Origin of the sequence: Corynebacterium sp. HMSC059E07 (assembly GCF_001814395.1) — a bacterium.
GTDB lineage: Bacteria > Actinomycetota > Actinomycetes > Mycobacteriales > Mycobacteriaceae > Corynebacterium > Corynebacterium hesseae.
Map to the genome: position 1 here is coordinate 153,179 of NZ_KV816329.1, position 55,421 is coordinate 208,599.

At 60.2% G+C, this 55,421-nt stretch carries 56 protein-coding genes and 7 tRNA genes (2 of these 63 running past the window's edge); 43 read left to right on the forward strand and 20 right to left on the reverse strand.

Translation table 11 applies throughout. The features are described 5' to 3' along the window. From HMPREF2967_RS09670 to HMPREF2967_RS09685, 4 genes are all read right to left on the reverse strand, one after another. Positions 1-761, reverse strand: the 5' portion of a protein-coding gene (locus tag HMPREF2967_RS09670) for a sigma-70 family RNA polymerase sigma factor (protein WP_010190233.1). The gene continues 235 nt to the left of window position 1, outside the view; the window shows 761 of its 996 coding nt (coding positions 1-761); it begins with the start codon at positions 759-761; its stop codon lies beyond the left edge, outside the window. Between the two features lie 138 nt (positions 762-899). Next, positions 900-1,376 carry a D-aminoacyl-tRNA deacylase gene (dtd, locus tag HMPREF2967_RS09675; protein WP_070686221.1) on the reverse strand — a complete coding sequence of 159 codons (477 nt, stop codon included), beginning with the start codon at positions 1,374-1,376 and terminating at the stop codon, positions 900-902. A gap of 80 nt (positions 1,377-1,456) precedes the next feature. Further along, positions 1,457-2,998, reverse strand: coding sequence for a DUF7782 domain-containing protein (locus HMPREF2967_RS09680; protein WP_198531045.1), 1,542 nt, complete (start codon positions 2,996-2,998; stop codon positions 1,457-1,459). Between the two features lie 77 nt (positions 2,999-3,075). Continuing rightward, positions 3,076-3,558, reverse strand: coding sequence for a DUF3099 domain-containing protein (locus HMPREF2967_RS09685; RefSeq protein ID WP_070563171.1), 483 nt, complete (start codon positions 3,556-3,558; stop codon positions 3,076-3,078). A 48-nt stretch (positions 3,559-3,606) separates the two neighbouring features. On the opposite strand from HMPREF2967_RS09685, the gene HMPREF2967_RS09690 reads away from it, so the two are divergent. The 6 genes from HMPREF2967_RS09690 to HMPREF2967_RS09715 all read left to right on the forward strand — a co-directional run bounded on the left by HMPREF2967_RS09690 (position 3,607) and on the right by HMPREF2967_RS09715 (position 8,776). Then, positions 3,607-3,858, forward strand: a complete 252-nt coding sequence (locus HMPREF2967_RS09690; RefSeq protein WP_012715089.1) for a DUF3039 domain-containing protein — start codon at positions 3,607-3,609, stop codon at positions 3,856-3,858. Positions 3,859-3,952: 94 nt separating this feature from the next. Then, complete coding sequence (locus HMPREF2967_RS09695; protein WP_070522009.1) at positions 3,953-5,743, forward strand: DEAD/DEAH box helicase; 1,791 nt, start codon at positions 3,953-3,955, stop codon at positions 5,741-5,743. 107 nt (positions 5,744-5,850) lie between these two features. Beyond that, positions 5,851-6,852: a dihydroxyacetone kinase subunit DhaK gene (gene dhaK, locus HMPREF2967_RS09700; protein ID WP_070596691.1), complete on the forward strand. Its 1,002-nt coding sequence runs from the start codon at positions 5,851-5,853 to the stop codon at positions 6,850-6,852. A 2-nt stretch (positions 6,853-6,854) separates the two neighbouring features. After that, entirely contained in the window at positions 6,855-7,520 is a 666-nt protein-coding gene (dhaL, locus tag HMPREF2967_RS09705) for a dihydroxyacetone kinase subunit DhaL (RefSeq protein WP_070686225.1), read from the forward strand. Positions 7,521-7,523: 3 nt separating this feature from the next. Next, entirely contained in the window at positions 7,524-8,234 is a 711-nt protein-coding gene (dhaM, locus tag HMPREF2967_RS09710; protein WP_070686227.1) for a dihydroxyacetone kinase phosphoryl donor subunit DhaM, read from the forward strand. Positions 8,235-8,353: 119 nt separating this feature from the next. Then, positions 8,354-8,776 carry a hypothetical protein gene (locus HMPREF2967_RS09715; RefSeq protein ID WP_070522021.1) on the forward strand — a complete coding sequence of 141 codons (423 nt, stop codon included), beginning with the start codon at positions 8,354-8,356 and terminating at the stop codon, positions 8,774-8,776. Positions 8,777-8,863: 87 nt separating this feature from the next. On the opposite strand, the gene HMPREF2967_RS09720 is transcribed toward HMPREF2967_RS09715, so the two are convergent. Together HMPREF2967_RS09720 and ppgK are read right to left on the reverse strand one after the other, a co-directional pair. Then, entirely contained in the window at positions 8,864-10,336 is a 1,473-nt protein-coding gene (locus tag HMPREF2967_RS09720) for an RNA polymerase sigma factor (protein ID WP_070686229.1), read from the reverse strand. 201 nt (positions 10,337-10,537) lie between these two features. After that, positions 10,538-11,335 carry a polyphosphate--glucose phosphotransferase gene (ppgK, locus tag HMPREF2967_RS09725; RefSeq protein WP_070686231.1) on the reverse strand — a complete coding sequence of 266 codons (798 nt, stop codon included), beginning with the start codon at positions 11,333-11,335 and terminating at the stop codon, positions 10,538-10,540. A 319-nt stretch (positions 11,336-11,654) separates the two neighbouring features. Here ppgK and HMPREF2967_RS09730 point away from each other — a divergent pair, with 319 nt between their 5' ends. Further along, positions 11,655-11,945 carry a DUF4193 domain-containing protein gene (locus tag HMPREF2967_RS09730; RefSeq protein ID WP_070531301.1) on the forward strand — a complete coding sequence of 97 codons (291 nt, stop codon included), beginning with the start codon at positions 11,655-11,657 and terminating at the stop codon, positions 11,943-11,945. A 27-nt stretch (positions 11,946-11,972) separates the two neighbouring features. On the opposite strand, the gene HMPREF2967_RS09735 is transcribed toward HMPREF2967_RS09730, so the two are convergent. After that, entirely contained in the window at positions 11,973-12,500 is a 528-nt protein-coding gene (locus tag HMPREF2967_RS09735) for a DUF3093 domain-containing protein (protein WP_070686233.1), read from the reverse strand. 132 nt (positions 12,501-12,632) lie between these two features. Between HMPREF2967_RS09735 and dut the strand changes: the two genes are divergently transcribed. The 5 genes from dut to dxs all read left to right on the forward strand — a co-directional run bounded on the left by dut (position 12,633) and on the right by dxs (position 18,310). Then, the gene (gene dut / locus HMPREF2967_RS09740) at positions 12,633-13,109 is read left to right on the forward strand and encodes a dUTP diphosphatase (protein WP_070623916.1); all 477 of its coding nucleotides are present in this window, start codon (positions 12,633-12,635) and stop codon (positions 13,107-13,109) included. 111 nt (positions 13,110-13,220) lie between these two features. Beyond that, positions 13,221-14,177: a DUF3710 domain-containing protein gene (locus HMPREF2967_RS09745; protein WP_070686235.1), complete on the forward strand. Its 957-nt coding sequence runs from the start codon at positions 13,221-13,223 to the stop codon at positions 14,175-14,177. 130 nt (positions 14,178-14,307) lie between these two features. Continuing rightward, entirely contained in the window at positions 14,308-15,018 is a 711-nt protein-coding gene (locus tag HMPREF2967_RS09750) for a DUF3159 domain-containing protein (protein ID WP_369816037.1), read from the forward strand. After that, entirely contained in the window at positions 15,011-16,306 is a 1,296-nt protein-coding gene (locus HMPREF2967_RS09755) for a class I SAM-dependent RNA methyltransferase (protein WP_070686239.1), read from the forward strand. Before HMPREF2967_RS09750 ends, HMPREF2967_RS09755 begins: the two co-directional genes overlap by 8 nt. 105 nt (positions 16,307-16,411) lie before the next feature. Beyond that, positions 16,412-18,310: a 1-deoxy-D-xylulose-5-phosphate synthase gene (gene dxs / locus HMPREF2967_RS09760; protein WP_070522048.1), complete on the forward strand. Its 1,899-nt coding sequence runs from the start codon at positions 16,412-16,414 to the stop codon at positions 18,308-18,310. A gap of 20 nt (positions 18,311-18,330) precedes the next feature. Here the strand turns inward: dxs and HMPREF2967_RS09765 are convergent, their stop codons facing one another. Together HMPREF2967_RS09765 and HMPREF2967_RS09770 are read right to left on the reverse strand one after the other, a co-directional pair. Next, on the reverse strand, positions 18,331-19,554 hold the full coding sequence (locus tag HMPREF2967_RS09765) for an HRDC domain-containing protein (protein WP_070686241.1): 1,224 nt from the start codon (positions 19,552-19,554) through the stop codon (positions 18,331-18,333). A gap of 1 nt (position 19,555) precedes the next feature. After that, a complete protein-coding gene (locus HMPREF2967_RS09770) occupies positions 19,556-20,221 on the reverse strand; it encodes a DUF3000 domain-containing protein (protein ID WP_070686243.1) in 666 nt (221 codons plus the stop codon). Between the two features lie 125 nt (positions 20,222-20,346). Between HMPREF2967_RS09770 and hemQ the strand changes: the two genes are divergently transcribed. Continuing rightward, positions 20,347-21,048 (forward strand): hydrogen peroxide-dependent heme synthase, encoded by a 702-nt coding sequence (gene hemQ, locus HMPREF2967_RS09775; RefSeq protein WP_070562953.1) that lies wholly within the window; start codon positions 20,347-20,349, stop codon positions 21,046-21,048. A 56-nt stretch (positions 21,049-21,104) separates the two neighbouring features. Here the strand turns inward: hemQ and msrB are convergent, their stop codons facing one another. The 5 genes from msrB to HMPREF2967_RS09800 all read right to left on the reverse strand — a co-directional run bounded on the left by msrB (position 21,105) and on the right by HMPREF2967_RS09800 (position 24,671). Beyond that, a complete protein-coding gene (gene msrB, locus HMPREF2967_RS09780) occupies positions 21,105-21,518 on the reverse strand; it encodes a peptide-methionine (R)-S-oxide reductase MsrB (RefSeq protein ID WP_070522057.1) in 414 nt (137 codons plus the stop codon). Then, entirely contained in the window at positions 21,515-22,711 is a 1,197-nt protein-coding gene (locus tag HMPREF2967_RS09785) for a glycosyltransferase family 87 protein (RefSeq protein WP_070686245.1), read from the reverse strand. Before HMPREF2967_RS09785 ends, msrB begins: the two co-directional genes overlap by 4 nt. Before the next feature lie 11 nt (positions 22,712-22,722). Further along, the gene (locus HMPREF2967_RS09790; RefSeq protein ID WP_070623926.1) at positions 22,723-23,373 is read right to left on the reverse strand and encodes a dihydrofolate reductase family protein; all 651 of its coding nucleotides are present in this window, start codon (positions 23,371-23,373) and stop codon (positions 22,723-22,725) included. Between the two features lie 66 nt (positions 23,374-23,439). Beyond that, positions 23,440-24,327 (reverse strand): TDT family transporter, encoded by an 888-nt coding sequence (locus tag HMPREF2967_RS09795; protein ID WP_083306386.1) that lies wholly within the window; start codon positions 24,325-24,327, stop codon positions 23,440-23,442. A 269-nt stretch (positions 24,328-24,596) separates the two neighbouring features. Then, positions 24,597-24,671: transfer RNA gene (locus tag HMPREF2967_RS09800), tRNA-Val, on the reverse strand. Between the two features lie 356 nt (positions 24,672-25,027). On the opposite strand from HMPREF2967_RS09800, the gene HMPREF2967_RS09805 reads away from it, so the two are divergent. The 15 genes from HMPREF2967_RS09805 to HMPREF2967_RS09875 all read left to right on the forward strand — a co-directional run bounded on the left by HMPREF2967_RS09805 (position 25,028) and on the right by HMPREF2967_RS09875 (position 34,544). Further along, a tRNA-Gly gene (locus HMPREF2967_RS09805) sits at positions 25,028-25,103 on the forward strand. Between the two features lie 31 nt (positions 25,104-25,134). After that, positions 25,135-25,205 (forward strand) — tRNA-Cys (locus HMPREF2967_RS09810). Positions 25,206-25,237: 32 nt separating this feature from the next. Next, positions 25,238-25,309, forward strand: a tRNA-Val gene (locus HMPREF2967_RS09815). A 38-nt stretch (positions 25,310-25,347) separates the two neighbouring features. Then, positions 25,348-25,423: transfer RNA gene (locus HMPREF2967_RS09820), tRNA-Gly, on the forward strand. A 59-nt stretch (positions 25,424-25,482) separates the two neighbouring features. Beyond that, a tRNA-Val gene (locus tag HMPREF2967_RS09825) sits at positions 25,483-25,554 on the forward strand. Between the two features lie 44 nt (positions 25,555-25,598). After that, a tRNA-Gly gene (locus HMPREF2967_RS09830) sits at positions 25,599-25,674 on the forward strand. A 224-nt stretch (positions 25,675-25,898) separates the two neighbouring features. After that, the gene (locus HMPREF2967_RS09835; RefSeq protein WP_070562965.1) at positions 25,899-26,486 is read left to right on the forward strand and encodes a copper resistance CopC family protein; all 588 of its coding nucleotides are present in this window, start codon (positions 25,899-25,901) and stop codon (positions 26,484-26,486) included. A 76-nt stretch (positions 26,487-26,562) separates the two neighbouring features. Continuing rightward, a complete protein-coding gene (locus HMPREF2967_RS09840; protein WP_070562967.1) occupies positions 26,563-27,246 on the forward strand; it encodes a copper chaperone PCu(A)C in 684 nt (227 codons plus the stop codon). Positions 27,247-27,310: 64 nt separating this feature from the next. After that, complete coding sequence (locus HMPREF2967_RS09845; protein ID WP_070686247.1) at positions 27,311-28,591, forward strand: Dyp-type peroxidase; 1,281 nt, start codon at positions 27,311-27,313, stop codon at positions 28,589-28,591. A gap of 93 nt (positions 28,592-28,684) precedes the next feature. Next, a complete protein-coding gene (gene thrS / locus HMPREF2967_RS09850) occupies positions 28,685-30,748 on the forward strand; it encodes a threonine--tRNA ligase (RefSeq protein ID WP_070562970.1) in 2,064 nt (687 codons plus the stop codon). 6 nt (positions 30,749-30,754) lie between these two features. After that, positions 30,755-31,372 (forward strand): ATP adenylyltransferase, encoded by a 618-nt coding sequence (locus HMPREF2967_RS09855; protein ID WP_070686321.1) that lies wholly within the window; start codon positions 30,755-30,757, stop codon positions 31,370-31,372. Beyond that, complete coding sequence (gene pgsA / locus HMPREF2967_RS09860) at positions 31,365-32,000, forward strand: phosphatidylinositol phosphate synthase (protein ID WP_070529965.1); 636 nt, start codon at positions 31,365-31,367, stop codon at positions 31,998-32,000. The genes HMPREF2967_RS09855 and pgsA overlap by 8 nt, the downstream gene beginning before the upstream one ends. 63 nt (positions 32,001-32,063) lie before the next feature. Beyond that, positions 32,064-32,966 (forward strand): phosphatidylinositol mannoside acyltransferase, encoded by a 903-nt coding sequence (locus HMPREF2967_RS09865; RefSeq protein ID WP_070686249.1) that lies wholly within the window; start codon positions 32,064-32,066, stop codon positions 32,964-32,966. An 18-nt stretch (positions 32,967-32,984) separates the two neighbouring features. After that, on the forward strand, positions 32,985-34,085 hold the full coding sequence (locus HMPREF2967_RS09870) for a glycosyltransferase family 4 protein (RefSeq protein WP_070686251.1): 1,101 nt from the start codon (positions 32,985-32,987) through the stop codon (positions 34,083-34,085). Next, positions 34,086-34,544, forward strand: a complete 459-nt coding sequence (locus HMPREF2967_RS09875; protein ID WP_070686253.1) for a LemA family protein — start codon at positions 34,086-34,088, stop codon at positions 34,542-34,544. On the opposite strand, the gene HMPREF2967_RS09880 is transcribed toward HMPREF2967_RS09875, so the two are convergent. Beyond that, a complete protein-coding gene (locus HMPREF2967_RS09880; RefSeq protein ID WP_232770806.1) occupies positions 34,529-35,731 on the reverse strand; it encodes a DUF2029 domain-containing protein in 1,203 nt (400 codons plus the stop codon). The genes HMPREF2967_RS09875 and HMPREF2967_RS09880 overlap by 16 nt on opposite strands. 52 nt (positions 35,732-35,783) lie before the next feature. Continuing rightward, a complete protein-coding gene (locus HMPREF2967_RS09885) occupies positions 35,784-36,266 on the reverse strand; it encodes a DUF3817 domain-containing protein (RefSeq protein WP_070686323.1) in 483 nt (160 codons plus the stop codon). A 101-nt stretch (positions 36,267-36,367) separates the two neighbouring features. Here HMPREF2967_RS09885 and HMPREF2967_RS09890 point away from each other — a divergent pair, with 101 nt between their 5' ends. Both HMPREF2967_RS09890 and HMPREF2967_RS09895 read left to right on the forward strand, forming a co-directional pair. Further along, on the forward strand, positions 36,368-37,234 hold the full coding sequence (locus HMPREF2967_RS09890) for an acyl-CoA thioesterase (protein ID WP_070529976.1): 867 nt from the start codon (positions 36,368-36,370) through the stop codon (positions 37,232-37,234). 129 nt (positions 37,235-37,363) lie between these two features. Further along, the gene (locus tag HMPREF2967_RS09895) at positions 37,364-38,119 is read left to right on the forward strand and encodes a YebC/PmpR family DNA-binding transcriptional regulator (protein WP_070529978.1); all 756 of its coding nucleotides are present in this window, start codon (positions 37,364-37,366) and stop codon (positions 38,117-38,119) included. Between the two features lie 6 nt (positions 38,120-38,125). Here HMPREF2967_RS09895 and HMPREF2967_RS09900 read toward each other — a convergent pair whose 3' ends face one another. Further along, positions 38,126-38,821: a nitroreductase gene (locus HMPREF2967_RS09900; protein ID WP_083312611.1), complete on the reverse strand. Its 696-nt coding sequence runs from the start codon at positions 38,819-38,821 to the stop codon at positions 38,126-38,128. Positions 38,822-38,977: 156 nt separating this feature from the next. On the opposite strand from HMPREF2967_RS09900, the gene ruvC reads away from it, so the two are divergent. From ruvC to HMPREF2967_RS09955, 11 genes are all read left to right on the forward strand, one after another. Next, on the forward strand, positions 38,978-39,589 hold the full coding sequence (ruvC, locus tag HMPREF2967_RS09905; protein WP_070686255.1) for a crossover junction endodeoxyribonuclease RuvC: 612 nt from the start codon (positions 38,978-38,980) through the stop codon (positions 39,587-39,589). Between the two features lie 41 nt (positions 39,590-39,630). Continuing rightward, positions 39,631-40,239, forward strand: a complete 609-nt coding sequence (ruvA, locus tag HMPREF2967_RS09910) for a Holliday junction branch migration protein RuvA (RefSeq protein WP_070686257.1) — start codon at positions 39,631-39,633, stop codon at positions 40,237-40,239. Between the two features lie 15 nt (positions 40,240-40,254). Beyond that, complete coding sequence (gene ruvB, locus HMPREF2967_RS09915; RefSeq protein ID WP_070522109.1) at positions 40,255-41,340, forward strand: Holliday junction branch migration DNA helicase RuvB; 1,086 nt, start codon at positions 40,255-40,257, stop codon at positions 41,338-41,340. A 39-nt stretch (positions 41,341-41,379) separates the two neighbouring features. Next, the gene (yajC, locus tag HMPREF2967_RS09920; protein WP_070522112.1) at positions 41,380-41,712 is read left to right on the forward strand and encodes a preprotein translocase subunit YajC; all 333 of its coding nucleotides are present in this window, start codon (positions 41,380-41,382) and stop codon (positions 41,710-41,712) included. Positions 41,713-41,898: 186 nt separating this feature from the next. Further along, entirely contained in the window at positions 41,899-43,746 is a 1,848-nt protein-coding gene (gene secD, locus HMPREF2967_RS09925; RefSeq protein WP_070686259.1) for a protein translocase subunit SecD, read from the forward strand. 2 nt (positions 43,747-43,748) lie between these two features. Continuing rightward, a complete protein-coding gene (secF, locus tag HMPREF2967_RS09930; RefSeq protein ID WP_070686261.1) occupies positions 43,749-44,900 on the forward strand; it encodes a protein translocase subunit SecF in 1,152 nt (383 codons plus the stop codon). A gap of 3 nt (positions 44,901-44,903) precedes the next feature. After that, entirely contained in the window at positions 44,904-46,514 is a 1,611-nt protein-coding gene (locus tag HMPREF2967_RS09935; RefSeq protein ID WP_083312612.1) for an ABC transporter substrate-binding protein, read from the forward strand. Further along, the gene (locus HMPREF2967_RS09940) at positions 46,511-47,065 is read left to right on the forward strand and encodes an adenine phosphoribosyltransferase (RefSeq protein WP_070522126.1); all 555 of its coding nucleotides are present in this window, start codon (positions 46,511-46,513) and stop codon (positions 47,063-47,065) included. The genes HMPREF2967_RS09935 and HMPREF2967_RS09940 overlap by 4 nt, the downstream gene beginning before the upstream one ends. Positions 47,066-47,099: 34 nt before the next feature. After that, positions 47,100-49,397 (forward strand): RelA/SpoT family protein, encoded by a 2,298-nt coding sequence (locus HMPREF2967_RS09945; protein WP_070686265.1) that lies wholly within the window; start codon positions 47,100-47,102, stop codon positions 49,395-49,397. Positions 49,398-49,568: 171 nt separating this feature from the next. Next, positions 49,569-51,677, forward strand: coding sequence for a bifunctional metallophosphatase/5'-nucleotidase (locus HMPREF2967_RS09950; protein WP_070686267.1), 2,109 nt, complete (start codon positions 49,569-49,571; stop codon positions 51,675-51,677). A gap of 101 nt (positions 51,678-51,778) precedes the next feature. After that, a complete protein-coding gene (locus tag HMPREF2967_RS09955) occupies positions 51,779-52,321 on the forward strand; it encodes a DUF421 domain-containing protein (RefSeq protein WP_185963378.1) in 543 nt (180 codons plus the stop codon). A gap of 134 nt (positions 52,322-52,455) precedes the next feature. On the opposite strand, the gene HMPREF2967_RS09960 is transcribed toward HMPREF2967_RS09955, so the two are convergent. From HMPREF2967_RS09960 to HMPREF2967_RS09970, 3 genes are all read right to left on the reverse strand, one after another. Beyond that, positions 52,456-52,710, reverse strand: coding sequence for a hypothetical protein (locus HMPREF2967_RS09960; RefSeq protein ID WP_070522137.1), 255 nt, complete (start codon positions 52,708-52,710; stop codon positions 52,456-52,458). Positions 52,711-52,767: 57 nt separating this feature from the next. Then, a complete protein-coding gene (locus HMPREF2967_RS09965) occupies positions 52,768-53,118 on the reverse strand; it encodes a hypothetical protein (protein WP_070686269.1) in 351 nt (116 codons plus the stop codon). 288 nt (positions 53,119-53,406) lie between these two features. Continuing rightward, positions 53,407-54,267, reverse strand: coding sequence for a peptidylprolyl isomerase (locus tag HMPREF2967_RS09970; RefSeq protein ID WP_070686271.1), 861 nt, complete (start codon positions 54,265-54,267; stop codon positions 53,407-53,409). Between the two features lie 106 nt (positions 54,268-54,373). Between HMPREF2967_RS09970 and tpx the strand changes: the two genes are divergently transcribed. Both tpx and HMPREF2967_RS09980 read left to right on the forward strand, forming a co-directional pair. After that, the gene (tpx, locus tag HMPREF2967_RS09975) at positions 54,374-54,871 is read left to right on the forward strand and encodes a thiol peroxidase (RefSeq protein ID WP_070686273.1); all 498 of its coding nucleotides are present in this window, start codon (positions 54,374-54,376) and stop codon (positions 54,869-54,871) included. Beyond that, positions 54,871-55,421, forward strand: partial view of an MBL fold metallo-hydrolase gene (locus tag HMPREF2967_RS09980; protein ID WP_070686275.1) — the 5' portion only. Its footprint extends 94 nt past the window's final position; the window shows 551 of its 645 coding nt (coding positions 1-551); it begins with the start codon at positions 54,871-54,873; its stop codon lies beyond the right edge, outside the window. The genes tpx and HMPREF2967_RS09980 overlap by 1 nt, the downstream gene beginning before the upstream one ends.

The following is a 55,421-nucleotide window of genomic DNA, read 5'->3' on the forward strand; positions in this document are numbered from 1 at the left end:
ACGGCGGTTTCGGCGTCCGTTGCTTCGGCATCCTCAATGAAGTCTCCCAGTGGAGCCTCTTCATCGGTGCCCACCGGCATATCCAAGGAGACAGGATCGCGGGACTGACGCAGCAGCATTTCGATCTTGGACTCTTCGATTCCCGATTCCTCTGCGAGCTCCTCGTTCGTAGCCTCGCGGCCTAGAGATTGGTACATCTCGCGCTTGATACGCGAAAGCTTATTAACCTGCTCAACTAGGTGCACGGGGAGGCGAATCGTCCGGGATTGGTCCGCCATGCCGCGGGTAATGGCCTGGCGGATCCACCAGGTTGCGTATGTGGAGAACTTGAAGCCCTTGGCGTAGTCAAACTTCTCCATCGCGCGAATCAGACCCAAGTTGCCCTCCTGGATGAGATCCAGCAGCGGCATGCCGCGGCCGGTATAGCGCTTAGCCAGGGAGACCACGAGGCGCAAGTTTGCTTCCAAGAGGTGGGAGCGTGCCTTCTTACCTTCGCGGGCCAAAATCTTCAGGTCACGCTTCTCCGCGCGAGTCAGCTTCTCAGCATTGGCAAGCTTGTACTCGGCGTAGAGGCCAACCTCAATGGTCTGCGCCAATTCAACCTCGTCCTCGGCGCTCAGCAGCGCAGTCTTGCCGATTCCATTGAGGTAAACGCGGACCAAGTCCGCGGAGGGATTGTCATTGGTCTGGTTACGGCGTGAGCCGCGGTCAACTTCCTGTCCGTCCTCGTCCTGGACGCTAGCAGCGGATGATGTGGCCATCTCATGCCTCCTAAGTTGCGGCTTGGTTCATCCCCTACAACGGGCCTTCGCGTCAGATAGTTCCCACGGGCCCAAAAATGTTTAATCACCCGGGATGTGCGAGAGGTTTTAGGCCATTTTGGGGGAGGCGCGCCGAAGCTAGACCTCAACGAGCACGGTAAACGGTCCTTCATTGACGGAGGACACGCGCATCATCGCTCCAAAGCGGCCTTCCTCCACAGTGAGTCCGCGCTCGCGAAGGCGAGCGACAACTCCCTGGATAACCGGCTGCGCGGCTTCACCCGGTGCGGCATCTGACCACGATGGGCGCCTGCCTTTGGCCGTTCGCCCGTAGAGGGTGAACTGACTTACCACCAGAACAGGAGCACCGCTGTCGGCCACGCTGGTTTCACCTTCTAGAATACGCAGCTCAGCGATTTTGCGCGCCATCGTGTCCATCCGCTCTTCCAAGGTTGGTCCTTCGGCAGTGCCGGAATCAGAACCTGCCGCGACGTCCTCGCGAGAAACACCGACGAGCGCTAAGACGCCGCCGGTATCCGGGCAGGAAATAGAGCCGACAACGTCGTTGTCTACGGTGACGGTAGCTTCGGAAACGCGGGTTAAGACAGCACGCATGGGAGGGAGTACACGACCTTTCTGGGGAGGAGTTCTTTCTCAGATGACAAACGCGAGGGGCTTGAGGGAAAAGGAGGGGACTACTCAGTGTTGCTAAATGCCAACAATTCCGTAGGGATGAGAAGCCCATGGCGGATGAGATCCACAATGGCTGGAAGCGCGGCGCTAACCAACTCGGATTCCTCAAAGCCCTGCGCGGCGGCATAGAGCTCGATGGTCTCCCCAATACTCAGCCCGTGGGGATTGAGCCCGGCGACGATCGCCGCGAGGTGCTCGTCGACGTCATGCTGCCAGCGCGGACCGTCCGTGCGGCTGAGCCGTAATGCTGCGCGCTCAAAGCCCATGCCAAGCTCCGTGTCGGGCAGTGAAACGTCTTCGCGGGCGACGCCTGGGCGCAGCTGCACATGCTTTGTTTCCAGCTCACCCGGCACCAGGTTGCGTAGCCATTCAATGCGAGCGAAGTATTCCTCTACTTCGGGCCCGAGCGGATCGATGACCGGCTGTGCCATGGTCTCCGCCAAAATATCGGAGGGCTCGTCGTCTGCGATGCGCTGGATAGCCACGAAACCAAACCCGATGCCGGTGACATCATGATCGCGGAAATGCTCCAGCCAACGGCGTGAACGCTCCTGGCCTTCAGCACTGCGAACATCCACGGATTCATCGCTCAACCACGTGGAAACATAGAGCGCAGGGTCCGCCACATCGCGCTGAATGATCCACGCGGCCACGCCGGTATCCGGCAGCCATGAGGCAACCCGCTGCTGCCAAGACTTGTCGCCTTGGTGTACCCACGCAGCGAGAATGTGTGCGGTGCCCCCAGGATTGAGGTGCTCCACAGCTTGCGATATGACAAGCTCACTTGCTCCATCCAGATTGAGGCCGGAATCCCGGTACACGTGGCCCACCTCGGGCAAGCCCACCACGAACGGAGGGTTAGCAACGATTCGGTCGAAGCTCTCGTGCTGCACGGGCTCGAACCAAGAACCCTGGCGAAGCTCAACACGGTTTTCTGCGCCTGCAGCAGCGACGGTAGCGCGGGCAAGGTGGAGGGCTCGCTCGTGGACGTCTGTCGCAACAATTCTTTCAGCAGACTCCAGTTGCCCAAGGATTTGTACGCCAGAACCCGTGCCCAGGTCTAGTACTGAGGACACGGGTGTGGTCGGGGTCGAGTGCAAGAGGGAAAGACTGGCAGAGCCTACCCCCAACACGTGCTCGGGGCCGGGCACGTGATCCACTAGGGAGGCATCAACATCGGAAAACACGATGCGGTTCTTACCCACGATGACGTGTGGCCGAATGTCATAAGCCACGTAGGCGGTGCCGTGCTCGTCGGTAAGCACTGCGCCGCAGTCGAGCAGCCGGGTGGCTAGGCGTGCGCCGAGGACGTCGGAAAGCAGCGTGGCCGGTACGTGTTCGTGCAGCAGGAAGATCCGGATGAGGTGGTCCAGGCGGGAATCACCGTTGGCTCCCAGTGCCACGGCGGCTGGTTCGCCGCGATGTAGCGCTTCGGTGTACTCCGGCCCCAGGTGTCCCGCGATACCGTCCGCACTGAACCCTGCCTCAGTAAAGACGTGGGCTAGTTCTTCCGCAACGTCTGCGATGGGGTTGTCCGGGATCATCGCCGGGCCGAAAGGGGAGGGCTGTTGGGTGCTCACAAAAATATCCTTTGATAGTTGGGGAAGGAAACGGTGACTTCTTAATCTTCGTGCTCAATTGTGTTGGTCGTTGAACTCTCCGCGTTCGTGCCCGAGGGGGAATCCTCCGATGAGAGCGCGCCGGGAAGTTCGCCGTGAGCACCGCTGGTGATTTGTTCGCGCTGTGCCTGCGCCATCTGTCGGGCAAGGGCGGGCTTATACACAGCTTTGTCACGTTTGTCCTTCTTCTGCCCCCGCCCGTTGCCGATGACCACGGCTATCCAAGGAAGCGGGAAGGTGACGCCCACGACGAGGGCGGCGGCTATCCACCAATGCCAGGCATACACCATGACACCAGCTAGAAGCAGCGAAGGGATGCGCAGAAACTGCAAAATGGAGTAGATAACTTCGCGGCGATGCCGGTCCTGGCCGGGAGCGAGTTTGGCGGTTGTAATGAGATAAGCCTTGCGCCCGAATCGACGCCCACGCCGCCGCCCCGATCGTGGGGTATGGCGGACGTTATCGCGCGAGTTCGAAGGGGTCATGCTCACCAGCGTAGCGGTAGGACTCGCCAACTTCGATACCGATGCGGCATGATAGTGGGCGTGAGTACGACGACTAAGACTATTGAACGCCCTGATGTCCGCGAGGATACGTCGACCAACGACGACACCCCGAAGTTTTTCCACTATGTAAAGAAGAACCAGATCCTCGATTCCGCGGTCAACGGTAAATACGTCGTTGCCCTCTGTGGTGAGACCTTCCCCGTCACCAAGCAAGCCAAGCCTGGTTCGCCCGTGTGCCCGGACTGCGAGCGCGTATATAAGAGCCTGCGCCGCCGCTAAGCGTGCCGTCGACGCTTAGTATTGCGTCGACGTAAAACGAAGACTTTCACAAGAGCGGGATGTTGGGATAACTAGAGGGGGATAGTCGCTGACCGTGTCTACACAGACTCCAGCACAAAGATTTGCCAATAATGGTTCGCTGCGTGTGTGGCAACGCGCGGCCTTGGATAAGTTCCTGGCCACCAAGCCGAAGGATTTCATGGCGGTGGCAACGCCAGGCGCAGGTAAGACTACCTTCGCCCTGCGCGTGGCCACAGAGCTCATGGCGGACCGTACCGTAGAGCGTGTGATCGTGGTGGTGCCCACCGAGCACCTCAAAGTGCAGTGGTCTGAATCTGCCTCCCGCGTGGGGCTCGCGCTGGATCCGAAGTTCACGAACTCTTCTGGAGTCAACCCCGCCATGGATGGCGTGGTGGTGACTTACGCCCAGGTAGGCATGCACCCCTTTAAGCACCGCGCGGTGGCCTCAGCCCGGCGCACCTTGGTGATTCTCGATGAGATCCACCACGCCGGCGACGCCAAGAGCTGGGGAGACGGCGTGCGCGAGGCCTACGACGACGTGGAACACCGCCTCGCGCTGACCGGTACGCCCTTCCGCTCGGATGATTCCCAGATTCCTTTCGTGCGCTACGAGGAGGACGGAGAGGGGCACTTGGTCTCCCGCTCCGATCACACGTACGGCTATGGCGATGCGCTTGCCGACGGCGTCGTGCGCCCCGTGGTCTTCCTCAGCTACTCCGGCGAGTCACGCTGGCGCGATAGTGCCGGCGAGGAGCATGCGGCCCGCTTGGGCGATATCCTCAACCCCGAGCAGACCGCCCGCGCGTGGCGCACTGCTCTGGACCCGAAGGGCGAGTGGATCCCTACGGTCCTTCAAGCTGCCCACACGCGTCTGATGCAGATGCGCCGCAACATGCCGGATGCCGGCGGCCTCGTACTCGCTACCGATACGACGACGGCGCGCGCCTACGCGAAGATCCTCAAGCAGATTTCGAACACTCCGGTATCCGTCATCCTTTCCGATGACCCGGGTTCCTCCGCGCGTATCGCAGAGTTCTCCGAATCCACCGACGAGTGGATGGTGGCCGTACGCATGGTGTCTGAGGGCGTCGACGTTCCGCGCCTCGCAGTGGGTGTCTATGCCACGTCTGCCTCGACCCCGCTCTTTTTTGCTCAGGCCATCGGCCGCTTCGTGCGCTCCCGCATGCCGGGAGAGACCGCCTCGGTATTCCTGCCGTCTGTCCCGGTCCTGCTGGGGCTGGCGGAGAACATGGAGAAGCAGCGCGACCACGTCCTCGGAGGGGAGAAGAACCCCGACAAGGAGGGCTGGGATGATGAGCTGCTCGAGGACGCCAACAAGAAGAAGTCCGAACCGGACATGCTCGAACCTTCCTATGAGTCCCTCGGCGCGGAAGCAGAATTCTCCGGCCTGCTCTACAACGGCTCGCAGTTCACCACGGGCAATATCACCGACGAAGAAGAAGACTTCCTCGGAATTCCCGGGCTTCTCGACGCAGACCAGGTCAAGGACCTCCTTCGCAAGAAACAGTCCGATGAGATGGATCGCCGTGAGGCAGAGGAGAAGGCGCGCCGGGCTGCTGAGGCGGCGGAGGAACAACGTCGCAAGCTCTACGGCACCCCGCATGCGCCCAAGCGTGGGGCGGAGGCGTCGGCAAGCAGCACCGGATCCCAGTCAGGCGTGGTGGATGAGATTTCCGCGCTGCGCAAGGAGCTCAACACGGTGGTCTCCATCACCGCTCAGCGCACCGGCCGCCCGCACGGAGCCATTCACACTGAAGCGCGCAAGGCTTGCGGCGGACCTCCTACCGCGCTGTGTAACGCTGAGCAGTTGCAAGAGCGCATCGATTATTTGCGCAAGTGGTAGCTGCGCGGACGCAGTAGAATCCGGCACAGTATCCGGTGGCGAAGGGTAGGCTCGGCAGCATTGTGAGAAGAGTGCTCTAGGCCAAGGAAAACCTAAGGAGAAAGATGATGAAAAAGCTCATCAACTCGCCGGACAACGTAGTAGCCGAATCAGTAGAGGGCTTCGCGTTAGCCCACGGTGACATTGTCACTCGCAACACGAACCCGCTGTTTGTTTCCCGCAAACAGAAGAAAGAACACGGCAAGGTGGCTATTGTCTCCGGCGGTGGTTCTGGGCACGAGCCTTTGCATGCCGGTTTCGTTGGTCATGGAATGTTGGACGCGGCCGTGCCCGGCGCTATGTTCACCTCGCCGACTCCAGACGCCATCCAAGCAGCCACCGAGGCAGCTAATGCTGGGGCGGGAGTGCTCTACATCGTGAAGAACTACACCGGCGATGTCCTCAACTTCGATACTGCGGCAGAGCTGGCTGAATTCGATGATATTGAAGTTAGCCAGGTCATCGTCGACGACGATGTCGCGGTGGAGGATTCTACGTTTACCGCCGGTCGCCGCGGCGTCGCCGGAACCCTCTTGGTGGAGAAGCTAGCCGGTGCCGCGGCCGAGCGCGGCGATGACCTCGCTGCAGTGACCGCTGTGGCGAAAAAGGTGGTAGAAAACACCGCGACTATGGGCGCGGCGCTTTCCGCCTGCACCGTGCCCCATGTGGGCAAGCCTTCCTTTGACCTCGGGGAAGACGAGGTTGAGTTGGGCGTGGGCATCCACGGCGAGCCGGGCCGCAAGGAGATTCCGCTGGTTTCGGCCGACGACGTAACGGACCACTTGCTTGATCCCGTCCTGGCAGACCTTAAGCTGAGCGAAGGCGAGCGCACCATCGTCGTTGTCAACGGCATGGGAGCCACCCCGGCCTCTGAGCTGTACGTGGTTTACCGCCGGGTAGCTCAGCGCTTAAAGGAGGCGGGGGTGAGCATTGAACGCTCCCTTGTGGGCAACTTCGTTACGAGCCTGGATATGGCCGGGTGCTCCGTGAGCGTCATGCGCGCCGACGACGAAGACCTTGCGCTTTTCGACGCCCCCTGCCACACCGCCGCACTACGCCAAGGAGTGTAACTATGACAAATGATGTAACTCTTTCAACCGACTGGGCATTAGCGTGGATGAATAATTGTGCTGCAGCTGCGCATGAGCACCGCGAGGAGCTCATCGAGCTTGACCGCGCCATTGGAGACAGCGACCACGGTGAAAACGTCGATCGCGGCTTCCGCGCCGTCGTGGAGAAGATGGGCGCGGAAATCTCCCCAGAGGATTCTACCGTCGCTGATGTTCTGAAACTGACGGCAAAGACACTCATGTCCACCGTTGGCGGCGCCTCCGGGCCGTTGCTAGGGACCGCTTTCTTGCGTGCGTCTAAGGCTGCCGGTTCCGGGGCGATTGATGCGCCCACGGTGGCCGGTCTAATCGAGGCTGCGCTTGAGGGGATTACTGCGCGCGGCAAGGCCGCGGAAGGGGAGAAGACGATGGTCGACGCCTGGGCGCCGGCCGCACGAGCTGCCCGTGAAGCGGCGGATGCCGCGCTGAGTCCCGCTGAGGTTGTGCGCGCGGCTGCTGACGCCGCAGCAACCGGCGCGGAGGATACCATTCCGATGGTGGCAACGAAGGGCCGCGCTTCCTATCTTGGGGAGCGCTCTGCTGGGCACAAGGATCCGGGTGCTACGTCCTCGGCTCTTTTCCTGGCCGCGGCTGCCGACGCTGCCGAGACTTCAACGAAGGAGGCATAAAACATGACACAACCGCGCGTTGGCCTTGTCCTTGTATCGCACTCGGCCAAGCTCGCTGAAGGCCTAGCAGAGCTTGCCGGACAAATGGCCGCTGATGTGACCATCCTTCCCGCCGGCGGCTTGGAAGACGGCGGAATCGGAACTTCCTACGACTACATCGAAGGCGCCATCAGCCATGCCCTCGGCCAAGGTCTCGGTGTTGTCGTCCTCACGGACTTGGGCTCGGCCACGATGACCGTTGAGTCTGTTCTTGAGTTCCTTGATGAAGAACAAGTTCAGTTTGTGGATGCCCCACTAGTCGAGGCTGCCGTTGCCGCAGCCACCGCCGCCCAACAAGGCGATGACCTTGCGGCCGTCGTCAGAGCTGCGGAACGGGCCATCGAGGTCTTCGTGCCGAAGCAGTCTGCCGCCGCTGATCCAGTGGATAAAGAGGAGCCTGAAACTAACCCAGATAGGTACTCGCTGACAGTGACCGTGGCTGATGAGGCGGGACTTCACGCCCGTCCAGCCTCCAAGGTCGCGGAGATGGCCGCAGAGGCAGACGGTGTCATTGTCCTCTCCTTTGATGGCGAAGAGGTGGAAGCAGACTCTGCAATGATGCTGATGTCTCTTGGTGCTTGTCAGGGCGCTTCAGTCACTATCAGCGGTGACGCTGCTGATAAAGAGGTCATTGACCGGATTGCTACGGGCATTGAGCTGGGGCTCGACGGCTAAGGCGCCAAGGAAATCGATGAGCAGCGGGCAATGACCCCCGTACACGGGGACTGCGCCCGCTGTCTTCGCATAAGCTATCGGGCAGTGACCTAGCCGAGTCTTCGCGAAAGTGGGAAGTCATGACCCAGCCCGACTATGTGGAACCAAACTACTACGCAGCGGATCCGTACCAGGCTCCGTACCCGCAGGCTTATCCGAATTCCTATGCGGGTTCCTATGCGCCGGTGCCTTATGAAAGGCCATCCACTCCGAACCCGCTCGCCCCATGGGCACTGGGCTTGGCTATCGTTCCGCCACTTATCGACATCGCGCTGACACTCCTCATCAGCCCCGTTGGCTTCATGCTGTCGATGCTTACCATGATCACTGGGTGGTGTGCAGCAGGGCTTGGCGTTGCTGCGCTCATTCTCGGATCGGGGCGACGCCCTGAGCACAGGGGGACCGGCATGGCGGTGTGGGGAATGCTCATTGGCGTGGGCTGGAGCTACATTGCTCCTTTCGTTTCCATGGCACTGATTTTTGTCGTGGGGCCAAATTATTAGCCATCCAATGCGCATAGAGCGCGCAGAGCACAGAAGAAGCGGCGAGGAAGGTTAAACCTCCTCGCTGCTTAAATCTTTCTGCTCTCCCTAGTCTAGGTAGTCGCGCAACACCTGAGAGCGTGATGGGTGGCGCAGCTTGGACATCGTCTTGGACTCGATCTGGCGAATACGCTCGCGGGTAACGCCGTAGACTTGGCCGATTTCGTCTAAAGTGCGCGGCATGCCATCGGTCAGTCCGAAGCGCAGACGAACCACGCCGGCCTCTCGCTCGGAGAGGGTCGTGAGCACGTCCTGGAGCTGATCCTGCAGCAAGGTAAAGGACACAGCGTCGACAGCAATGACCGCTTCGGAATCCTCAATGAAGTCACCGAGCTGGGAGTCGCCCTCATCACCGATGGTCTGGTCCAGGGAAATGGGCTCACGAGCATACTGCTGGATCTCCAGCACCTTCTCTTCGGTGATATCCATTTCCTTCGCCAGCTCCAGCGGGGTGGGCTCGCGGCCCAAGTCCTGAAGCAGCTCGCGCTGAATGCGGCCCAACTTGTTGATGACTTCCACCATGTGCACCGGGATGCGGATGGTACGAGCCTGATCAGCCATGGCGCGAGTAATGGCCTGGCGGATCCACCAGGTGGCATAAGTGGAGAACTTATAGCCCTTGGTGTAGTCGAACTTCTCAACGGCGCGGATTAGACCCAGGTTGCCTTCTTGGATGAGATCCAGGAAGGCCATGCCGCGGCCCGTGTAGCGCTTAGCCAAGGACACCACGAGGCGCAGGTTTGCCTCGAGGAGGTGGTTCTTCGCCTTGCGGCCGTCACGAGCGATGGCGCGCATGTCGCGCTTCTCCATGGGGGAGAGCTTGGCGGCCTTGTCGCCTTCGGCGCGAGCCTTCTCCATCTCGTCCATACGGTACTGAGCGTAGAGGCCTGCCTCGATGCGCTTGGCCAGGGAGACCTCCTGCTCGGCGTTGAGCAGGGCGACTTTACCGATCTGCTTGAGGTAGGCGCGGACAGAGTCGGCCGAAGCAGTCAGCTCCGCGTCTTTACGGGCCTGACGCAGGGCAGCGGATTCATCCTCATCCCAGACGGAGGAGCCATCCTCCTCTTCGTCCTCGGAGTCCTCATTCTCCAAATCGTCATCATCGTCACCGAACTCGTCGTCCTCGTCCATCTCCGCGTTGTCCGGATCGAAGTCGATGTCGGCGTCATCGGACGTCTCGGCGTCCAACTCATCGGTCTGATCCTCTGCGAGGTCCTCCGAAGACTCGGCGCTTTCCGGCGAGGTTGCCTTCTTTGCCGCCGACTTGCGCACCGTCTTCTTGGCCGTCTTTTTCGCGGCCTTCTGGGCGGACTTGCGAGTAGTTTTCTTCGTTGCTTTCTTGGCCGTCTTCTTAGCCGTTTTCTTGGCGGTCTTCTTCGCAGTCTTTTTCGCGGTTTTCTTGGCCGTCTTCTTAGCGGTCTTTTTTGCCGTCTTCTTGGCGGTCTTCTGTGCAGGTGCAGATGTCTCGGAGGTGCTCTTGTCCTCGCCGAGTACCTGGTCTGAAGAATCAGTGGCTGCCACGTACGCCCTTTCGACTTGCTCTCTGAGTGGAAAATATGGGGACGCGCAAGTTTGTCGCGACTAGTCCCCGATGCTAGCCCGCCTCCGAGATGAGCGAGGGAGGCGCGCCGCTGGATATTCGATAATCGACAGCCCAGTATAGATCATTTTTGTCAACGGGCGGTGACTGGGGTCAACTAGGGAACGCTGGGACGATATAGATTAGGGGCGAATTCCTTCCTTCGCCGCCATTGCCGCGCCCACGATGCCCGCGCGATTGCGGAGCTGAGCAGCAACGACCGGTGTTTCAATTTTGAGGTGCTCGCCCCACTTGTCGAACTTGCGGGAGATTCCGCCACCGATCACAAAGGCTGAAGGGTTAAACAGCGCCTCATACTCGTGGAGTACGCGGTTGACGCGCTTTGCCCACTGCTTGGACTTGAGGCCTTCGCGTTCTTTGACTGCCGACGACGCCTGGTGCTCTGCTTCCTTCTCGCCAACGATAAGGTGGCCAATCTCCGTATTGGGGAAGAGCTGGCCGTCCAGAAGGAATGCGGAGCCGATGCCCGTGCCCAGGGTGAGGAAGATGACGGGGCCCGAACGTGCAATGTCATCACCGTAGGCCACTTCGGCGAGGCCGGCCGCGTCGGCGTCGTTAAGCACGGTGAAGGGCGCGTCGAGGTACTGGCTCAACAAATCCTGCGCATCCACGCCAATCCAAGACTTATCAATATTCGCCGCGCTGCGAATCACTTGGCCTTTCACCACAGCAGGCATCGTGATTCCGACGGGGCCGTCCCAGCCTTTTTTGGCGACGATTTGGACAATTACCTTTGCTACGGCTTCCGGCGTAGCGGGCTGGGGAGTAGCGATCTTCAGACGGTCACCGACGAACTCGCCTGTCGCGAGGTCTACCTCGGCGCCCTTGATGCCGGAGCCCCCAACATCAATGCCAAAGGAATGGCCCTGGTGCTCAAGGCTCAATGTCGTGTCCTGGTGCTGTGCTTCTTGCGCGGTCATACTGACAGTCTATGTTGAGCGCGGCGTTGATGTGGCAACAGTGTGAGTTTCGTATCGCTGGCGGAGTCGGCACTGTGCCGTTCCCGTATTAGTGACCGCATTGTGGGTGGGTGTGAGGAGTGATACTCAGAAAAATATCCAGCACTCCAAGAACGGTGAATGCCCAGCTCATCCTATTAAAACTCGCAGGGTAGGGGGTAGAGGGGTGGGGCGGTTGGTGCCCCCATCGCGGGGCGAGTGTGACACGGGGGCTTGCGTGGTTTACGATGCCGTCGATAAATAGACGTACCAATCAATCTGACTCACAGGGGCAAGCATTATGGCCACCGATTACGACGCACCGCGTCGCCGCGCAGAAGACGACCTCGAGACCGATTCCCTCGAGGGGCTGAAGGCGGCTGAAAACGACAACAACGGCATGGATGACGATGGTGAAATCGTCGAGGCTTTTGAGCCGCCGTCAGTGGACCTGACCGGTGAGGAGCTCAATGTCACCGTCGTGCCGCGTAAAGAAAACGAATTTACCTGTTCTGTGTGCTACCTGGTGCAGTCCAATAAGCGCCTCGACCACGAAGAGGATGGGCAGCCAGTCTGCATGGACTGCGCCTAGCGCAGCAGTTTATCCTGCGCGTGACTCTTAGCTTTGGGCGGCTGCCGCCTGTTCTGGAAGGAAGGCCGCGAGGAGCTTTTCGGGGTTGGTGGAGCCGATGAGCCAATAGGGGGTGGGATCCTCTGGGTCGTCGAGGACGAGCATGACGTGCTCAGGAACCCAGCCATGCGTGACAAGGAAGGCAGCCGGATCGAGCTGTGGTCCCAGCGCATTGCGCCGCGCGGTGGCCGGCACCGCGGTACTGCGGGAGACAACATCGCTAGGCAGCTGTGCGTCCTTCACGGTGAGCCACCGGGTGCCATCGGCATCCTGCTCCACTTGAACTACTGTGTTGGACCACGTCACTAGCACCCACACGGCGATGGCACTAAGCAGAATGGCGGGAATAATGACCCACATGATGCCGCGGTTGAGGCTGACCGTGGCCGTGGAAATCGCCACGACGAACGCAGCCATAAACCACCAGTACCACGGCACCCATTGGCGCTCGCGATAGAGGATGACGGGGGATTCAGCAGATGCTGTGGGGGAAACAGGCGATGAATTCGAAGTCATGGCCTCTGAGTCTAGTCGTCGGGGAAGGGCAGAACCCAACGCAACCAAAGGTGCCGGGTAACCGCGGTAGACGCGGCACAAAGCTCCATCCCTCGGGGGAGGGGATGGTGGGGACAAGGTAGGCTGGGCCGCGTGAATGAGCAACACCCCCTTGTAGATCCGGTAAGTCCATTCGGAGACATTCAGATCAAGCGCCTTGATAAGGAGCTTCCGCTGCCGCAGCGAGCCCATCGTGGCGATGCTGGCGCGGATCTCTACGCCGCGCATGACGCTACTCTGCGCCCCGGAGAGCGCGCGCTCGTCGGTACTGGCATTGCTCTTGCCTTGCCAATGGGCACGGTAGGTTTGGTCCACCCGCGTTCGGGCTTGGCGGCCAAGCACGGGATTTCCGTGGTCAACACGCCGGGCACCATCGATGCGGAGTATCGCGGTGAGATTAAGGTGTGCCTTATTAATCACGATCCCGATAAGACCTTTGAGGTCGAGCGTGGGATGCGAATTGCTCAGCTTGTTGTCCAACGAGTGGAGCTCGTGGGCTTCCGCGAAGTCGAGGAACTCGATGACACCGCTCGCGGCGATGGCGGGTACGGATCCACTGGCGTCAACTGAATCAGTTGCTCGTGGCAAAGCCTGCGCGTGAGCGGGCCATACCGAGCAACCCCACATCCGACAAACACAAGTTATCCGGCACAAGACACAGAATGAGGAAGGCGCAAAACCATGGCGATGTGGCCCTTTGGCAAAAAGAAGAAGGATGCTGGCAAGGACGAAAGCCAGGACAAGAACACCACCGTCCGCACTGATGCCGCGGACAAAGAAGTAAAAGAAGCAACGGCCGAACCAGCGTCGGCGGAGAGCTTGGTAACGGAGGCCGGAGAAAGTTCGACCGCTGAGGGCCCTGCACAAGCCAGTGCAGGGCTGGTCCGCGAGGATCAGGATGACGTCGAAGGTGTTGCCGGGGTAAAAGCCGTGGCGCACGACGCCATCAACGGTGAGATGGGCCCCTACGACGGCGACAACGTGGATATCGCCGAGTTCAACTTCGAGGACTTCTCCGTCGGCCTTTTGGACCTGGGCTCGATGCGCATCCCGCTGCCGAAGGGCTCGCAGGTGCAGGTAGAAATGGGCCCAGACGGCCCTCGTATGCTCCACATTCTTACGCCGCACGGACGCATGACGCCTGTGGCCTTTGCCGCGCCGCGCACGCCGGGGCAGTGGGCGGAATCTGCCAAGGACATCGTCAAGGGTTTGGAAGCAGATGGGTTTACAGCGCATCCGGAGGATGGTCCTTGGGGTTCTGAAATCGTCGGCACCAGTGATAAGGGCGGAATCCGAATCATTGGTGTGGAAGGGCCGCGGTGGATGTACCGTTTGACCTTGGCCGCTCCTGCGGGCAAGGAAGAGGAGCTAGCGCAGCTGGGACGCGAAGTCGTCGCGCGCACCTTTATCTATCGCGGCGAGCAGCCAATTCTTGCCGGAAGTTCACTTCCCGTGATGCTGCCGCAGCAGCTCGCTGAGCAAGTCCAGCAGGCGCTTCAGGAGCGCCAGCAACAGGCAGCGCAACCATCCAGCGCTCAAAACTCCGCGCCAGCGGATAATGCTGCGGGCGCCGAAAGCGGCGCGGAGGCCGAGGCTCGCGAACAATTGCGCAATCTCGACGACCACGAGAACAAGTAGCGCGCCCTAGGCCATTGGCCGTGACCCTCCCGGCTACTACCGAAAAGGATTGTTGAAACACGTGACCACCCCTATGCCCGAAGGGCGCGATACCACCGAACACGGCACTACGCCCGCCTCTGAGGCCTCCATGGACTCCACGAATACTGAGACACCACAACAGACTGCAGCAGCGACCCCAGCGCCTGAGGCAGAACCGTCGCTGCTCGAACAAATGGGAGGCCTGACCGGTCTGGTGTCTGCGACCCTGCCCGTGCTGGTGCTCATTCCGGTTAACAACATGTGGGGCCTAGGGCCTGCATTGGCCGCAGCGCTCGGTGTGGCGCTGGCTATCAGCCTGTGGCGTTTGGCGCGCAAAGAAACTTTGCAGCCAGCATTTTCCGGGTTGCTGGGTGTCGCCATCTGCGCCGGTATCGCGTGGTTTACAGGAGACGCCAAGGGCTACTTCCTTTATGGAATTTGGATGTCGCTCGTGCTGTTCATCGTGGCGGTTGTCTCCATCATCGTGCGCTGGCCGCTTGTCGGCGTGGTGTGGAAAGGCCTCAACGGCGATGGCATGGGGTGGCGAATCGTGCCGAAGGCACGGCGAGCCTATGCCTTGGCAACGGCGGGTTGGGCCGCGGTCTTCATTGCCCGTTTCGTGGTGCAGCGCGCGCTTTACGACGCCGATGCCACCACCACCCTCGGCATCGTTCGCATCCTCATGGGGTGGCCGCTAACCGGCATCGTCACCATCTTGACCGTCTGGATGGTTCGCCGTGCCAACGCCGCGGTGGAGGAATCACAGGGCGTAGAAGGAGCACACAGCTCCGAAGCCACCAAGGAGAGGATCCATGACTGAGAGTGCTCACAACGCTGCTGATTCAAGCGTTGTCAAAGGGGCGTCCTTCGACACCACCATCGAACGCATGGGGCACGGCGGTGTCGGAATCGGTCAGGCGCCCGACGGGCGCGTGTGTTTCGTCCCCAGTGCTTTCCCGGGCGACCAGGTGAGGGCGACAGTTACCAAGACGAAGAAGACCTTCGTGGAAGCGGAGATAATATCCGTCCTCCAGCCAGGTGAGTACCGCGTCGAGTCTTCGTGTCCCGCGGCACAGCGCGGTGCAGGTTGCTGCGATTTCGCCGAGCTAAATCCTGCGGCGGAACCAGGAATCAAGGCCGCCGTCTTGCGCGATCAACTACATAGGGTGGCCCGGCTTGAGGATGTGCCCGAGATTGAGGCTATCGATGTCGCACCGCAGCGCGGGTGGCGCACGAGGGTACGGCTGGGCGTCGACAAGCAAGGCCGTGCCGGTGTGCGCAAGCGCGGGTCCACCGAGCTGATTACAGACGTGGCGTGTAGCCAGCTCGTGCCGGGCCTCGTCGAGGGCCTCGTAGGGCCTGGTGCCCGGGCCTTTAGCCCTGGCGCGGAGGTTATTGCGGTCATGGACAGCGATGGCAACCGCCACGTCGTCGAGACGCGGAAAGCACCGCGCGGTCGGCGCATAGAGACTATCCGGGAAGTAATCGAGGCCCCGACCGAGGACGTCGTGCAGCGTGCCGACGGTCACGAGTTCCGTTTCCCGGCCACCGCTTTTTGGCAGGCGCACGTGGGCGCGCCCGACGTGTACACCAGTCTCGCCCGCGAGTGGCTTGCTGTGGAGGCGGGAGAAAGCAGTGCCGCAGATGAATCCGCGGTCGACGCAGTGGCTTGGGATCTCTATGGAGGGGTAGGGCTTTTCGTTCCTGCTCTGGCTGAGGTCACGGCGCCCCAGGGCGGGCACACCACCGTGTTTTCCGTCGATTACTCGCCGGCGGCTGCGGCGGCACAGCCGGGTCTTGCAGAGTATGACGTGCACTTTCGTACCAACAAGGTGGAGCAGGTAGCGAGCCAATTGTCAAAGCCTACGACGGTAGTTTTGGATCCGCCGCGCACCGGTGCTGGCCGGGATGTGGTGGCCGCAATTGCTGAGGCAGCGCCGCAACGCGTCCTGCACATCGGATGCGATCCCGCTACCTTTGCCCGCGATATCGCCGCGTGGTCTGAGAGCGGCTACCGCATACAGCGCTTAGCAATGGTGAATGCTTTTCCCGGAACGCACCACTTTGAAACCCTGGCGCTGTTGGTCCCCGCGGCACAGGTGGCATAGCTTTCGCTTCGGGTGGCGCCGGGGCAATGATTGACGTGTCACGTGTGTTAGCGGGTACGGTGGTAGAGAAGAAAACGATCGATGAAGGGGTTTAAGGCAAGCTCTATGGGCATTCTGGATTCCATTCAATCACCAGGCGATCTCAAAGCCCTGAGCAAGACGCAACTGGGTGAGCTCGCGGCGGAGATTCGCCAGCGCTTGATTGAGAAGGTGTCCGCTACCGGCGGTCACCTTGGCCCTAATTTGGGTGTTGTGGAGCTCACTGTGGCGATCCACCGCGTCTTCGATTCCCCGCGAGATCCCATCGTCTTTGACACCTCCCACCAGGCATATGTGCATAAGATGCTCACGGGCCGTGCCGATCAATTCGATACGCTGCGCCAGAAGGGCGGCTTGTCTGGCTACACGGACCGCGGGGAATCTGAGCACGACTGGACGGAATCCTCCCACGCCTCGGCGTCACTGTCCACGGTGGACGGCCTGTCCAAGGCCTTCAAGATTCGCGGTGAATCGCACCGCAATGCCGTGGCGGTTGTCGGTGACGGCGCCCTGACGGGTGGCATGTGTTGGGAAGCGCTCAACAACATTTCTGCGGATAAAGACCGCAACGTTGTCATCATCGTGAATGACAATGGCCGCTCCTATTCACCGACCATCGGCGGACTCTCAGAAAACCTTGGGCGCATCCGCGCGCAGCATGGCTATGACGAGTTCATGGCGCTGGGTAAGAAGCGCCTGAAGTCCATGGGCTGGGTAGGTGAGCGCACCTTTGACGCTTTGCATGCGGTCAAGGAAGGAGTGAAGTCCACCGTCCTGCCCACCGAGATGTTCCCAGAACTGGGCATCAAATACATTGGTCCGATTAACGGACACGATATCGACGCCGTGGTCCGGGCACTGAGCTACGCCCGCGACTATGACGGCCCCATCATCGTGCATACGGTCACGGAGAAGGGCCACGGCTTCGCCCCAGCGGTCAATGAGCCGAAGGACCAGATGCACTCCACGGGGGCTATCGACCCAGTCACCGGTGTGTCCAAAGGACAGAAGCAACCGGGATGGACTGCGGCCTTCTCCGAGGAACTCATCAAGGCCGGTCATGCCCGCGAGGATATTGTGGCGATAACCGCCGCTATGGCAGGCCCAACGGGATTAGCTCCATTCCAGGAGGAATTCCCAGAGCGCTTCTTCGATGTCGGAATTGCAGAACAACATGCAATGGCCTCTGCGTCCGGCCTGGCGCTGGCAGGTATGCACCCGGTGGTGGCGGTATATTCAACCTTCCTCAACCGCGCAGTGGACCAAGTGGTCATGGACATCGCGTTGCTGAAGCTGCCCGTCACCATCGTTCTCGATCGCGCCGGTGTCACAGGATCTGATGGTCCCTCGCACAATGGTGTCTGGGACATGGCGCTGATGAGCATCGTCCCGGGTATGCGCATCGCCGCACCGCGCGATGGTGCCCGCTTAAGGGAGCTCTTCAACGAAGCAATCGCCATCGAGGATGGCCCGACGGTAGTGCGCTTCCCTAAGGGCAACCTGCTGGATGATTGTGAGGAGCTCAAGCGCCTCGATGATGGCGTCGATATCCTGCGCTATTCCGATGCTGCTGAATCAGCGGCCGACGCAACGGATGTTCTGATCGTCTCCATCGGTGCCATGAGTGCTCGGTCCTTGGGGGCCGCCGAGCGGTTGGAAGCCGAAGGCTTCAACGTGACCGTCGTTGATCCGCGCTGGCCGGTTCCGGTCCCACAATCCATTATCGCGCTGGCTGCGGATCATGACCTCGTGGTCACGGTGGAGGACGGGATCCTGCGTGGCGGCGTGGGTTCCATGGTGGCCGAAGCACTCGATGCTGCCGATGTGGATACCCCTGTGCACCGACTCGGCGTGCCGGGCTGTTTCCCCAAGCACGCCAGCCGCGGTGAGGTTCTTGAGGAATTCGGGCTGACTCCGGAGGGAATCGCGGAGTCCGTCAGCGAGTGGGTAGCTGCTCGCAGCTAAGAACGCGGGGGGAGTGGGCGCTACTGCTCCAGCCCGTGGCGCAAAAGCGGGGAGGCAAGCTCTATTTGCCACTCGCGCGCGCCTTGGGAACGTAGGAAATCGGGGATATCCGAAGCATCTGTGATTTCCCCGGCGACGCCACCCTCTGGGCCACACGCCGCCCACACGGCCATGCGCAGCAGGCTGGGTTTGAGAATGAGCTCGTAGCTTATGCCGAGCTCATCGCCGAGGTCCTCGAAGTCACTACGGATTTCGGTGTAGAGCTGCCACAGTTCGGGGAACTCCCGGCTAAAAACTGATTTGGAAGGAACCGGGCGCGGGCTGCGCAGCACCGTCGGCCATTGCTGGCGCGGGCTGGCCAGTGCGGTTTCAACCGCGTCGAGCCACCGCAAGGTCGCACCCCCGCGGCGTCGGGGAAAACCTTTGATTTGGTTGATTTCGCGTGGCGAGCGGGGCACGCGGCGAGCAATGTCCACCAACACGCGGTGCGGTAGTACTCGGTTGGGGGCCACGTCCTGTGTGCGCGCGATAGATTCGCGGCGCTGCCACAGCTCGCGAGCCACGGCGAGCTGTTCGCCGGAGCGAAGCGAGGATACGCCCTTGAGATCCCGCCACGAGCGGGGCTCGGGGCCCGTAATGCGCGCGTGGTCGTCGACTATCTTCTCAAACTCCTCATAGGCCCAGTCGAGCTTTTCCTCCTCCGCGAGGATATCGCGCAAGGTCACAGCGAGCTCATTGAGTAACTCCACGTCAAGCGCCGCATAATTGCGCCACGACCGGGGAATGGGGGTTTCGGACCAGTCGGAATCGCCGTAGCCTTTTTCCAATTGGACGTCGAAAAGCTCCAGCACCATTGCTGCCAAGTTGGGGTGGGCAAAGCCGGCGAAGCGGGCGGCCAGCTCGGTATCGAAGAGCCTGCCTGGGTACAAGCCCAGCCAGGCAAGGCAAGGAAGATCGGAGGGGGCCGCATGGACGACCCATTCTTGGCCGTTGAGCACCGGTGCTAAGGCCGCGCGGAGCTCAGCCCTGTGGTGTTCCGGGGCGAGCAAAAAAGTGCCCGCACCTTCTCGGCGAATTTGTACTAGGAACGCGCGATCGTCATAGCGGTAAGCTGACGCGCGTTCGGTGTCGATGGCGAAGGGGCCAGTTCCAGCTGCCAGGCGGTCGGCGGCGGCGTGAAATTCACGGGGAGAAAGCAGGACCTTTGGTGTTCCGTCAACCGGTACCTGGCGCAGTTCAGTCATGTTAGCGCCCGAGCTCCGCTACGCCTTCTGGTGGCAGCCCTGCGACGAGGGAAAGAACCTGCGCAAAAGCTTCCACGTGTGGGGCGAGATCTAGGCCGGCGGCGGTCCAGGAGGCACGCATTTCTAGTTGGTAGGCGCGCGGCGGGCCGCCGATCTCGCCGAAACGGACCGAGGCGGTGGACGTGACGGTGCCGCCCAGGTTCGTATGGGTCGCCTCGCGCACATCAAGGGATTCGGTAAGCCATTCCCAGGCGACGTCGGGAAGCAGCGGATCCCCAGCGACGGCATCGTCCAAGTCTGCTTGGATGTAGGCCACGAGGCGCATTGCGCCTTCCCAGGCCTCCTCAGCGCCGGGATCGTGGAGCAGGATGAGGCGGCCGAAGGCATCGCCGTCAGAGTCGGTGGGAATGATGGCCCCGTGCTCGTTGCGTTCAACTTCCAAGCCGATGGCGTGGCTAAACGGTGCCAGCCGCTGCGGTGGGCGGATGGTGCCCAACGTGATTTCTGGGCGCAGCTGTGCGGCATGGAGGGACTCAACGGCCTCCGTGAAGGCGGCCGGGGTGCTCGGCTCCGCAGGGCGCGAATCGGCGGGGGAGGCGGCGGTGCGATCGTGCAGGTTGGTCGGTGCCCCTGCGAGGTTGCGCGAAGAAACGTCGGAATTGCTCACGGGGAACAACGTATAAGCTCCGCCCTCGTGGCGGTGGAAGGCGCGCCGAAAGGCTAGTGGCGCGAGGGGTCGTCTCCAACTTATGATGGATGCGAAACTCTGTCGGTTGAAAGAAGGAGAAAGGCATGTCGAAGGTCAACTTCGCCGAGCTCAATAAGGTCCAGCGCTATTCGCAGCACGCGGTATTTCAAGTAATCCCCGGTGCGCTGGGCACCGAGCGCGAGGAGATCGTGGCGCAGGCACAGAAGTTCTTCGCGGAATTGGAGGAAGCAGGCGTGGTTACCGTTCGCGGTATCTACGATCTCTCCGGGATGCGGGAGAGCGCTGACTTCATGATCTGGTGGCACGCTGAGGAATTCGCCGACATCCAGAAGGCCTTTGCAGACTTCCGTCGCGAGACCACCCTGGGGCAGGTTTCCGAGGTGACCTGGGTGGGCAATGCACTGCACCGCCCGGCGGAGTTCAACAAGTCCCACCTGCCGTCCTTCATTATGGGCGAAGAGCCCGGCGAGTGGATTTCCGTCTACCCCTTCGTGCGCTCTTATGACTGGTACACCATGGACGAGGAAAAGCGCCGCCGCATCCTCATGGAGCACGGCATGCAGGCGCGTGATTATCCGGACGTGCGCGCGAACACCGTGCCGGCTTTCGCCCTGGGTGACTACGAGTGGATCCTGGCCTTTGAGGCCCCGGAGCTGCACCGCATCGTGGACCTGATGTACCTCATGCGCTACACCGAGGCTCGTCACCACGTGCGTGAGGAGATTCCTTTCCACACCGGCCGCCGCGTGAAGGACGTGGCGGAGCTCATCGCGATTCTGCCTTAAGAACCGCGATAATTCGCGGTAGCTGCCGCGAAAAGCGCCGGAAGCCGGTTGAGGGTTTAGTCCTCGACCGGCTTTTCCTCTAGATCCAGGCAGATGGAATTGATGCAGTAGCGCAGGTCCGTCGGCGTATCGTAGCCCTCACCCTCGAAGACGTGGCCGAGGTGCGATTCACAGTTAGCGCACAGTACCTCGATGCGGCGCATGCCCAGTGAATTGTCTTCGCGCTCAATGATGGCGTCGCCGGCCAGAGGGGAGAAGAAGGACGGCCAGCCGCAGTGCGACTCAAATTTTTCCGTGGAGCGGAAGAGCTCGGCACCACAGGCGCGGCAGGAGTACACGCCTTCGGTAGTCGTGTTGGTGTACTCGCCGACGTGCGGTGCTTCCGTTCCGGCCTCACGCAGAACGTGGTACTCCTCGGGGCTTAACCGCTTGCGCCATTCGGTATCTGCAATGAGCTTGAAATCAGTCATGCTGGGAGTTTATCGCTAGCCTGAGGCTTTGGGCTAGCCCCTCGCTCCGCGGACCACCAGCCGGCCACGGTGGTGGCGGTCACCACGATGAGCAGTCCCCACCCAATGGTGGCGATGAAGACGCTCATCCAGTGTGCGGCGGTGGGCATGCTTGTCGACGTCCACTCGAGCGGCGCCAAGAATAAAAATGCGGCCAACCATGCTCCCCACGTGTGGAAGACCGAGCGCCCGAGCATCACCGTAAACAGCATGGGGATAAGCCACATGGAGTAGTACTGCTGACCCAGGGAGGAAAGGAAGAAGATGCCGACCATGATGGCACCACTTGTGCTCAGTGCCCAGAAGGTGGGCTCGCTGTCGCGCCAGCGTAAAAGCCCGAGGATGGCCACTGCGGCTAGCGCCGCGAAAAGGAGCCAGATGGGGTAGTAGATGATGCCGGGGAGATCGAAGTAAGCGCGCACGCCCGGCCACGAGGCATTGGCATAATCGCGCGTTGTCGCCAGGTAGGGAAGAAGATTGGCGCGGAAGCCTTCCACGCCCGGGACGATCGGCCAAGCAGCAAGGTTGCTCACTAGCGGTATAGCCACGCCCAAACCTACAGTGAGCCAGCGCTTGCGCACTAAAGCGAGGAAGAGCAGCGGGGCAAATTGCGGCTTAACCAGAATCGCCAGACCGATGCACAGCCCGGCGGCCCATCCGTGTTTATCCAACAAGACTAGAAACGCCACCATGGCGAGTAGTAGCACGCCGTTTATATTGGTAAAGACCAACGTGTTGATGACCGATTCGGTAGCGAAGGCAGCAGCGACGCTGACTGGCCACAAGGGGCCTCGCAGGCTGTGGCCTACGAAGCGAGTCAGTAGGGCCAAGGCGGCGACGATGGCCGCGGCGTTGGCCAGGATGAAGGCGATGCGCGCGTGTTCCTCGGAAACAAGCCCCAAGGGGGATAGGAGGAGCGTTGCGCCCGGGTTGTATAGGTAGAGCGGCTCGACGAAGGAATAGTTCTGTTCGTAGACCGGGTTGCCCTCCCACAGGTTCCGGATTGCGCGGTAGACGGTGCCGAAATCATCGGTCACCGTGCCGTTGAAGGCGAGTACGAACACGCGATGGAAAACCAAGACTATGGCGGCGGGCCACGCGGCGGCCGTCCACAGTCGCGCGGAATCTGAGGTTGAGGGAGCCGGAGAAGTCACGGCAGCACAGTTTACGGTGTTTGGGTTCGTCGATAGCGCAGAAACACCGTGCTGTCGACAGCAGCAACGTTCTCCAACTCGAGCTTGAGCGCAGGGGAGGTGGCTTTGCCATCGATGACGGGCTTTTCGACGGAGGGCGATAGGTGCGGGTCGAGCGTCAAATAGAGCTTGTCCACAAGTCCTTCGGCGATAAAGGCGGAGTACACGGAAGGGCCGCCCTCACAACTGATGCGGCGTGCGCCCTGGGCGCGAAGGGCAGCAATAGCCTCGCTCATGGTTCCGGTACCTGTGCTGATGACTTCGGCGCCGGCGTCGGCTAAGCGCCGTGCCTCGGGTGACGATGCGCGTTCCTCCGGGGTAAGCACGATGGGGCCTGCTGCAATGAAACCCTCGAACCCGGCAAAGTCAAGGGAGTGACTGAGTACGGCGAGCCGCGTGCTTGTCGACGGTCCGTACTCTTCCGACTTCACCGTGGCTGAGCCGACGACGGCAATGTCGGCCCACTCGCGCAGTGCGGCGAAGAGTTCAACGTCGGTGGCGTTGCCCATTGGCCCTGAGGTTCCATCGATGGTGGCGGAGCCGTGGAGCGTACTCACCGCAATCAAGCGGATTCCTTCTCGGTCGGGCCCCATGAGGTGTTTTATCAGAGCAGTGTCACTCATGGCGCCCCACGGTACCTGAAATGTCGACGACGGCTTAGGGCGTGGGATTGGCCGGAGCGTATGTGATCAGGCGCGTTGGAACCGCCATGTGCCGAAGCGCAGCGCAGAGGCTCCCCAATGCAATAGCAGGAGCACCAATAAAGCAAGGGACAACCGGTGCCAGCCTTCATCCCAGGAGCCAAGGCACAAAGTGCCGACAGGGAATGTGGAGCCCCACCAGCCTGGGCCATAAGGGGCCCACGCGACTACCGCTTGGTAAAAGCAATACATTGCGAATACTACGCAGGGCGCACCAATGATGAACATGATGATGCCGTAGATGTGGGCGTTAAAAAGCAGTGTCGAGGCCGCCGTTGACTGTCCAACCACGCCGAGCGGGATCCATGCCGTACCCGCAGCCGCCTCGCGCGGCCTATCTTGACGACGTGCTAAAGACCAATAGCAATAAGCGAACAGCGGAATTGCGGTGATGAATGTGAGGAAGAAGCACAGCTCACCGGCATAGTGGTAGAACTGCCCGTGATTGATAGCCAGTTGACCCGCGGAGGTCGCCGCCACCATGGGGGAGACCAGCGCCAGCCCCCAAGGAAACGCGGGCTTGTCGTAGTGGTGCTGCTGTTTGAACAACCCCCACAGCTGCCACAGACAGACCACGACCGAAAGCGGTGCGCCAATCCACCAACTTGCCAACTGGAAGGCATCAGTTCCGGTCAGCGCGGTCCATGCCGAGCCGCACGCCAGCAGGCCCATCGTGTACATGCCCCACCCAGCCATATTCTGGTGCCGAGGCGGTTCATTTTTCGTTCCCACGGTAAAAATCACCAGCAGAACAGCTGCGATAAGAGCAAAAACAATTTGGCCTACGCGTAGACCATGCAAACCCGACAAAGTTGACGCAATTGAGGTTCCCATCAGGGAGCCTGCCCAGGCTGGGCCGTACTTTGGCAACTGCACATCTATCACCCTATGCCTGCACGTGTTGCTATTGAACCATTATGGAGTTATCGGGTAACTACGCGCGGGGGCAGGTCCAATATCGTGCAGGCATTATCAACCATGCCGTGCCCCAACGGGTTGAGCTATCGTGTCTGGCTTTCTTGGCCAGTTTCAGGAACAATGAGAAAATACCCCCGCGTGAACAGATAAATGCGGATTCGTTTTCCACATAGTATCCACGCGGAGGCTTGTGTTATACGCTGCACGTCTTTTACCTGCAGCTTTAATGGTGGTCCTAGCTGGGATTGAACCAGCGACCTTTCCGGTGTGAACGGAACGCTCTCCCACTGAGCTATAGAACCTCGGTGCAGCACTTAAGGTACACCGCGCGTATGGAAACCCCTAATCGTCCAGCTCAACCGTGCTTTCATTTACTCTGCGTGCATTTATTCTGGTTGGTTGCTCGCGACTGTAAGGGTGTAGTGGCTACTCAGGGCTGTGCGAGAACGGATGGATCTTGGAGTTCTCCCGACAGTACTAGTGTGTTCCTAGTGCAATCATGCGCAATCACTGTAACCGCAGTCTCAATCACATTAATGTAATCCATGCGCTGTTGGATGGTTGGGGATTAGTGCTGTGGGCTGCGGATTTGGAAACTGGGTCGGTGCACGATAAAGTTTCTTCTCGCACCACGGCATACCAGCCGGGAACGTGCAATGCGGATGTAGCGCAGTTGGTAGCGCATCACCTTGCCAAGGTGAGGGTCGCGAGTTCGAGTCTCGTCATCCGCTCCAACACATGTAGTGTGTGAGGCGGTATCGCCACGGTGGAATGGCCGAGTGGTGAGGCAACGGTCTGCAAAACCGTGCACACGGGTTCGATTCCCGTTTCCACCTCAAAAGCTGGCGCCCAACTTCGGGTGCTGTGAGCGCGTTTAGCTCAGCGGGAGAGCGCTTCCCTGACACGGAAGAGGTCACTGGTTCAATCCCAGTATCGCGCACAAGGACTTAGTCCTAGAAACCGGGCCTGGTTTCGAATGCGGATGTAGCGCAGTTGGTAGCGCATCACCTTGCCAAGGTGAGGGTCGCGAGTTCGAGTCTCGTCATCCGCTCCAAGGCTTTCTTGATGCTAGAGGGAATCTTGAGCAAGTAAATAGCCTTGATAAATGGATAAGCGCGATTAGCTCAGTGGGAGAGCGCTTCCCTGACACGGAAGAGGTCACTGGTTCAATCCCAGTATCGCGCACAGGGAGTTCCTTACGGACTCCGTGACAAACTCCGGTTTGTCGCGCGGATGTAGCGCAGTTGGTAGCGCATCACCTTGCCAAGGTGAGGGTCGCGAGTTCGAGTCTCGTCATCCGCTCCACGTCGAGTGCCCCTCCACTATGGAGGGGCACTTTTCGTTTTCTTGTTTGCCGGGGTGTATGGCTAGGGGCGGTCCAGGGAACTTTTCCACTGCATGCAACGACTACTTGGTAACCTCGCACAATCCGTGCGGGGTAAGGATTGGCTCGAGGATCCCTCCCGGCGATAGGATGAGGGAACCTTCAACCAAAAGTTTCATCAGACCATCAAGGAGTTGTTCTGGACATGCAGCTGCGTCAGGTCACCACAGGGATTGCTGCCGGGGCAGCCTGCCTCGCGGTCGGGCTGTCCGCGCCACTAGCGGCGGCACATGACTCAGTCATAGGCGGCAACGTTGTGAGTGATACGCCGCTGGAGGAATTCCCCCGCGAAATCACGTTGGAATTCTCTGGTATTCCAAAGGACAACTTCAACACCTTTGCCGTGAGCGATAAGACAAGCGGCGACGTTCTCTTTGACGCAACCCCGACCATTGACGGCCGAAACCTCACCGTCGAAGTCCCCCAGGACGTCGAGCCCGGTGATGGTGACTACCAAGTAGGTTTCCGCATTACGTCCTCCGATGGGCACTCCACACTCGGTTCCGTGCCATTTAGCGTGGCCTCCGGGGCTGGGGGAGATAAGACTGCAGATGCTTCTGCCGATGGTGCCAAGGAAAGCGACGATGCAGAAGAGTCTCAGGATCCCCTGAGTTCTTTGCCTACCGCGGCCAAATGGATCATTGGTGTAGGAGCAGTTCTCGTCGTCGGCGCAGCCCTTTTCGCCTTCGGAGCAAAGACCCGCCGTTCTGGCGGAGAAGACCCAGAAGGCTAAGCACCACACGGTTCTGATGATGCGAGAGTCAAACCGCATTTTATTTCACTACTGTTACTGCAGAAAGGCATGTCACATGCTGAATTCCCGTATTTTCCTCCGTGCTTCCGTGGTTGCCGTTGCGGCTGCCGGCCTTACACTGGCAAGCTGCTCGACGAGCGAGGAAGATTCCACCGCAGCCCCATCGAGCGCAGCAGCCAGCGCTGAGAAGGACAAGGAAGCAGCGACCAGTGGTTCGGCTTCTTCCTCCGCTGAGTCCGGTGTGACCTTCGAGGATGCTGTCGTGCGCGCCATGGAGAAGGATTCGGATATGACCGCGATCTTCGGCACACTCCACAACCACACGGACAAGGACATCAACGTGGTTGGCTTTACCTCTTCGGTGAAGGCGGAGCACTACGAGATCCATGAGGTCGTCGATGGCGTCATGCAGGAAAAAGAAGGTGGATTTGATCTGCCCGCTGGCGAATCCGTTGAGCTCGCACCGGGTAGCTTCCACTTCATGCTGATGGGTGTTACAGAGCCTGTTATGGCTGGCGAGACCGCCACACTGACGCTGGAGCTTAGCGATGGCTCCACGGTCGACCTGGGCGACATCCCCGTGCGTTCCATCGGTGCAGGCGACGAGAACTATGGCGATATGGGCGGCATGGATCACGGCGACGATATGGACCATGGCGACATGAAGCATGGTGATCACATGGACCACTCAGAGTCCGCAGACATGTCGGGCATGAAGACGGAAGAGCACGCTCACTAGAAAAGCGTTCTCTGGGCCAAGGTAGGCAAGTTATCGGTTCTCACGAGATAGGGAGACAACAACGATGAGCGGGTTCGAGGAACCTGTCAGCCGGCGTGGATTGCTCGCCGGAAGTGCTGTGGCTGCAAGCGCGGTAGCGCTCGCCGGTTGCGCGAAGGGGGAGGAGTCAGGGCAGTCTTCGGCGGAGTCTGCAGACGCTTCCCAAGCCGCGCAGGCCGGTGACGCCGGAAGCACCGGGCCGGAGCGCCGCGAGGAAACCATGGGTGGCGATATCGTCGCCTTCGATGGTAAGCATCAAGCAGGCATCCAAACCCCGGTCCAGGCCCACGTGGAATTGGTCGGCTTCAACCTGAAGAAGGAGACCACCGCACGCGGTGCGGCCGCACTCATGCGTCTGTGGACGGAGGACGCTCGCCGCCTGTGCACCGGCGAGAACCCGCTGGGCAGCCTCGAGCCTGAATTGTCTACCACCCCGGCAAACCTCACCGTCACGTGCGGTTGGGGAGAAGGATTCTTTGACACGGTGGGCGTCGCCAAGCCCAGCTGGCTGCGAGATATCCAGGACTTTGAACACGATGATTTGCGCCCTGAATGGGGGCAGACCGATATAGTCCTACAGATCTGCAGTGATGATGCCTTCACCGCGGCCTATGTACTGCGGCATATGACTCGTGCCGGTAAAGACTACGCCGACGTCGCGTGGATTCAACAGGGGTTTAGCCACGCTTATGGTTCCGCACCGAAGGGGACAACCGCGCGCAACCTTTTTGGGCAAAAAGACGGCACGGTCAACCCGCGAAGCGATGAAGATTTCAATGAGCAAGTGTGGATCGAGGACGGCCCCTTTGCCGGCGGCAGCGCCATGGTGGTTCGCCGCATCCACATGAACCTCGATACGTGGGAGCAACTTGATCGTGCTGCGCGTGAAAACGCTACGGGCCGAGCTCTCGATACCGGCGCACCTCTAGGTGGCAAGGACGAATTCGACGAGGTTGACCTGGACGCGCGAAACGAGTTTGGCCTCAAGGCCATTGATGAAAACTCGCATGTTGCCCGGGCGCATCCTCCGGTCGATTCTCCTCATCAGAAGCTGATGCGCCGTCCGTATAACTACAACCTTCCGCCTTCCCCGGAGACCACCAAGCGCGGTGAACTCAGCAACGCTGGATTGATCTTCATTTGCTACCAGAAGGATCCTACGGCGCAGTTCGAGCCCATCCAGGCGCGGCTCGACAAAGCGGATCGCCTCAACGAGTGGATTACCCACATCGGCTCGGCCGTGTACTACATGCCGGCCGGAACTGAGGGCGAAACCTTTTGGGGCGAATCGCTCATCCGCAGTTAAGAGGGGTAGACTAAGCCGCTGTAACTTTCTCGTTGAGCGCTGCTCGGCCAGGTATGTCGAGCGGCGCGTGAGCGCAAAGGAGCGCAACAAGTCATGGCGGAAATGATTCCAGCAGTCCCGGTGAACTACGAGCCGATCACGGTCCCGGCCGGTACTGCCGTGGGAGCAGCGATGCGCGAGCATGAGCTGCCCAACAAGGGCCCCGAAGCAGTAGTCGTCGTCCGCGGCGCCGACGGTACTCTCTACGACCTTTCCCACACGCCGGACACTGACGCCGAGTTCACTCCGGTTGCTGCCTGCGAGGAAGACGGCCGCGCCGTTATTCGCCACTCCTGCGGGCACGTCATGGCCCAGGCCGTGCAGGCGGAGTTCCCCGGTACCAAGCTGGGCATCGGCCCGGCCATCGAGAACGGCTTCTACTTCGACTTCCAGACCGCAGAGCCCTTCACTCCGGAGGACCTCAAGGCCATTGAGAAGCGCATGAAGAAGATCATCAAGGGGGGCCAGCGCTTCGAGCGCCACGTCTACTCCTCCCCGGAGGAAGCGGAGCAGGCGCTTGCTGCCGAGCCGTTTAAGCTCGAGCTGGTCCAGGACAAGGGCAACGTGGACCCTGATTCCGATGAGGCTGCCGAGGTTGGTGCCGGCGATCTGACCCACTATGACAACGTCAACCCGCGCACCGGCGAGGTGGAGTGGTTTGACCTCTGCCGCGGTCCGCACGTGCCGACCACCAAGTACATCCCGGCATTCACCCTGACGCGTTCCTCTGCTGCCTACTGGCGCGGCGACCAGTCCAAGGCTGGCCTGCAGCGCATTTATGGCACCGCCTTCGAATCCAAGGAAGCACTTGAGTCCTACAAGACCATGGTGGAAGAGGCGGAAAAGCGCGACCACCGCCGTTTGGGTGCCGAGCTGGACCTGTTCTCCTTCCCGGATGAGATCGGTTCCGGTTTCCCGGTGTTCCACCCCAATGGCGCTACCGTGCGCATGGAGATGGAAGAGCACTCCCGCCGTCGTCACATCGCTGATGGCTACTCCTTCGTGTCCACCCCGCACCTGACCAAGGGAGACCTCTTCAAGAAGTCCGGCCACCTGGACTTCTACGCCGATGGCATGTTCCCGCCGATGCAGCTCGACGGCGAGTGGGATGAGGACGGTAATTGCACCAAGCAGCCGCAGGACTACTACGCCAAGCCGATGAACTGCCCGATGCACAACCTCATCTTCGCTTCTCGTGGCCGCTCTTACCGCGAGCTGCCGCTGCGCCTCTTCGAGTTCGGTACGGTGTACCGCTATGAAAAATCCGGTGTTGTTCATGGTCTGACTCGCGCCCGTGGCTTCACCCAGGATGACTCCCACATCTACTGCACCCCTGAGCAGCTCGAAGATGAACTGACCAAGGTGCTGGAGTTCATCATTTCTCTTCTCAAGGACTACGGCTTGGACGACTTCTACCTGGAGCTGTCCACCAAGGATCCGAATAAGTACGTCGGTTCTGATGAGATTTGGGAGCGCTCGACGGCTATTCTGCAGTCCGTGGCGGAGAAGTCCGGTCTTGAGCTGGTTCCGGACCCGGCGGGCGCGGCCTTCTATGGCCCGAAGATCTCTGTCCAGGCTCGCGATGCCATCGGCCGTACCTGGCAGATGTCCACCGTGCAGCTGGACTTCAACCTGCCGGAGCGCTTCGAGCTGGAGTACACGGCGTCGGATGGCAGCAAGCAGCGTCCGATCATGATTCACCGTGCGCTGTTCGGTTCCATCGAGCGCTTCTTCGGCGTGCTGCTGGAGCACTACGCCGGCGCCTTCCCGGCATGGCTGGCCCCGCACCAGGTGGTGGGCATCCCGGTGGCGGATACCTTCGCACCGCACCTCGAGAAGGTGTGCGCCGAGCTGCGCTCCCGCGGCCTGCGCGCTGACGTCGATACCTCTGACGACCGCATGCAAAAGAAGATCCGCAACCACACCACTGGCAAGGTCCCGTTCATGTTGTTGGCGGGCGAGCGCGACGTTGAGGCAGACGCCGTGTCCTTCCGCTTCCTTGACGGCACGCAAGTTAACGGCGTGCCCGTGGAAGCTGCAGTCAACGTCATCGAGGCTTGGGTGCGTGAGCGCAACAACGATCAACCGACCAAGGAAACCATCGCCGAGCGTGTCTAGGTGCAGATGCATCTAGACAGAGCTGAGAAAGGGAGCACACACAGAGTGGGAGAGTACGTCGATACCGGCCTGGGAACCCCCGACCGCTTAGAGCGCCTGTGGGCGCCGTACCGCATGAGCTACATCAAGCGTGAGGGCGGCGCCGGCGACGTGCCCAAGGAAGCCCATAATCCGTTCGTGGAGATTCCACAGATGTCGGACGAGGACGGGCTCATCGTTGCGCGTGGCGAGTTTGTCTATTGTGTTCTCAACCTCTACCCCTATAACGCCGGGCACATGATGGTGATCCCATACCGTCAGGAATCAGAGCTGGAAAACCTCACCGAGGAAGAATCTCGCGAGCTTTTTCAGTTTGCCCAAGCCGCCATCCGCGTCCTAAAGAAGGTCTCCGGCCCCGATGCCGTCAACGCTGGATTCAATCTGGGGCGGGCCTCGGGCGGATCGGTGGGGCAGCACCTGCACATGCACATCGTTCCGCGGTGGAGCGGAGATTCAAACTTCATGACTATTGTGGATGGCGTTAAAGTGCTGCCGCAGCTCCTCAAAGACACCCGTTCCCTTCTTGCTCAGGGATGGGCGGAGCTCGCCGCCGAAGGAATCATCTCAGGAGAAGCGCATGCTTAGTGTTCACGGGCGCAAACCCGCCGCCGTGGTTGTGGTCCCGGTGGCCAAGCTCTTCCTCAAGATGGGCCTGACCCCGAATATCGTCACCATTGTGGGAACGATCGTCACCATTGCCATATCAGTCATCCTCATCCCACTTGATCACCTCTTTGCCGCCGCGCTGTTGTCGGGTCTCTTCGCGGCCTTCGACATGCTCGACGGCACGATGGCGCGCCTGACCACGGGTGGATCCAACTTCGGTGCTACTCTCGACGCCTCCTGCGACCGCATTACCGACGGTGCCTTGTTCGCGGCGATCGCTTACTGGATGGTGTACGTCGATAACGCTCACCCCATCAACTTCGCCGCCTGCATGGTGGTGCTGGTTAGTTCCCAGGTCATCTCTTATGTCAAGGCGCGCGGCGAGGCTTCTGGTTTCAAGATGGTTGGCGGACTCGTCGAGCGCCCAGAGCGCCTCATCCTAGGACTCGGCGGCGTGGGGTTGGAAGGTTTGGGCGTGCCTTATGCGCTGGAAGTCGCCCTGTGGCTGCTGGCGGTGGGGTCTATCTTCACCATTTACCAACGCATGCGCCAAGCGGGGCGTCAGGACACCAAGGCGCGTTTCAAGAAGGAACTGAAGCACCTATAGCTCAACACCCGCTCCCACCGGAAGGTACCGTGCCCCCGGCCCGCACAGAAAGGCTCCTGAACCGTGGCTCTACTGGATCGTGACCGGCTGACCGCCGCCGCCTACATCGCGTGCTGGAAGGTCGTGCGCTTCCTCCCGCAGCCGCTCGCTGCTTGGCTCTTCGAGCGGGGCGCGGACTGGGCTAGCGACAACGGCAAGGGCATGGAGCAGCTGCGCCAGAACTTGAGCCGGGTTGTTGGGCCCGAAAACGTCACGCGGGAGCTGGTGCGGAACTCGATGCGCTCCTACATGCGCTACTGGCTCGAGGCCTTCCGCTTGCCGGCCATCCACTCGGACCCTGAACTGCAGAAGCGGTTGCTGGCTGGCCTGCGTGGCAAGGAGTACTCGGATGAGTCGGTGGCATCTGGGCGCGGGGTGATTTTTGCGCTGCCGCACTCAGGAAACTGGGACATGGCGGGCGTCTTCTGTGTGGGCCACTATGGCGGCTTTACTACGGTGGCTGAGCGCTTAAAGCCGGAGGCGCTTTTCGATGCCTTCGTGGACTACCGCGAGAGCCTCGGATTCACTGTTCTGCCGCTGACAGGAGGCAGCTCTTCGCCTTATCCGCGCCTCAAGGATGCCTTGGAACGGGGCGGGGTTGTGTGTTTGCTGTCCGAGCGTGATCTCACGCGCACCGGCGTGCCCGTAGACTTCATGGGCGAAGAAGCCAACGTTGCCGCCGGCCCCGCCCAACTCGCCATAGAAACAGGGGCGGCTCTCCACGTCGTGCACTCGTGGTTCGACGGCAAGGGCTGGGGGCTTTCCGTCAGCCCCGAGGTTGAGGTCACGACTCTTCAGGAGACGTGCCAGCGCCTCGCGGACGGCTTCGCAGAAAACATCCGGGCGCACCCCGAAGATTGGCACATGTTGCAACCGCACTGGAATGCGGACGTCGAGCGCCGGCGCGCTGCTCGCCACAAGAAGTAGAAAGGCAGAACACACTCCATGCGCATAGGTATTATCTGCCCCTATTCCTTCGACGAACCCGGCGGGGTTCAGGCCCACATCCTTGACCTAGCCACTGTCTTCATTGAGCAGGGGCACCACGTGGAGGTGCTGGGGCCGGCGTCGACAAGCACGCAGGTGCCCCGCTTTGTGCGCAAGGGTGGCTGGGCCGTGCCAATTACCTATAACGGCTCGGTGGCTCGCCTGTCTATCGGACCGCACGTGCGCCGAAACATCAAGCGCTTCATTCGTGAAGGGAACTTCGACATCCTACACATCCACGAGCCGAATTCCCCGAGCTATTCCATGGCTGCGCTGGCAGCGGCACGTGGCCCTATTGTGGCGACGTACCATGCTTCGGCATCAAGCTCCGTGGCGCTGACCCTGGCCAAACCTTTCCTGCGCCCGTACCTGGAAAAGATCCGGGGAGGCATTGCGGTCTCAGAGATGGCTCGTCGCTGGCAGGTAGAGCAGTTGGGTGGTGACCCCGTGCTCATTCCCAATGGGGTAGATACCTCTGTGTATGCGCGCGAGCGTGCTCGTGCCGAGCATAAAGAGAATGATTCAGAGATTGAGATCGTGTTCTTGGGGCGTCTCGATGAGCCGCGAAAGGGCCTGGACATTCTTCTTGAGGCCCTCACCCTGCTCCCAGAGAAGGTGCGCGTGACAGTCATGGGCGGCGGTCATCCGCGGAGCGTTCCGGGAGTCGACTTTGTGGGGCGCGTCAGCGATGCCGAGAAAGCGGCCATCTTAGGGCGCGCCGATATCTACGTGGCTCCCAACACCGGCGGCGAGAGCTTCGGCATCGTTCTGGTTGAGGCAATGGCAGCTGGCTGTGCAGTGGTGGCTTCGGATCTAGAGGCCTTCGCTGCAGTGTGCAATGCCGACTCGGAAGAACCTGCTGGTGCCTTGTTCAGAACCGGCGACGCTACGGACTTGGCGCGCGTGCTGCAGGATGTAGTGAACGATACGGACAAGCGACAGGCCTTGATCAAGGCAGGGGTGGAGCGCGCCCGCGACTACGATTGGGATCATGTGGCCGCTGCCGTCATGCGCGTGTACGAGACGGTGGCGGATGGCACGAAAGTGCGGGTGTCTTAAATGCCCATTGAAGTTGTCATTGCTCTTGCCGTCCTCCTCATCCTGGGGATGTGGGCGCTCTATACGGCGCAGCGGCTGAACTCCCTCCATATCCGCACCGACGCAGCCCTGGCTCAGCTTGAGGCCACGCTGGATCGCCGCGCAGCAGTGATAAGTGCCTTGGCTCCTGAGCTTGAGGCCATCGCGGCGCGCGCAGAGGCGACGGAGCTTGCGCAGGGGAGTTTCGATGAACGGGCCACCCGGGAGCGTGAGCTGTCGGCGGCCATCGCACAGAGCTTTGAAGCGCGCCCAGCCGTGCTTGCCGACGCCGAAGGACGCATCCACTTAGCTCACCGCTTCTACAACGAGGCGGTCAGCGATACCCGCGCGCTGCGCCTGCGCCCGGCCGTCAAGCTGCTGCGCCTGGGAGGCACAGCGAAGTTACCGGAGTATTTCGAGCTGAGTCAGATTGAGGTGTGATCCACCTGGGACTGTTGAGCCCGCGCCGCGCGGAACTCGAGGGAGTACCAGTACAGAGCAAAAGCGGTCATCGCCAGGATGAGGAGGTTGCGCAACACGAGTGCGTACACCGGGTTGAGGTTTTCGCCGACAAAGAACCAGATGTAATCGTAGCCATAGGGGTAGATGACGGTTCCCAGGGCTGCTGTTCCCACGGCGAGTACTGCCATGATGGCGCGCACCCCAGCGATACTAGCGGCCTTGTTTCGGTGGGCAGCAGACTCCACGGGGACGGGGGAGCGGAGCGCCACCGCCAGAATCGGCCCAAGCCACACGATATATTGCGGAGAAAAGACCTTATTCGTCGCCATGAGCAGCAGGATTGCCGCGATGAAGAAGACAAGTGTGGAGCGTGAGCTCCAGCCGCCGTGCAGAAAGTGAACGAGCGCTACTGCAATGATCCAGAGGAGTGCAGCGCCCATCGCGATGGTGCTCACAGTAATCGCCGTATCGACACCAGGCCCGGAGATCTCAAAGCTTTTCGACGCCGCATATTCCATCGTCCACACCCCAGGCTGGTGATGGGCTTGGTAGACGAACCAGGTGGCGGCTAGAGATTCAATCTGGAGGCCGCGCTGACCTTGATACGTCAGAGGAGAGAGCAACCTATCCACACCGGCTATCGCAGCTACGCCGAGGCAGAGGGCGGCGAGGCTTCCGAAAAAAGCGGCCAGCCGCTGCCAAGTACCACGAGAGGTTGCGCGTCCGACGAGCCCGGCAGCGAGGACCCCGGGCCACAGCTTGGCTGCGGTGGCCCAGGCCAACAAAGCCGAGGCAAGACGCGGGCGGGTGGCCAGAAGTGCGCCCGCACCGGCGACGAGCAAGGCGGGATAGAGGTCTAGCCGCCACGTGAAAACGTGGCCTGCCGCGGTGCCGAAAAACACCCAAAACCATCCGGCGCTATACGCTGCGGGGTTGTCGCGGTGATGGCGCAGGAGGAGGGTGAGGAAGGTGGCGTCGGCAAGCAACACCATGGCTGTAAAGCCGATAGCATAGCGTTCAAAGTCGTAGCCAGTAAGCCACGCGAGCAGGACGCTGGGCCAGGTTCCGACCTGCGGATACTCCGTCATGTCTTGAGGATTATCGCCAAAGACGCCCTCGAGGTAATACCGAACGTCTCCGAGCGGGTCCGTGTCGTTGACGAGCATGTAAACGAGGAGAAGGCGCGCCAGGATCCAGCCTGCCCAAATGCTTGGAGTTTTAGCGATTATTTTCAATGGCGGACTCTACATCAACGGGTGGTCCCAACACGAGCAGGATGCTAAACACAACGGCGACGGCGAGTAGCGCGATGAGCGCGCTGCGCACTGGGTGGCGGATGACCTGTGCCAAAACCGAATCGAAGAAGCCGTGCGGCTGCGCGTCGTCGGCAAAGCGCCACGGCCCATCAACGAGTCCGCGCCGAGATACCCAGACCGCAAAGGGTAGCGCCGCGAAGGGAATCACGGTCACTACCAAGCCCAGGATTCCAACCCCCACAGGCCAGCGGTTGTTGATCCACACCAGGGCCGTCATGAGCAGTAAGCAGAGGAAGCCGAAGCCGTGGATGCCACCTGCAATCGGTGTGAGCGCCTCGGTGGTGCCGGAGTATTTGAGGATCATGGAGAGGATCAGCAGACCCCACGTGATCATTTCTAGGTAGGCGGCCACGCGGTGCACGCTGTGCGGGGTGGTTGAAGTCATGCGGAACATAGTACGCAACTCCCAGGAGCAGATCAGCTCGTGAGTAGGATGGTCGGAGTGAGTGTGGCGGGCGCCATAACGGCGATGGAATTGGAGTAAAGATGGCATCGGTGGCTCAGGCAGTCGATATCGAGAGGATAGGCGAGGACGAATTTCGCGCACCCGCGGTTCCCTCGCTCATCGCTCGCACCTTTGGGGGACAAACCATGGCGCAAGCGCTTCGGGCGGCGCAGCTCACCGTCGACGATAAGTTGGCGCATTCTATGCATTGCTACTTCGTGGGGCCTGGTGACTCCAGTGTGCCCACAACCATCCGCGTGGAGCGGATACGGGATGGCCGCTCTTTTGCACATCGCCACGTGCGCGTCTACCAAAGGGACCGCATGATTTTCATGCTCAGCGCCGGTTTCCACGCGTCAGGCGATGTTGGCCCGGAGCATCAGGCAGACATGCCGCAGGTGCCGCCGCCGGAGAGCATTACAGAATCCCCGTACTCCACCCGGATCATCTTGAAGGAGTGGGAAGACTGGGACGTGAGGCTGGTCCCCGACGCATCCCGCGATGCCGTCGCCGCGGAAACCACGGGCGCTGGGTTTCGAAATATCTGGTTCCGTAATACGGGTGCCCTGCTTGCCGACGCCCCCGATCCGTCCCTCCATCAAGCGGCGCTGCTCTACATGTCCGACATGACGTTGATTCGCTCAGCGCTGCTCCCGCACCAAGGGGAGAGGATCCAACTAGCCAGCTTGGATCATTCATTGTGGTTCTTGCGTCCGGCCCGGGTCGATGAATGGATGTTGTACTCGCAGTCGAGTCCCTCAGCGCAGACCGGGACTGGTCTTGCACAGGGCAAGATCTTCAACCAACGCGGGGAGCTACTCGCGGTGGCCATGCAGGAGGGGCTGACACGGACCATGCATCCTGAAAGTGAAGGCACCAGCGCCAACGGCAATTGGCAAAATGTGTGATGCTACAGCGAACCGACAGTTAGGAATGAGGCTTCCACGCGTACCCCTGTGCGGAGGTACGTGGCGTGAGGCCGTATAATTGCACCAGTTTCTAGCAATTTATTGCACAGCCATATCGAAAGGGATGACATGTCAGGCCACTCCAAATGGGCAACGACTAAGCACAAGAAGGCTGCCAACGATGCCAAGCGCGGCAAGGAATTTGCCAAGCTGATTAAGAATATCGAGGTAGCGGCCCGCACCGGCGGCGGCGACCCGGCGGCGAATCCCACCCTCGATGACATGATTAAGAAGGCCAAGAAGGCCTCCGTTCCGAACGACAACATTGAGCGTGCCCGCAAGCGCGGCTCCGGCGAAGAGGCCGGCGGCGCAGATTGGGAGACCATCATGTACGAGGGCTACGGCCCCAACGGCGTGGCCATGCTCATCGAGTGCCTGACGGATAACCGCAACCGCGCAGCCACCGACGTTCGTACTGCGATGTCCAAGAACGGCGGCAACCTCGGCGAGTCCGGTTCCGTTGCGTACATGTTCTCCCGCACCGGCTTGGTCATGGTGGAGAAGGGTGAGCTTAGCGAAGATGACATCCTGCTCGCTGTGCTGGAAGCTGGTGCCGAGGAAGTCAACGACAACGGCGAGAAGTTCGAGATCACCTGTGCACCGGGTGATGTTCCGGCCGTGCGCGAGGCCCTTGTTGCTGCTGACATCGAAGTTGATGACACCGACACCGATTTCCGCGCGTCCGTTGAGGTTCCGCTGCAGGCAAATGATGCCCGCAAGATCTTCCGCCTCATCGATGCGCTTGAGGATTCGGACGATGTCCAGAACGTCTACACCAACATGGACCTCAGCGATGAGGTCCTCGCTGAGCTCGACGAGGACTAAAGGCTTCTAGCTGAGCTTAAGGCCTTCCAGGCCATGTACCGTCACCGTCTCTGATAACGGCGCGCGCCCAGGGACAGTCTTGAACACAGGGCTGGATTCATCGGCCACGCCGAAGGTGAGGGCGGTGACGAGCTTGTACTCCTCGTCCACCCCGAGGAATTCACGGACCGTGGGCGCGAGGAGTGAAATCATGCCCTGTGGAACACCGTGGTAGCCGTGTGCCTGCAGCGAGAGCAAAAAGTTCTCAGCATAGGTGCCTTGATCGAAGGCAGCGCGAATGCGATCACCCAGCGGTGGAATGAAAAGCAGCGCCGCGTGCGGGGCGCCGAAGAAGCGAAGGTTTTCGCGGATAAACTCCGTGCGCGCCTCTTTATCCTCGCGCGCAATGCCGAGCAGCCCGTACATCTTGGCGGCGAGCTGCTGCGAGCGCTGCGGGTGGACTCCCTGACCATAGTCAATAGTGAAGTCTGGATTAATTCCGTTCCTATCGAACTCCGCGATCAGCGCGGCGCTTAATTCTTTCAAAGCAGCGCCGCCCACGAGGTGTACGTTCCACGGTTGAGTGTTGGAATTGGAAGGTGCGGATTGGGCGTCGATAAGCACCTGCTTGATGACCTCAGTGGGGATGGGATCCGGCAGGAACGCCCGCGGGGAATGACGGGATCGGATAAAGCCTGAATAGTCATTTGGTTGTTGAGACATGCGCGCCACTCTACCCGCGGTGATGAAGAGGAAGCAGATGGGATGGGCCTGACTGATTTGGCAGGCATCGTTCGCAGGGCGCTGATTGCGCTAGAACACATGTGTGTACACTATGCCCCAGGCAAGTGAGTTCATCAGTAGGGCGAGGAGGCGGCCGTGAATTTGGAAGGGCTGCGCGTCATGGGGATTGATCCTGGATTGACGCGCTGCGGCCTGTCCGTTGTCCAAGCAGGACGTGGGCGCGCGGTTATTCCCATCGCAGTAGGTGTCGTGCGCACCCCCAGTGACAAGGAGTTGGGGGAACGCCTGAAGCGGCTATCTGTGGCGGTGAGGGAATGGATGGATGACTACCAGCCGCATGTTGTGGCGCTCGAGCGCGTATTCGAACGCGGCCAAGTGTCAACCGTCATGCAGACCGCTCATGCCGTCGGGGTCTTGGTGCTCGCGGCAGCAGAACGCGACATTCCTGTGCACATGTACACGCCCTCCGAGGTGAAGAAGGCGATTTCAGGAAATGGGCGCGCTGACAAGAAGCAGATGACAGCCATGATTACCCGTATCTTGGGGCTGAGTGAGGCCCCCAAGCCGGCTGATGCGGCGGATGCTTTGGCCCTTGCGGTCTGTCACTGCTGGCGTGCTCCCGCGCTGGCATGGATGAGCGGCGGTGACGCGAGCGCCGGCATAGGGGCGGGCGCACGAACAAGCGGGGTACGGGGTTCTTCACCGCGTACCGCGTCTGTCTCTCGCGCGGCAAAGTCAACCTCTTAAGCTAACTGGCATAACCCTTCGAACCAAGGAATTTTTATTTAATGATTGCATCTCTGCGCGGAACAGTACTCGACATCCAGCTTGATCACGCCGTGCTCGAATGTGCCGGCGTGGGCTATAAGGTCCTTGCCACCCCGGCCACGTTGGGGACGCTCCAGCGCGGTGAAGAGGCCAGGGTTATGACTACGCTCGTGGTGAAGGAAGACTCGATGACGCTGTATGGCTTCACGAGCCACGATGACCGCGACATGTTCCACGTGCTCCAGACCGTTTCTGGGTTGGGGCCAAAACTGGCCCTGGCCGCCCTGTCGGTGATGAGCGCCGGCGATTTGGCTCAGGCGATTGCGGGGGAGGAGACAGCACGCCTGCAAAAGATTCCGGGTGTGGGCAAACGAGTTGCACAACGATTGATTCTTGAGCTCAAGGACAAGGTTCAAGCTTTTGCTTCGGTGGATGGCGGAGATTCTTCGGTTGCTGCGCAGACCGCGTCCGGACCGGTTGTTGAGGATGTTGTTGAGGCGCTCGTCGGGTTGGGCTTTACGGACAAGATGGCTCGCCCTGTGGTGGAATCAGTTGTGGCTGAAAAGCCTGAGGCGGCGACACCAGTGGTGCTGCGCGCAGCACTCAGCACGCTGGGGTCCAAGAAATAGGGGAGAGTGGGTGACATGTCAGACGTAGAACGCACAGAATTCTCACTGCCGGACGGGGTGGAGCTTAACTCTCCACTCCAGCGCAACCAGGATATGGATGCCACCGAGCAACAGGGCGAGCACGATATTGAGCGCTCGTTGCGTCCGAAGTCGCTCGGTGAGTTCATTGGCCAGCCTAAGGTGCGCGAGCAGCTATCCCTTGTGCTTAATGGCGCGAAGAACCGCGGCGTAACGCCAGATCATGTGTTGCTATCCGGCCCTCCCGGACTGGGCAAGACGACGATGGCGATGATCATCGCCCAAGAGCTGGGAAGCTCGCTTCGTATGACCTCGGGGCCTGCTCTGGAGCGAGCAGGTGACCTGGCAGCGATGTTGTCGAATTTGATGGAGGGCGATGTGCTCTTCATCGACGAGATTCACCGCATCGCCCGCCCGGCTGAGGAAATGCTCTACATGGCGATGGAGGATTTCCGCATTGACGTCATTGTGGGCAAGGGCCCGGGGGCTACCTCTATCCCGTTGGAAATTCCGCCTTTTACCCTGGTGGGGGCGACTACTCGCGCCGGAATGCTGACCGGGCCGTTGCGTGATCGCTTCGGCTTCACCGCGCAAATGGAGTACTACGATACCGAGGATCTCACCCAGGTCATCACCCGCGCAGCGCGAATCTTGGAGGTTGACATTGACCAAGATGCTGCGGTGGAGATTGGATCTCGGTCGCGCGGAACTCCGCGTATTGCCAACCGCCTCCTTCGCCGGGTCCGTGACTACGCCGAGGTCAATGGGGATGGTCACATCAATGTTGGCGCAGCACAAGCAGCGCTGCGGGTCTTTGACGTGGACGAACGTGGGCTGGACCGCCTTGACCGTGCGGTGCTCGAGGCTCTCATTAAAGGGCACGGCGGTGGCCCCGTGGGTGTCAATACTCTGGCCATCGCGGTGGGCGAGGAGCCGTCGACAGTGGAGGAGGTGTGCGAGCCCTACCTCGTGCGCGCGGGGATGATCTCGCGAACGGGCAGAGGTCGTGTCGCGACTGCAGCGGCATGGCACCACCTAGGGCTTGAGGCACCCGAGGGAACAGTGGGCGGGACACTCTTCTAATTGGCCCGGAGACGGGGAGGTCTGGCACACTGACCATTTATGAACGGAACCCAGATTCTTCTACTCCTTGTACTCGCAATTCTCGTTATCTTGCCGAGCTTTATGTCAATGCGCGCGCAGCGCAAGCGCCAAGCGCAGATGCAAGAATTGCAGTCCTCCTTGAAGCCTGGCCAAGAGGTGATTACCGCCGGCGGCCTGCACGGCACCGTGGTGGAAGCCGGTAAGCAGCAGGTTGATTTGCGCGTTAAAGACGGCACCGTGATTACCTTCGACACGATGGCTATCGTGCGATCTGCTGAGCAGGCTGGCACGGTCAACGATGCGCCGGCTGAGGCGGAGGGCGACAACGACGAACGCTTCCCGAAGCTCTAATTCGAGTTGCGCTCGTCACACTGCGGGTGCCTCACCTTAAGCCTGTTAAGGAAAACCGCGGTCCATGACGTACGATGGTGGACTGTGCTTTAGTCATGGTGGCGTCATGGCGCTCAATCGCGTCGTGGAGATGGCTACCATGACCTATGATTTTTAGCCCTGTTCCACACAACACAGGAGAACTTTGTGTCCGCTTCGAAACGTGGTGGCGTTAGCAGCCGTCAACGGCAATGGCCTAAGCGCGCGATAGCGCTGTTTGCGCTCATTGTCATCGTGATTTACGCACTGATATTTCTGACCGGTGATAAGTCACCAACCCCAAAGCTCGGCATTGATCTACAGGGTGGTACTCGCGTAACCCTGGTTCCGCAGGGTGAGGACCCAACCCAGGAGCAGCTGCAGCAGGCGCGCACCATCCTCGAGCAGCGTGTGAACGGCATGGGTGTTTCGGGCTCTGAGGTCGTCATCAGTGGATCCAGCTTGGTGATTACTGTTCCGGGCGAAGATGCGTCCCAGGCGCAGGCAGTGGGTCAAACCTCTCAGCTGCTGTTCCGCCCGGTGGGCGAGCAGCCCATGCCGGATATGGACAAGCTTGAGAAGTCCATGACTGATACGGCTAACCGCTGGGTCAAGTACGGAGTCGTGACGCCAGAGCAGGCCAATAAGGCGCTGGCCTCCATCCACGATGCGCTCAACCAGAACGCAGATGCAGCCGCCCAAGGCGGCGAGAAGAAGGACGATAAGAAGTCTCCGGCTCCTACTGTGAGCGAGAAGCCGCTTCCGGCCCCGGCGAACTCTCTCGAGGAATCTGAGCGCCGCGATAAGGTTACTGAGGTTCTGCTTAAGGACCGCCAGTCTGAGGATCCCACCCAACAAACGGCAGCACTGGGCTTGATGACGTGTGACGCGGAATCCGACCCACTGGCCGGAACAGATGACCCAGCAAAGCCGTTGGTGGCTTGCGACTACTCTAATCAGCAGCCCTACCTGCTCAAGCCAGCTCCGCTTCTGGACGGTATTGAGGATCCGAACGGAACCCGTCTGACTGGTAACGAGATCGATAGCAACGCTCCGATTCAGGGCGGCCTGAATTCCCAGACCGGCCAGATGGAGATCAGCTTCGCCTTCAAGACCGGCGATGGTCCCAATGGCTCGCAGACGTGGTCCACCTTGACCCAGGAGTACCTGAAAAAGCAGGTGGCCATCACCCTGGACTCCGGCGTGATTTCTGCTCCGGTAATCCAGGGCGCGACCCCGGTCGGTGCTGCTACCTCCATCACGGGTGATTTCTCCCAGGAGGAAGCACAGAACCTGGCAAATAACCTGCGTTATGGTGCACTGCCGCTGTCCTTTACCGGCTCCAATGGCGAGCCGGGCGGAACGGTGGAGACCGTGCCGCCGTCACTGGGCAAGGCCGCCCTTGAGGCAGCACTCATCGCCGGCATCGTCGGCCTGATTCTGGTTTCGCTGTACTCCATCTACTATTTCCGCGCTCTGTCTTCGGTGGCACTGTTGGTGCTCGTCACCACCTGCGTCATGCTGTACGGTGCCCTGGTCCTGCTGGGTCGGTGGATCGGCTACTCGCTTGATCTTTCTGGCATGGCGGGCTTGATCATTGGTATCGGTGCCACGGCCGACTCCTTCGTTGTCTACTACGAACGTATGAAGGATGAGATCCTGGGCGGGCGCACCTTCCGATCTGCCACACGCACGGGTTGGGAGCGCTCGCGGGCAACGATTGTTACGGGTAAGGCCGTGACGCTTATCGGCTCCGTCGTGGTGTACTTCCTCTCTATTGGCGCCGTCAAGGGCTTTGCCTTCACCATGGGCTTGACCACCATCTTCGACCTCATCGTTTCCTTCCTGATCATGGCGCCGCTGATGCAGCTCCTTGGCAGCCGCCCAGCTTTTGCCAAACCGTCGATGAACGGCCTCGGCGGCATCTACAACCTCGTGGAGGAGCGCCGCGAACGCGGCTTTTATGCCAAACCGGCCAAGAAACCCGTCGCTACTGCTACGGATGAGGAGAAGTAATCATGGCTGTCGAAACTACTAACCGCAAGATTTCCCGCTTTGACCGTCTTTACGTAGACGGCAGTGGATTTGACTTCGTTGGTCGGGCCAAGACCTGGTACACCATCGCCGGTGTGCTGCTCATCGCCTCCATCTTGGCTATTGCACTTCGTGGCTTCAATCTCTCTCTGGACTTTGAGGGAGGCACGAAGCTCAACATGCCAGCTGGGGATCTGTCCACCGAACAGGTAGAGGAAACCTTTACAGAGGCCACCGGTGTTACCCCAGAGCTGGTGCAGATCGTGGGCGCGGGTTCCTCGGAGACGCTGGAAATCACGTCCGAGCGTCTGACCCAGGATGAGGTTAATCAGGCCCGCCAAGCCATCTTTGAGAAGTATCAGGTCAAGGATGACAACGGTAAGCCGAGCCCGGATGCGATCGGTTCTTCGACGGTGTCGGAATCATGGGGCTCGTCGATTACCAAGCGCATGGTCATCGCGATGGCCGTATTCCTCGTGCTGGCCACCATTTACGTGGCGGTCCGCCTGCAGCGGGACATGGCCTTTGCGGCAATTCTTGCCCTCATTTTTGACGGTGTGTTCATTGCCGGTATCTATGCGCTCTTTGGCATCGAGGTGTCCCCGGCAGTCATCATTGGTTTGCTGACGGTGCTGACCTTCTCCCTCTACGACTCCGTCATTGTCTTTGACAAGGTGGATGAGAATACGACGGGATTGGAAGGCCAGCGCAAGAAGACCTATGGGGAGCTCACCAACTTGGCCATTAACCAGACGGTGATGCGTTCGATCTCCACGTCTATTATCTCAGCCCTGCCGATCATCGCTCTGTTCGTTGTCGCCGTATGGCTGATGGGTATCGGCACACTGCGAGATCTTGCCCTTGTGCAGTTCATTGGCGTTATCGAGGGCGTATTCTCCTCAATCTTCCTCGCTACGACGCTTCTGGTGACTTTGTCGAACCAGCGAAAGAGCGTGAAGAAGCACAACGCCGTGGTTGCCGCCTACCGTGCGGAGGGCGAGCCTACGGAGGCAGGCGAAGGCGATGAGGAACCGAAGGCTACGCACACCGTCGTTTCCCCATCCGCGGCTTCGCATTCTGAGCCCGAGTCACGCACTGACGAGTCGGGTGGGGCGTCCTGGCGCCCCGGGCGTTAAGCCGTGCGTACATCTCCAGTCGCGGCACTGCTGGCCCTAGCCCTCACCGTGACAGCGTGCGGCTCTACTGAGGAGGGTGCGGGGGAGGACTCTTCGGCATCACGTTTCGCGGTGCTGAGCGATTCCCCCCTTGCTACTAGTAACGCAGCCTCCGCGTGGGGCGATGCCGTCGGGGCTGCCCAGCTAGCAAGCCGCGTCTATCCTGCGCTGTACGTACCGGGCCCAGCCGGGCAGATGGTGCCCAACTCAGATCTTGCCCACGCGGAGTATTTTGCTCCCGACGGCGATGAGACCGGGGCACACGTGGACTTCACGCTGACGGAGCAGGCTCGCTTCGCCGACGGTGAGGCAGTGACCTGTGACGATTACCTCTTGGCCTACACCGCTGGCCAGTTGAGTGAGACCTTTGGCTCCCACCTTCCGCTGATGGAAGAGGTCAGCGGAGTGGAATGCGCGCCTCACAGCAAGAAATTCACCGTGTGGTTTACGTCCGATGCGGGGTCGCGGTGGCGCTACTTGTTTGGCCCCGGCACGGTTCTCCCAGCGCACGTGATGGCTAAGCGGGCGGGGATGAGCGTCGAAGAGCTTAACGCGGCGCTTCACGCTCAGGACGTGGCAACCCTGCAACCAGTGGCGGAGGCTTGGCGCGATGGCTTTTCGACGGAACCGGGGCGTTTTGACCCGGACATGCAGGTTTCTTTCGGGCCATATCAGATTGACCGCGTCGAGGATGATGGCTCAATCGTTCTGACGCCGAATGACAACTACTACGGCGACAAGCCTGCCGTGCGTGAAGTAGTCATGTTGCCCAGCAGCGCGGATGCGGCAGCGTTTGTAGCCTCAGACGAGCTTCGCGTTGCAGAGTCACCCACGGCTTCACCCTCGTGGTTGGACCGCAATGCCGAGGGGAAGCCGGTGGACGTGAAGTCTGTAGCGGGTAGCCTGACCGACACTCTGGTTTTCTCTGAGGCTGGGATTTTTGCCCAGCCGTGGGCACGCGCCGCCTTCGCCGCGTGCGTGGATACGCAGCGCTTGGCGCAGGCCTCCTCCAAGGAATCAGGCGTGGATGTTCCTGCCGTCACCGTGCGCACGGTGCGCAACGATGATCCAGTTGCGGCCCAGATGGCCTCGCTAACAACAGTCCCCGTCGACAACGCAGCTGCGTCGGGTCTGTCCGGTTACACCATCGGTGTAGGCTACCTCGCTCCCAACCCTCGCTATAAGGCAATGGTTGAGCAGTTGCGCGCGGCCTGCGAGCCCGCAGGAATCACCGTGGAAGACCGCTCCGGAGACCGTGTTTCCCGCGAACAATTGTCCGCGGATCCCGCGACAGGCCAGCCGGAGATCGACGTCTACCTTGGGGCAGTAGATCCGATGCGTGAGCATTCCGCTCCCGCCTCCAGCGTGAAGAATGCGTCGGCATTGCGCACGTTGGAACAGGATTTGTGGGAGGAATTACCGTCTATTCCCATCTCCGCGCAGCCCCGGACCTTTATCACTGACCGCGCTGTGACAGGCGTGGTGCCCTACACTGGCCCTGCGGGTATCGGGTGGAACCTCGACCGTTGGAGCTATACCCCACAAACAGCAGCCGAAACTAAGGAAGAGTCGTGAGCGAGATTTACGTCGCAGCAGCACAAGCCTTGAAGGATAAGGTCCGCCTTGTCCAAGACTTCCCGGAGGAGGGAATCCTGTTTGAGGACCTGACCCCGGTATTGGCAGATGCGGAGTCCTTCGCCGCCGTGGTCGATGGCTTGGCTGAGGCCTGCAAGGAGCTCGGTGCCGATTTGGTCGGTGGCCTCGATGCGCGCGGGTTCCTTCTTGGTTCCGCCGTTGCGTACAAGTTGGGGGTGGGAATCCTCGCCATCCGCAAGAAGGGCAAGCTTCCGCCGCCTGTCTTGACCCAGGAATATGAGCTGGAGTACGGCACGGCAGCGCTGGAGATCCCAAACAGTGGTATTGACATTAAGGGCAAGCGCATCGTGCTTGTCGACGATGTCCTCGCCACCGGCGGTACCCTCCACGGAGCCGCATTGCTGCTGGAATCAGCGGGCGCGGAAGTAGCGGGCAACGTCGTGGTTCTGGAGGTCAATGGACTCCAAGGACGTGAGCGACTGCAAGGTTCCCCACTGATTGTGCTCAATCAGATGGGAGCAAAGGACTAAGGTTGTATGCCTAAGCTACTTCGCGGAGGCAGACATGACGACTGAAAAGCAGGACAAGACTGCGTGGCGGCCGGGCAGTGTGCGCGGCATGTCCGCCCGCTTGGCGCGCTCGCTGACGGGCGGACGCGTAAAGATCAATCCGGCGCTGGACCCGTTGATGTCTATCCACCGGGAGTTTCACCCGAAGGCAGACGCGGAGCTTCTCAACAAGGCCTATGCGACGGCGGAGCAGCTGCACGAAGGCGTATTTCGCAAGTCCGGCGAGCCTTACATCACGCATCCGCTTGCGGTGGCAACCATCGCGGCGGAGATCGGCATGGACACCACGACCGTTGCGGCGGCCTTGCTGCACGATACAGTGGAAGATACTGACTATTCGCTGGAGGACCTCACCCGTGATTTCGGTCCCGAGGTGGCCCGGCTCGTCGATGGCGTAACGAAGCTCGACAAGGTCGCCCTCGGCGCCGCCGCCGAAGCCGAGACAATCCGCAAGATGATCGTGGCCATGGCTACGGACCCGCGCGTGCTCGTCATCAAGGTGTGCGATCGCCTGCACAACATGCGAACCATGCGCTTCCTCCCGCCGGAGAAGCAGGCGAAGAAGGCGCGGCAAACCCTTGACGTCATTGCGCCGCTTGCTCACCGCTTGGGTATGGCAAGCGTTAAGTGGGAACTCGAAGATCTTGCCTTCGCGATTCTGTATCCCAAGAAGTACGACGAGATCGTGCGCATGGTGGCGGATCGCGCTCCCTCACGCGATAAAGCGCTCAAGGAAATCAAGGCCCAGGTAAGCCAAGCCCTCAAGGCAAACGGCATTCAAGCCGAGGTGATGGGGCGCCCGAAGCACTACTGGTCGATTTATCAGAAGATGATCGTTCGTGGGCGTGACTTTGCGGAGATCTTCGATCTCGTCGGAATCCGCATCCTCGTCGACGACATCAACTCCTGTTACGCCGCCATCGGCGTGGTGCACTCGTTGTACCAGGCTCTTCCGGGGCGCTTCAAGGATTACATCTCCTCGCCACGCTTCGGCGTCTACCAGTCGCTGCATACCACCGTTATCGCGGACGGCGGCTCCACCCTTGAGGTGCAGGTGCGCACGCACGAGATGCATTACAACGCCGAGTTTGGCGTTGCGGCACACTGGCGTTATAAGGAGACCAAGGGCAGGAATTCCGGCCACCAAGAAGAAGTGGATCAGATGGCGTGGATGCGCCAGTTGTTGGATTGGCAGAAGGAAGCCGCTGATCCCAATGAGTTCCTGGACTCTCTGCGTTATGACCTGACCGCCAAGCAAATCTTTGCGTTTACCCCGAAGGGTGACGTGATCAATTTGCCCGCTGGTTCCACCCCCGTGGATTTCGCATATGCGGTGCATACGGAGGTAGGCCATAGGTGCATTGGTGCCAAGGTCAACGGCAAGCTCGTGGCATTGGAATCGGAGCTGAAGTCCGGCGATAAAGTTGAGATTTTCACCTCCAAGGATCCGAATGCGGGTCCCTCGCGGGATTGGCAGGAGTTCTTGGTCTCGCCACGGGCTAAGACGAAGGTGCGGCAGTGGTTTGCCAAGGAACGCCGCGAGGAGCACCTCGAAGCCGGGCGGGATGCCTTGGCCGCCGAGGTCCAGCGTGGCGGCTTGCCCATGCACCGGCTGTTCACCGCTAGCTCGATGAAGCAGGTAGCCGAGCAGCTGCACTACCCGGATGTGGATGCGCTCTATACCGCCATCGGCGCCGGCCATGTCTCAGCTCAGCACGTTGCCAACCAGCTCATGGCGCTCTTCGGAGACAGGGACGATGCAGTCGATGCCTTGGCTTCTCGTACCCCGCTCAGCGAGCTGGAGAATTCCCGCGCTCAGCACACGAAGGATTCCGCATCCGGCACCGGAATTTTGGTGGAGGGCAGCCCGGACGTCATGGCCAAGCTGGCGAAGTGCTGCCAGCCTGTGCCTGGTGACGCCATCTTTGGCTTCGTGACCCGCGGCGGTGGTGTGTCCGTGCACCGAGCTGACTGCACCAATGCTGAAAAGCTCAAGTCGGAACCCGAGCGCATGATGCAGGTGGAGTGGGCTGGCGGGCCGAAGTCTTCCGGTGCCTTCTCCGCAACGCTGCAGCTAGAGGCCATTGACCGTCAAGGTCTGCTCTTTGAGCTCACCCGCATCTTTAGCGATCAGAGCCTCAACGTATTGTCGATGACCTCCAATCGCGGCGATGACCACATTGCGACTGTGCGCTTCACCTTCTCGGTTTCTGACACCAAGCAGCTGGGGCAGTTGATGACAACCCTGCGTAACACCGAGGGCGTCTTCGACGTCTATCGCGTCACGGCTTAAGGCATCACCCCTCAACCGGGGGTGTGTGGCTGAACGGGAGGTTGCGCCTGGGTGAAACTAGGGGAGATGTTTGGTGAACGCGCTGGTCGTGGCATCAGCAAGCGCTGCGCAATCGTGATGGATGCGTTATAAACACGTGGACAAGATTTCTCTCATACCCAGGAGATCCACGTGAACTTCCGTCGCTTTGGCCAGCTTCTGGCCGCCACCACCGTCACCGCCGTTGCCGTCTCCGGCGCGCCTGCCTTCGCCGCTGAGGCCGACCAGGTGACCATTTCCGTCACCAACTTCACCGACTTCCACGGCCACCTTGAGCTGGCCGAAAACTTTGACAAGGAATCCGAGGAACTGGTTGGTTACTCCGAGATGGGCGCTGCTCGCATGGCTGCGCTCATCAAGGCCGTCAACAAGGACCAGGAGTACGCCTTGACCTCCTCCGGTGATAACGTTGGTGGTTCCGCTTTCGTGTCTGCGATTTCTGAGGACAAGTACACCAACGAGGCCCTCAATGCTATGAATCTCGATGTCACGGCCGTGGGCAACCACGAGTTCGACAAGGGCACCGATGACCTGATGGGCCGTATCAAGGACCAGTCCAACTTCCCGATCCTGGGCGCCAACGTCACCAAAGATGGCAAGCCTCTGCTCGATGCTTCCTTCGTCAAGGAGGTAGACGGCGTGAAGGTGGGCTTCGTTGGTACCGTCACCGAGAACACCAAGTACAAGGTGTCCGCTGCGTCCATCCCGGGCGTCGAGTTCTCCGACCCGGTCGAGGCCACCAATAAGGAAGCCAGCCGACTGAAGGAATCCGGCAAGGCTGACGTCGTTGTGGCGCTCATGCACGAGGACGCTCAGCAGTACGCGGAGGGCTTCAGCAAGGATGTGGATATCCTCTTTGGCGGTGATACTCACGTTAAGACCCAGGGCGAGGTTGCTCGTGAGGGGGCAATGCCGCTGTACTGGGCACAGGGCTACGAGTACGGCAAGGTGCTTAACGACGCCGACATCACCTTCGACAAAGCCGAGAAGAAAATCACCAAGATTGATCTCAAGCAGTACGACGTGGCCAACGCAGAGGTCTTCGCCCAGCTGCAGGGCCTCGAAGACGACCCCGAGGTGGCTAAGATCGTCGAGGAAGCAAAGAAGGTAGCGGAGATTGAGGGTGCCAAGACTGCTGGTACCACCGAGAAGGCCATGTACCGCGGTTCTGATGAGGGCAAGGACACCGGTACCAACCGCGGTGTGGAGTCGACCCTCAACAACTTTATTGCCGATGGCCAGCGCTTTGCTCTATCTAAGCAGACGGACAAGGACATCGAAATCGGTGTCATGAACGCGGGCGGTGTGCGCGCCGACCTCAAGCAAGGTGATGTTACCTACCAGGACATCTTTGCCGTCCAGCCTTTCGGTAACTCCGTGATTACCGCGGAGGTCAGCGGCGCTGCCTTCATCACCGCACTGGAGAACCAGTGGAAGCCTGGCCAGTCCCGCCCGCGCCTGGCTCTGGGCCTGTCCAACAACGTCACCGTTGTCTACGACCAGAAGGCTGAGCAGGGCAAGCGCGTTAAGTCTGTCACCATTAACGGTGAACCGATTGACCCGGAGAAGAACTACAGCATTGCTCTGTCCTCCTTCCTTGCCTCCAGCGAGACGGAGGCCGGCGGCGATGGCTTCTTTGAGCCCGGTTCCATCAAGAACCGCAATGACGTTGGCTACATGGACACCCAGGCGATGATTGACTACATCGCTTCCGGCGAGTCCAAGGTCCGCACCGGCCAGGGCCAGATTGGTGCCCACGTGTCTGGTGACCTGAAGCCGGGGGAGGAGATCACAGTCGACCTTTCCTCCCTGAACTACTCCAACGCAGAAGAGCCACAGGCTAAGAAGGTCACCGTTGCACTGGGTGACGCTAAGGCCGAGGCAGACATTGACAACGCAGCACAGCCCGGTGACGAGCAGTTCGGCGAGCGCGGGCGTGCAACCGTCAAGCTCACCATCCCGGAGGGGCTGAAGGGCGAGCAGAAGCTGCTCATTACTACCGATGCTGGCACTGAAGCCGCCCTTCCGATTTCCCTCGACGGTGACGACGACGCGAAGGACCCGAAGGATACTGGTTCCGCCAAGGATGCAGCTTCCTCCATCGGCCTAGGTGTGGGTATCACCGCCGCTATCGCCGCCGCCATTGCCGCTGTGATTGGTGCCATCAACATGCCGGTTGCTGCGCTCCCAGCACCGGTGCAGCAGCTGATTGAGCAGCTGCGCAAGCAGTTCAACATCTAGTCTGTACTGATGCACAAGCCCGCACTATCGTGCGGGCTTTCCTCGTGCGGAAGGTATGGTGGAAAGCTGTGGATACACTGAGGCTGTTTGGACGCGAGGCAATGTACCAGCTAGGTATCGAGCCTCACCGAATCCCACTGGTGATGCTCGCGACGCTGGGGATTTATTTGGCCTTTATGGTCTTGGTCAAGCTCTTTGGCAGCCGTGTTCTGACGTCCATCACTGCCTCTGATGCTGTCATCATCATTATGTTTGGTGCGGTCTCGGGCCGCGTTATTGTGGGCAACCCACCGACGCTTGCCGCCGGCATCATTGGCCTGTTTACCCTCATGCTTTTGGAGGCCGCCTTCGGCACATTCCGCCAATTGGTGACGTGGTCACGGTTTATTGACCGCAAGCCGGTATTGCTGGTCTATAAGGGGCAGCTGCAGGAAGACAATATGAGTTTCGCCCACATCACTGAAAGAGACATTAACTCCGCCGTGCGTAAAGCTGGCCTCGGCCGGCGCAGCGATGTGCAACTGATGATCCTGGAGCCAACCGGCCAGATTTCCGTCATCCGACGAGGCCAGCTTGTTGATGCCTCCGTATTCAAGGACGTTCTCGGCGCCGAGCGCATCGAGGAAGTAGATGCACAGGACTAGGAACAGTCTTCTAGGTTGCAAGAGTAGCCGGGCTGAGAAGCCGCGTCGTGTTTGGGCGTTGAATCCGCTGTCCAGGAAAACGAAAAATCTCCCCCTGCGCGGATTGCGCAAGGGGAGAGAGCGGCGCGTGTGGCTTACTTGATACCAGCGAGCTTATCGCCGAGACGCATTGCGTCATCCATGGCGCCGATGATGGAGGTGAAGACCTTAATCCACTCGCGGATTTCCTTCGGGCTGACGTTACCCTCATCGTCGGAGGAGAGAGCGAAGAAAGCCTTGGAGGAGCTGTCATCCTCAACCGGAGCTGCGGAAGCAACTGCGGTGCCGGAGAAAGCGATGGTTGCAGCGGTAGCAGCGGCAACGATGGACTTACGGGAGAAGAACTTCATAGGATTTCCTAATCTGATTCGAATGTGAACGGAAAGTCTGACTTAAGTGGGTCTGACTTACTTCGCGAAGTTCTTGTTGTAGAAAGCGAAGACGGTGCCCAGAGCGCCGATGATGGCGGTGAAGACAGCGATCCAGTCGCGGATCTCGGACGGCTTCATGTCGGAGATGGAGGAACCCTCGGAGTCATCGGAGGAGGAAGAAGAAGACTCCTCGTCCTTCTTGTCGTCCTTCTTGTCGTCCTTCTTGTTGTTGTCCTCGCCCTCAGACTTAGGAGCGTCGTTGGTGGGTTCGTTTACCGCGGCGGTGTTATCGTTGGCGGTCTCAGCGGTAGCAACGGTCACGCCGGACAGGGAAACGGCAGCGGTGGTAGCAGCAGCAACAAGGGCCTTACGGGAGAAGAGCTTCATTCTCGTTCCTTATACATCTCGGGAATTTCAAAGACCTCACAGATGCTACTGAGACATTGCGGGTTTTGCAAGGGATCTAGCGATCAACTGATGAATCTGTGTGGTTGCTGTCCGTCGTATGTGAGCTGGGGTTTGCTGCACGGTAGTGTGTGGGCGTAGCGAATAGTTTGCCAAATGAACAGCTCAAGGCTAAGAAATTCTTAGTCCAGGTGGGGAAGGGCGGTTGGAATGGGAAAGGCCCCGCTCGCTGAATGCGAGCGGGGCCGGCCACCGTAAAGGGGGTAAAACTTAGCTCTCGACGGTTGCCTTGGTGATGCGAACTTCCTCAGCGGGAGCGCCGTCGGACTGCCCATCCTTGACACCCTTGGCAGCGATGGCGTCGATGGTCTTCTGTCCCTTCTCCGTCAGGTCGCCAAAATAGGTGTAGGAGGGCGGAAGCTGCGAGTCCTTATAGTTAATGAAGAACTGGGAACCATTGGTGTCTTCGCCGGCATTAGCCATGGCGATGGAACCCTTCGGGTACAGAGCAGGCTGTGCCTTAGCGGCGTCGTCAGCCTCATCGGTGGGGTACTCATTGGCAAACTGGAAGCCCGGTCCACCAGAACCCTTGCCGGTCGGATCACCGCACTGCAGGACGGAGAGGGTGCCCTCCGTCATGCGGTGGCACACGGTGTCGTCGTAGTACTTCGCGGAAATCATGTCCGTGATTGCGTTGACGGTACACGGAGCAAGTGAGCGATCGAGAGTCATCTCAATATCGCCTTGCTTGGTGGCGAAATTGACGGTCACTTCACCCTTGGCAGGAATGTTCTTTCCTTGCGGAGTAGGGACATCGCGGGAAGAGTCGCCAGTCTCGTTGTACTCACAGGTGACGGTCTCACCGAGCGGCTTAGCACGCTTGCCGCTCAATGCTTCGGCGGTAGGGGCTTCAGTGGGCGTATCAGCGGCGGAGGTTTCCGAGGCCTGAATCTCTTCTTCCTCCGGCGAGCGCGTGGCCAAGAACCAGATACCGCCGACGAGGGCAACAATAACGACGGCGGCCATCAAAACGACGCCGAGCGGGCGGCTCTTCTGTTTACGGTCGCGGGATTTCAGCTCGCGATCGAGCTGGTTGAGCGCATCATCCAAGCGCTGGCTGTTAGTAGACACCTATGTTTCCTCCACAGTGGTGGTTTAAAAACTTTGACCCACCTATCCTAACCGCACGCTAGTTCACCGTGGCGCGCCGCCCCGCACGTCAGTACGCTTGGGTGCCATGGCTACTACGAATCTTCAGAATGAACCCGTCGAAACCAATGCTGAGCTGCCGAAGGTCGGTGACGCCCTGCCGGACTTCACCCTCGTCGGCACCGACTTGTCTGAGCTAACCAATGCGGACTTTGCTGGTAAGCGCTTGGTGGTGTCCTGCTTCCCGTCCGTGGATACCGGCGTGTGTGCAGCGCAGCTGCGCAAATTCAATCAAGAGGCGGCTGGTCTGGAGAACACCGTTGTCTTGTCCGTCTCCCGTGACTTGCCGTTCGCGCAGGAGCGTTTCTGCGCTGCTGAAGGTATTGAGAACGTCGTCAGCGCTTCTGATTTCCGTTCCGATTTCGCCGACAAGCTGGGCCTCGTCCTGGAAGGCTCCCCGCTCAAGGGCCTGTTTGCCCGCGCGGTCATCGTCACCGACGAGAACCACAAGGTGACCTACACCGAGCTGGTGCCGGAGGTTACGACTGAACCGGACTACGACGCAGCACTGGCCGCCCTCAAGTAATGAACACACCCGATATCTACGGTTTCGCCGCAGGGCCTTATAAAACCAACACCTATGTTGTGGCTAACGGCTCGCGGGCGTTCATCGTGGACCCAGGGATGCACACGCGCGAGCGCCTTGAGCAGCTCGCGCGTGAGAAGTCCCTGGAATTTGAGGCCGTCGTGCTCACCCACGGTCACATTGACCACACGCGTGATGCCGCTGAGTTTGACCTGCCGGTCTACATCCACCCGGATGACGCGTTCATGTTGGTGGATGGCTCCGGAGTATCTCCCGAGTCGCAAATGCTTTTCGCCGCCGCTTCCATGAAGCAGGTGGCGGACCGGCGTGATCTGCTGGGTGGTGAAACGCTGAGCCTCGTCGGCCTGGAGTTTGAATTACTCCATGCGCCGGGGCATTCACCGGGGTGCGTCATGCTCGTGGCCGAGGATTTTGCGCTGACCGGTGACGTGTTATTCAAGGGCTCGATCGGCCGTACAGACCTTCCGCATTCCGATCCCGCGGCGATGCAGCGCTCATTGCGCGGTCCGGTGTGGGGCCTTGATGATTC

Coding starts and splice junctions, on each gene's coding strand:
- dtd (WP_070686221.1), bottom strand. CDS start 1,376: ATGCGTGCTGTCTTAACCCGCGTTTCCGAAGCTACCGTCACCGTAGAC.
- HMPREF2967_RS09680 (WP_198531045.1), bottom strand. CDS start 2,998: ATGATCCCGGACAACCCCATCGCAGACGTTGCGGAAGAACTAGCCCAC.
- HMPREF2967_RS09685 (WP_070563171.1), bottom strand. CDS start 3,558: ATGACCCCTTCGAACTCGCGCGATAACGTCCGCCATACCCCACGATCG.
- HMPREF2967_RS09690 (WP_012715089.1), top strand. CDS start 3,607: ATGATAGTGGGCGTGAGTACGACGACTAAGACTATTGAACGCCCTGAT.
- dhaK (WP_070596691.1), top strand. CDS start 5,851: ATGAAAAAGCTCATCAACTCGCCGGACAACGTAGTAGCCGAATCAGTA.
- dhaL (WP_070686225.1), top strand. CDS start 6,855: ATGACAAATGATGTAACTCTTTCAACCGACTGGGCATTAGCGTGGATG.
- dhaM (WP_070686227.1), top strand. CDS start 7,524: ATGACACAACCGCGCGTTGGCCTTGTCCTTGTATCGCACTCGGCCAAG.
- HMPREF2967_RS09715 (WP_070522021.1), top strand. CDS start 8,354: ATGACCCAGCCCGACTATGTGGAACCAAACTACTACGCAGCGGATCCG.
- ppgK (WP_070686231.1), bottom strand. CDS start 11,335: ATGACCGCGCAAGAAGCACAGCACCAGGACACGACATTGAGCCTTGAG.
- HMPREF2967_RS09730 (WP_070531301.1), top strand. CDS start 11,655: ATGGCCACCGATTACGACGCACCGCGTCGCCGCGCAGAAGACGACCTC.
- HMPREF2967_RS09735 (WP_070686233.1), bottom strand. CDS start 12,500: ATGACTTCGAATTCATCGCCTGTTTCCCCCACAGCATCTGCTGAATCC.
- HMPREF2967_RS09745 (WP_070686235.1), top strand. CDS start 13,221: ATGGCGATGTGGCCCTTTGGCAAAAAGAAGAAGGATGCTGGCAAGGAC.
- HMPREF2967_RS09750 (WP_369816037.1), top strand. CDS start 14,308: ATGGACTCCACGAATACTGAGACACCACAACAGACTGCAGCAGCGACC.
- HMPREF2967_RS09755 (WP_070686239.1), top strand. CDS start 15,011: ATGACTGAGAGTGCTCACAACGCTGCTGATTCAAGCGTTGTCAAAGGG.
- dxs (WP_070522048.1), top strand. CDS start 16,412: ATGGGCATTCTGGATTCCATTCAATCACCAGGCGATCTCAAAGCCCTG.
- HMPREF2967_RS09765 (WP_070686241.1), bottom strand. CDS start 19,554: ATGACTGAACTGCGCCAGGTACCGGTTGACGGAACACCAAAGGTCCTG.
- hemQ (WP_070562953.1), top strand. CDS start 20,347: ATGTCGAAGGTCAACTTCGCCGAGCTCAATAAGGTCCAGCGCTATTCG.
- msrB (WP_070522057.1), bottom strand. CDS start 21,518: ATGACTGATTTCAAGCTCATTGCAGATACCGAATGGCGCAAGCGGTTA.
- HMPREF2967_RS09790 (WP_070623926.1), bottom strand. CDS start 23,373: ATGAGTGACACTGCTCTGATAAAACACCTCATGGGGCCCGACCGAGAA.
- HMPREF2967_RS09835 (WP_070562965.1), top strand. CDS start 25,899: ATGCAGCTGCGTCAGGTCACCACAGGGATTGCTGCCGGGGCAGCCTGC.
- HMPREF2967_RS09840 (WP_070562967.1), top strand. CDS start 26,563: ATGCTGAATTCCCGTATTTTCCTCCGTGCTTCCGTGGTTGCCGTTGCG.
- HMPREF2967_RS09845 (WP_070686247.1), top strand. CDS start 27,311: ATGAGCGGGTTCGAGGAACCTGTCAGCCGGCGTGGATTGCTCGCCGGA.
- thrS (WP_070562970.1), top strand. CDS start 28,685: ATGGCGGAAATGATTCCAGCAGTCCCGGTGAACTACGAGCCGATCACG.
- HMPREF2967_RS09855 (WP_070686321.1), top strand. CDS start 30,755: ATGCATCTAGACAGAGCTGAGAAAGGGAGCACACACAGAGTGGGAGAG.
- pgsA (WP_070529965.1), top strand. CDS start 31,365: ATGCTTAGTGTTCACGGGCGCAAACCCGCCGCCGTGGTTGTGGTCCCG.
- HMPREF2967_RS09870 (WP_070686251.1), top strand. CDS start 32,985: ATGCGCATAGGTATTATCTGCCCCTATTCCTTCGACGAACCCGGCGGG.
- HMPREF2967_RS09875 (WP_070686253.1), top strand. CDS start 34,086: ATGCCCATTGAAGTTGTCATTGCTCTTGCCGTCCTCCTCATCCTGGGG.
- HMPREF2967_RS09880 (WP_232770806.1), bottom strand. CDS start 35,731: ATGCTCGTCAACGACACGGACCCGCTCGGAGACGTTCGGTATTACCTC.
- HMPREF2967_RS09885 (WP_070686323.1), bottom strand. CDS start 36,266: ATGACTTCAACCACCCCGCACAGCGTGCACCGCGTGGCCGCCTACCTA.
- HMPREF2967_RS09890 (WP_070529976.1), top strand. CDS start 36,368: ATGGCATCGGTGGCTCAGGCAGTCGATATCGAGAGGATAGGCGAGGAC.
- HMPREF2967_RS09895 (WP_070529978.1), top strand. CDS start 37,364: ATGTCAGGCCACTCCAAATGGGCAACGACTAAGCACAAGAAGGCTGCC.
- HMPREF2967_RS09900 (WP_083312611.1), bottom strand. CDS start 38,821: ATGTCTCAACAACCAAATGACTATTCAGGCTTTATCCGATCCCGTCAT.
- ruvA (WP_070686257.1), top strand. CDS start 39,631: ATGATTGCATCTCTGCGCGGAACAGTACTCGACATCCAGCTTGATCAC.
- ruvB (WP_070522109.1), top strand. CDS start 40,255: ATGTCAGACGTAGAACGCACAGAATTCTCACTGCCGGACGGGGTGGAG.
- yajC (WP_070522112.1), top strand. CDS start 41,380: ATGAACGGAACCCAGATTCTTCTACTCCTTGTACTCGCAATTCTCGTT.
- secF (WP_070686261.1), top strand. CDS start 43,749: ATGGCTGTCGAAACTACTAACCGCAAGATTTCCCGCTTTGACCGTCTT.
- HMPREF2967_RS09945 (WP_070686265.1), top strand. CDS start 47,100: ATGACGACTGAAAAGCAGGACAAGACTGCGTGGCGGCCGGGCAGTGTG.
- HMPREF2967_RS09955 (WP_185963378.1), top strand. CDS start 51,779: ATGTACCAGCTAGGTATCGAGCCTCACCGAATCCCACTGGTGATGCTC.
- HMPREF2967_RS09960 (WP_070522137.1), bottom strand. CDS start 52,710: ATGAAGTTCTTCTCCCGTAAGTCCATCGTTGCCGCTGCTACCGCTGCA.
- HMPREF2967_RS09965 (WP_070686269.1), bottom strand. CDS start 53,118: ATGAAGCTCTTCTCCCGTAAGGCCCTTGTTGCTGCTGCTACCACCGCT.
- tpx (WP_070686273.1), top strand. CDS start 54,374: ATGGCTACTACGAATCTTCAGAATGAACCCGTCGAAACCAATGCTGAG.